This window comes from Ilumatobacter sp. (genome assembly GCF_041688325.1).
Lineage (GTDB): Bacteria > Actinomycetota > Acidimicrobiia > Acidimicrobiales > Ilumatobacteraceae > Ilumatobacter_A.
This window is the reverse complement of sequence record NZ_JBDNIJ010000302.1, coordinates 1-55,082: the sequence shown is the minus strand read 5'-3', so window position 1 is coordinate 55,082 and position 55,082 is coordinate 1. Positions and strand designations below refer to the sequence as shown.

Annotated in this window: 53 protein-coding genes; 48 read left to right on the top strand and 5 right to left on the bottom strand. The window is 62.3% G+C overall.

Going from position 1 to position 55,082, the window contains the following annotated elements; all coding sequences use genetic code 11:
• Nucleotides 1-275 precede the first annotated feature (275 nt).
• From queA to ACH2EI_RS15980, 25 genes are all read left to right on the top strand, one after another.
• Nucleotides 276-1,301, top strand: coding sequence for a tRNA preQ1(34) S-adenosylmethionine ribosyltransferase-isomerase QueA (gene queA / locus ACH2EI_RS16100; protein ID WP_395160771.1), 1,026 nt, complete (start codon nt 276-278; stop codon nt 1,299-1,301).
• 12 nt (nt 1,302-1,313) lie between these two features.
• The gene (tgt, locus tag ACH2EI_RS16095; protein WP_395160769.1) at nt 1,314-2,411 is read left to right on the top strand and encodes a tRNA guanosine(34) transglycosylase Tgt; all 1,098 of its coding nucleotides are present in this window, start codon (nt 1,314-1,316) and stop codon (nt 2,409-2,411) included.
• Nucleotides 2,412-2,490: 79 nt separating this feature from the next.
• Nucleotides 2,491-2,907 carry a preprotein translocase subunit YajC gene (yajC, locus tag ACH2EI_RS16090; protein WP_395160767.1) on the top strand — a complete coding sequence of 139 codons (417 nt, stop codon included), beginning with the start codon at nt 2,491-2,493 and terminating at the stop codon, nt 2,905-2,907.
• Nucleotides 2,908-2,915: 8 nt separating this feature from the next.
• The gene (secD, locus tag ACH2EI_RS16085; RefSeq protein ID WP_395160765.1) at nt 2,916-4,640 is read left to right on the top strand and encodes a protein translocase subunit SecD; all 1,725 of its coding nucleotides are present in this window, start codon (nt 2,916-2,918) and stop codon (nt 4,638-4,640) included.
• Entirely contained in the window at nt 4,637-5,803 is a 1,167-nt protein-coding gene (gene secF / locus ACH2EI_RS16080; RefSeq protein ID WP_395155069.1) for a protein translocase subunit SecF, read from the top strand. The genes secD and secF overlap by 4 nt, the downstream gene beginning before the upstream one ends.
• Before the next feature lie 30 nt (nt 5,804-5,833).
• Nucleotides 5,834-6,361 (top strand): adenine phosphoribosyltransferase, encoded by a 528-nt coding sequence (locus tag ACH2EI_RS16075; protein WP_395155070.1) that lies wholly within the window; start codon nt 5,834-5,836, stop codon nt 6,359-6,361.
• 2 nt (nt 6,362-6,363) lie between these two features.
• Complete coding sequence (locus ACH2EI_RS16070; protein WP_395155071.1) at nt 6,364-8,616, top strand: RelA/SpoT family protein; 2,253 nt, start codon at nt 6,364-6,366, stop codon at nt 8,614-8,616.
• A gap of 114 nt (nt 8,617-8,730) precedes the next feature.
• Nucleotides 8,731-10,002: a histidine--tRNA ligase gene (hisS, locus tag ACH2EI_RS16065; protein WP_395160763.1), complete on the top strand. Its 1,272-nt coding sequence runs from the start codon at nt 8,731-8,733 to the stop codon at nt 10,000-10,002.
• Entirely contained in the window at nt 9,995-11,773 is a 1,779-nt protein-coding gene (gene aspS, locus ACH2EI_RS16060; RefSeq protein ID WP_395155073.1) for an aspartate--tRNA ligase, read from the top strand. The genes hisS and aspS overlap by 8 nt, the downstream gene beginning before the upstream one ends.
• Nucleotides 11,774-11,907: 134 nt before the next feature.
• Nucleotides 11,908-13,014, top strand: coding sequence for a M24 family metallopeptidase (locus ACH2EI_RS16055; RefSeq protein ID WP_395155074.1), 1,107 nt, complete (start codon nt 11,908-11,910; stop codon nt 13,012-13,014).
• 24 nt (nt 13,015-13,038) lie between these two features.
• On the top strand, nt 13,039-13,602 hold the full coding sequence (gene efp, locus ACH2EI_RS16050) for an elongation factor P (RefSeq protein WP_395155075.1): 564 nt from the start codon (nt 13,039-13,041) through the stop codon (nt 13,600-13,602).
• A 21-nt stretch (nt 13,603-13,623) separates the two neighbouring features.
• A complete protein-coding gene (gene nusB / locus ACH2EI_RS16045) occupies nt 13,624-14,031 on the top strand; it encodes a transcription antitermination factor NusB (protein ID WP_395155076.1) in 408 nt (135 codons plus the stop codon).
• 57 nt (nt 14,032-14,088) lie between these two features.
• On the top strand, nt 14,089-15,765 hold the full coding sequence (locus tag ACH2EI_RS16040) for a DUF2079 domain-containing protein (protein ID WP_395160761.1): 1,677 nt from the start codon (nt 14,089-14,091) through the stop codon (nt 15,763-15,765).
• A gap of 118 nt (nt 15,766-15,883) precedes the next feature.
• Entirely contained in the window at nt 15,884-16,441 is a 558-nt protein-coding gene (gene pyrR / locus ACH2EI_RS16035; protein WP_395155078.1) for a bifunctional pyr operon transcriptional regulator/uracil phosphoribosyltransferase PyrR, read from the top strand.
• Nucleotides 16,441-17,385 carry an aspartate carbamoyltransferase catalytic subunit gene (locus ACH2EI_RS16030; RefSeq protein WP_395155079.1) on the top strand — a complete coding sequence of 315 codons (945 nt, stop codon included), beginning with the start codon at nt 16,441-16,443 and terminating at the stop codon, nt 17,383-17,385. Before pyrR ends, ACH2EI_RS16030 begins: the two co-directional genes overlap by 1 nt.
• Nucleotides 17,382-18,680 carry a dihydroorotase gene (locus ACH2EI_RS16025; protein ID WP_395155080.1) on the top strand — a complete coding sequence of 433 codons (1,299 nt, stop codon included), beginning with the start codon at nt 17,382-17,384 and terminating at the stop codon, nt 18,678-18,680. The genes ACH2EI_RS16030 and ACH2EI_RS16025 overlap by 4 nt, the downstream gene beginning before the upstream one ends.
• A gap of 75 nt (nt 18,681-18,755) precedes the next feature.
• Nucleotides 18,756-19,895 carry a glutamine-hydrolyzing carbamoyl-phosphate synthase small subunit gene (carA, locus tag ACH2EI_RS16020; RefSeq protein WP_395155081.1) on the top strand — a complete coding sequence of 380 codons (1,140 nt, stop codon included), beginning with the start codon at nt 18,756-18,758 and terminating at the stop codon, nt 19,893-19,895.
• Nucleotides 19,895-23,263 (top strand): carbamoyl-phosphate synthase large subunit, encoded by a 3,369-nt coding sequence (gene carB, locus ACH2EI_RS16015; RefSeq protein WP_395155082.1) that lies wholly within the window; start codon nt 19,895-19,897, stop codon nt 23,261-23,263. Before carA ends, carB begins: the two co-directional genes overlap by 1 nt.
• Before the next feature lie 7 nt (nt 23,264-23,270).
• On the top strand, nt 23,271-24,182 hold the full coding sequence (locus tag ACH2EI_RS16010; protein WP_395155083.1) for a dihydroorotate dehydrogenase: 912 nt from the start codon (nt 23,271-23,273) through the stop codon (nt 24,180-24,182).
• A gap of 4 nt (nt 24,183-24,186) precedes the next feature.
• Complete coding sequence (gene mihF / locus ACH2EI_RS16005) at nt 24,187-24,495, top strand: integration host factor, actinobacterial type (protein WP_395155084.1); 309 nt, start codon at nt 24,187-24,189, stop codon at nt 24,493-24,495.
• A 25-nt stretch (nt 24,496-24,520) separates the two neighbouring features.
• Nucleotides 24,521-25,063 (top strand): guanylate kinase, encoded by a 543-nt coding sequence (gene gmk, locus ACH2EI_RS16000; protein WP_395155085.1) that lies wholly within the window; start codon nt 24,521-24,523, stop codon nt 25,061-25,063.
• A 100-nt stretch (nt 25,064-25,163) separates the two neighbouring features.
• Nucleotides 25,164-25,496, top strand: a complete 333-nt coding sequence (gene rpoZ / locus ACH2EI_RS15995) for a DNA-directed RNA polymerase subunit omega (RefSeq protein WP_395155086.1) — start codon at nt 25,164-25,166, stop codon at nt 25,494-25,496.
• 19 nt (nt 25,497-25,515) lie between these two features.
• A complete protein-coding gene (coaBC, locus tag ACH2EI_RS15990) occupies nt 25,516-26,721 on the top strand; it encodes a bifunctional phosphopantothenoylcysteine decarboxylase/phosphopantothenate--cysteine ligase CoaBC (protein ID WP_395155087.1) in 1,206 nt (401 codons plus the stop codon).
• Between the two features lie 59 nt (nt 26,722-26,780).
• On the top strand, nt 26,781-27,968 hold the full coding sequence (gene metK / locus ACH2EI_RS15985) for a methionine adenosyltransferase (protein WP_395155088.1): 1,188 nt from the start codon (nt 26,781-26,783) through the stop codon (nt 27,966-27,968).
• 34 nt (nt 27,969-28,002) lie between these two features.
• The gene (locus ACH2EI_RS15980; protein ID WP_395155089.1) at nt 28,003-29,748 is read left to right on the top strand and encodes a hypothetical protein; all 1,746 of its coding nucleotides are present in this window, start codon (nt 28,003-28,005) and stop codon (nt 29,746-29,748) included.
• A 76-nt stretch (nt 29,749-29,824) separates the two neighbouring features.
• Here the strand turns inward: ACH2EI_RS15980 and ACH2EI_RS15975 are convergent, their stop codons facing one another.
• On the bottom strand, nt 29,825-30,511 hold the full coding sequence (locus ACH2EI_RS15975; protein WP_395155090.1) for a class I SAM-dependent methyltransferase: 687 nt from the start codon (nt 30,509-30,511) through the stop codon (nt 29,825-29,827).
• A 19-nt stretch (nt 30,512-30,530) separates the two neighbouring features.
• Between ACH2EI_RS15975 and def the strand changes: the two genes are divergently transcribed.
• Genes def through ACH2EI_RS15940 form a run of 7 tightly spaced genes read left to right on the top strand, consistent with a single transcriptional unit; the run spans nt 30,531 to nt 35,220 of the window.
• Complete coding sequence (def, locus tag ACH2EI_RS15970) at nt 30,531-31,073, top strand: peptide deformylase (RefSeq protein ID WP_395155091.1); 543 nt, start codon at nt 30,531-30,533, stop codon at nt 31,071-31,073.
• A 13-nt stretch (nt 31,074-31,086) separates the two neighbouring features.
• Nucleotides 31,087-31,917, top strand: coding sequence for a methionyl-tRNA formyltransferase (locus ACH2EI_RS15965; protein ID WP_395160759.1), 831 nt, complete (start codon nt 31,087-31,089; stop codon nt 31,915-31,917).
• Nucleotides 31,914-33,221, top strand: coding sequence for a transcription antitermination factor NusB (locus tag ACH2EI_RS15960; RefSeq protein ID WP_395160757.1), 1,308 nt, complete (start codon nt 31,914-31,916; stop codon nt 33,219-33,221). Before ACH2EI_RS15965 ends, ACH2EI_RS15960 begins: the two co-directional genes overlap by 4 nt.
• Entirely contained in the window at nt 33,218-33,703 is a 486-nt protein-coding gene (locus ACH2EI_RS15955; protein WP_395153946.1) for a molybdenum cofactor biosynthesis protein B, read from the top strand. Before ACH2EI_RS15960 ends, ACH2EI_RS15955 begins: the two co-directional genes overlap by 4 nt.
• A 55-nt stretch (nt 33,704-33,758) precedes the next feature.
• Nucleotides 33,759-34,631 (top strand): ATP phosphoribosyltransferase, encoded by an 873-nt coding sequence (gene hisG / locus ACH2EI_RS15950; RefSeq protein ID WP_395153945.1) that lies wholly within the window; start codon nt 33,759-33,761, stop codon nt 34,629-34,631.
• 20 nt (nt 34,632-34,651) lie between these two features.
• On the top strand, nt 34,652-34,894 hold the full coding sequence (locus ACH2EI_RS15945) for a cold-shock protein (RefSeq protein WP_395153944.1): 243 nt from the start codon (nt 34,652-34,654) through the stop codon (nt 34,892-34,894).
• Nucleotides 34,891-35,220: an MGMT family protein gene (locus ACH2EI_RS15940; protein ID WP_395153943.1), complete on the top strand. Its 330-nt coding sequence runs from the start codon at nt 34,891-34,893 to the stop codon at nt 35,218-35,220. Before ACH2EI_RS15945 ends, ACH2EI_RS15940 begins: the two co-directional genes overlap by 4 nt.
• Nucleotides 35,221-35,256: 36 nt before the next feature.
• On the opposite strand, the gene ACH2EI_RS15935 is transcribed toward ACH2EI_RS15940, so the two are convergent.
• Nucleotides 35,257-35,706, bottom strand: a complete 450-nt coding sequence (locus ACH2EI_RS15935) for a hypothetical protein (RefSeq protein WP_395153942.1) — start codon at nt 35,704-35,706, stop codon at nt 35,257-35,259.
• Nucleotides 35,707-35,903: 197 nt separating this feature from the next.
• On the opposite strand from ACH2EI_RS15935, the gene infC reads away from it, so the two are divergent.
• The 8 genes from infC (at nt 35,904) to ACH2EI_RS15895 (ending at nt 43,220) form a co-directional block, all read left to right on the top strand.
• Nucleotides 35,904-36,776, top strand: a complete 873-nt coding sequence (infC, locus tag ACH2EI_RS15930) for a translation initiation factor IF-3 (protein ID WP_395160755.1) — start codon at nt 35,904-35,906, stop codon at nt 36,774-36,776.
• Between the two features lie 14 nt (nt 36,777-36,790).
• A complete protein-coding gene (gene rpmI, locus ACH2EI_RS15925; RefSeq protein WP_395153940.1) occupies nt 36,791-36,988 on the top strand; it encodes a 50S ribosomal protein L35 in 198 nt (65 codons plus the stop codon).
• Nucleotides 36,989-37,004: 16 nt separating this feature from the next.
• A complete protein-coding gene (gene rplT, locus ACH2EI_RS15920) occupies nt 37,005-37,358 on the top strand; it encodes a 50S ribosomal protein L20 (RefSeq protein WP_395153939.1) in 354 nt (117 codons plus the stop codon).
• A 20-nt stretch (nt 37,359-37,378) separates the two neighbouring features.
• Nucleotides 37,379-38,155, top strand: a complete 777-nt coding sequence (locus tag ACH2EI_RS15915) for a TrmH family RNA methyltransferase (RefSeq protein ID WP_395153938.1) — start codon at nt 37,379-37,381, stop codon at nt 38,153-38,155.
• A gap of 242 nt (nt 38,156-38,397) precedes the next feature.
• Nucleotides 38,398-39,408, top strand: coding sequence for a phenylalanine--tRNA ligase subunit alpha (gene pheS, locus ACH2EI_RS15910; RefSeq protein WP_395160773.1), 1,011 nt, complete (start codon nt 38,398-38,400; stop codon nt 39,406-39,408).
• A gap of 15 nt (nt 39,409-39,423) precedes the next feature.
• On the top strand, nt 39,424-41,790 hold the full coding sequence (pheT, locus tag ACH2EI_RS15905) for a phenylalanine--tRNA ligase subunit beta (RefSeq protein ID WP_395153937.1): 2,367 nt from the start codon (nt 39,424-39,426) through the stop codon (nt 41,788-41,790).
• Between the two features lie 29 nt (nt 41,791-41,819).
• A complete protein-coding gene (locus tag ACH2EI_RS15900; RefSeq protein ID WP_395153936.1) occupies nt 41,820-42,212 on the top strand; it encodes an ACT domain-containing protein in 393 nt (130 codons plus the stop codon).
• Nucleotides 42,213-42,428: 216 nt separating this feature from the next.
• Nucleotides 42,429-43,220, top strand: a complete 792-nt coding sequence (locus ACH2EI_RS15895; protein WP_395153935.1) for a methyltransferase domain-containing protein — start codon at nt 42,429-42,431, stop codon at nt 43,218-43,220.
• Between the two features lie 116 nt (nt 43,221-43,336).
• Here the strand turns inward: ACH2EI_RS15895 and ACH2EI_RS15890 are convergent, their stop codons facing one another.
• Both ACH2EI_RS15890 and ACH2EI_RS15885 read right to left on the bottom strand, forming a co-directional pair.
• Nucleotides 43,337-44,524 carry a hypothetical protein gene (locus ACH2EI_RS15890; RefSeq protein WP_395153934.1) on the bottom strand — a complete coding sequence of 396 codons (1,188 nt, stop codon included), beginning with the start codon at nt 44,522-44,524 and terminating at the stop codon, nt 43,337-43,339.
• Between the two features lie 184 nt (nt 44,525-44,708).
• Nucleotides 44,709-45,275: a YqgE/AlgH family protein gene (locus ACH2EI_RS15885; protein ID WP_395160753.1), complete on the bottom strand. Its 567-nt coding sequence runs from the start codon at nt 45,273-45,275 to the stop codon at nt 44,709-44,711.
• Between the two features lie 128 nt (nt 45,276-45,403).
• Between ACH2EI_RS15885 and argC the strand changes: the two genes are divergently transcribed.
• From argC to ACH2EI_RS15850, 7 genes are all read left to right on the top strand, one after another.
• Nucleotides 45,404-46,429, top strand: a complete 1,026-nt coding sequence (gene argC, locus ACH2EI_RS15880; protein ID WP_395153932.1) for an N-acetyl-gamma-glutamyl-phosphate reductase — start codon at nt 45,404-45,406, stop codon at nt 46,427-46,429.
• 14 nt (nt 46,430-46,443) lie between these two features.
• Entirely contained in the window at nt 46,444-47,376 is a 933-nt protein-coding gene (gene argB / locus ACH2EI_RS15875; RefSeq protein ID WP_395153949.1) for an acetylglutamate kinase, read from the top strand.
• Nucleotides 47,373-48,575 (top strand): aspartate aminotransferase family protein, encoded by a 1,203-nt coding sequence (locus ACH2EI_RS15870; protein ID WP_395153931.1) that lies wholly within the window; start codon nt 47,373-47,375, stop codon nt 48,573-48,575. Before argB ends, ACH2EI_RS15870 begins: the two co-directional genes overlap by 4 nt.
• Nucleotides 48,572-49,477: an ornithine carbamoyltransferase gene (argF, locus tag ACH2EI_RS15865; protein ID WP_395153930.1), complete on the top strand. Its 906-nt coding sequence runs from the start codon at nt 48,572-48,574 to the stop codon at nt 49,475-49,477. The genes ACH2EI_RS15870 and argF overlap by 4 nt, the downstream gene beginning before the upstream one ends.
• Nucleotides 49,474-49,938: an arginine repressor gene (gene argR, locus ACH2EI_RS15860; protein ID WP_395153929.1), complete on the top strand. Its 465-nt coding sequence runs from the start codon at nt 49,474-49,476 to the stop codon at nt 49,936-49,938. Before argF ends, argR begins: the two co-directional genes overlap by 4 nt.
• A gap of 29 nt (nt 49,939-49,967) precedes the next feature.
• Nucleotides 49,968-51,428, top strand: coding sequence for an argininosuccinate lyase (gene argH / locus ACH2EI_RS15855; protein WP_395153928.1), 1,461 nt, complete (start codon nt 49,968-49,970; stop codon nt 51,426-51,428).
• A gap of 190 nt (nt 51,429-51,618) precedes the next feature.
• Nucleotides 51,619-52,527 (top strand): SDR family NAD(P)-dependent oxidoreductase, encoded by a 909-nt coding sequence (locus ACH2EI_RS15850; RefSeq protein ID WP_395153948.1) that lies wholly within the window; start codon nt 51,619-51,621, stop codon nt 52,525-52,527.
• A gap of 2 nt (nt 52,528-52,529) precedes the next feature.
• On the opposite strand, the gene ACH2EI_RS15845 is transcribed toward ACH2EI_RS15850, so the two are convergent.
• On the bottom strand, nt 52,530-53,627 hold the full coding sequence (locus tag ACH2EI_RS15845) for a DUF2332 domain-containing protein (RefSeq protein ID WP_395153927.1): 1,098 nt from the start codon (nt 53,625-53,627) through the stop codon (nt 52,530-52,532).
• Nucleotides 53,628-53,652: 25 nt separating this feature from the next.
• Between ACH2EI_RS15845 and tyrS the strand changes: the two genes are divergently transcribed.
• A complete protein-coding gene (tyrS, locus tag ACH2EI_RS15840; RefSeq protein ID WP_395153926.1) occupies nt 53,653-54,939 on the top strand; it encodes a tyrosine--tRNA ligase in 1,287 nt (428 codons plus the stop codon).
• The last annotated feature ends 143 nt before the right edge of the window (nt 54,940-55,082 follow it).

The following is a 55,082-nucleotide window of genomic DNA, read 5'->3' as shown; positions in this document are numbered from 1 at the left end:
CCCCCAAAGTCACCAACGGCTCCCTCTTCAGTTGACTCGGTCCAGAACGTCCGATCCCGGCGTCACCCCTCACCGCTCGTTGGCGGAGGCCAACTCGGGTCCATGCTTCCTTGGCCTCGAACGTTCTGATCCCGAGTCAATGATTTTGAAAGTGAACACCCTGACCCCCAATCAACCTCGAGAGTTGAGGAACGTTCTGATCGAGCGCCAATGGACGAGATTGGAATGCTTGCGGCAGGTGCTCCGACGGGAATCTGGCTTCTACGCTCCCTCTGATGCAGATGTCTGATTTTGACTACGTGTTGCCGGACGAGCGGATTGCACAAACGCCGATCGAGCCGCGTGATTCGGCCCGGTTGCTGGTTGCCGGCGACCCAGTCCGACACCTGCATGTGTTTGACCTGCCTGATCTGTTGCTGCCCGGTGACTTGCTCGTTGTCAACGAAACACGTGTGATCCCTGCCCGCCTCAGGCTCCACCGAGCCACTGGGGGAGCGGCTGAGGTCTTGCTGCTCGAAGCGACCAACGGGGCGCGGACCGAATGGGAAGCGCTGGTTCGGCCAGGTAAGAAACTCAAAGTCGGCGAGGAACTCTTCGCCGGCGATGTGCCGCTCGTGCGGATCGGTGAACGCACGACAGCGGGTGACACGTTCCACGTTGCGTTACTCGGGCCGACCGACGGCAGCGAGTCTCTGGAAACACTTGACACGTACGGCGAGATGCCACTCCCGCCGTACATCACCGAGCGCCTCGACGATCCGGATCGCTACCAGACGATCTATGCGAACGAACCAGGGAGTGCCGCAGCACCGACAGCGGGCCTCCACTTCACGTCCGAACTGTTCGACCGGCTTGATGCCCGCGGCGTGAATCGCGCGACTGTCGAACTCGTCGTGGGGCTCGACACGTTCCAGCCGATCAGCACAGACAACCCGCTCGACCATCCAATGCACACTGAGCGCTATCGCGTGCCACCGGAAACCATGCAGCAGTGCATCGACACACGAGCCGCAGGTGGCCGGGTGGTCGCTGTCGGGACCACCGCTGTGCGGGCGCTCGAGTCCGCCGCCAAGCTCGGCGAGCTCGCGGGCAGAACAAACATCTTCATTCACGAGGGCTTCGACTGGCAGGTCGTCGATGTACTGATGACGAACTTCCACCTCCCAAAGACCACGCTCCTCATGATGATCGATGCATTCGCCGGCCCGGTCTGGCGTGACCTCTATGCAGAAGCAATCCAGCGGGAATATCGATTTCTGAGCTTTGGAGACGCAATGCTGCTCGAACGAGCGAGTCGGTAGCGTCGTCGCCCTATGTACCGGGTGCAACTTGACGTCGAAGCCACACACGGCGCTGCCCGCGTGGGCACTGCAAGCACGGCCCGCGGCACATATCAGACGCCGCTGTTCATGCCGGTCGGCACGAGAGGTGCGATCAAGCACCTCAGCGCAGCCGACTACGAACGGCTCGGTGCCGAAATCGTGCTCGGTAACACCTACCACCTGATGTTGCGGCCGGGTTCAGAACTCATCGCGAAGTTCGGTGGCCTCGGCAAGTTCTCCGGCTGGGATGGCCTCACGCTCACTGATTCGGGCGGGTTCCAGGTGTTTTCGCTCGATCCGAAGGTCGACGACGACGGGGTGACCTTTAAGAGCATCTACGACGGGTCGAGTCATCGGTTTACGCCAGAGATCGCTGTTGATGTTCAGCAGCAACTCGGTGCTGACATCCAGATGGTGCTCGACGTGTGTCCGCCATTGCCGAGTCCGCCGGATGTGATCCGGTTGGCGTTGGAGCGCACGAACGACTGGGCTCGTCGGGCCAAGGTTGCCCATACCCGAACCGACCAGTCGCTCTTCGGCATCGTGCAAGGCGGGATCAGCGAGGCACTGCGTGCTGAGAGTGCGCAGCGAACTGTCGAGATCGGCTTCGACGGCTATGGCATTGGCGGCCTCTCGGTTGGCGAGTCTCGCGAGCAGATGCTGCCGGCACTGGCCGCAGCTATTGAGCACCTTCCCCCTGATCAGCCTCGCTATTTGATGGGGGTCGGCGACCCGGCCTCGCTTGTTGAGGCTGTGGCGCTCGGCGTCGATCAGTTCGACTGCGTGATGCAGACGCGCCTTGGCCGCCACGGCACAGCGCTCACCTCGACTGGCCGTTTCCAGGCGAAAGCGGCTCGCAATGCCGAACTTGACGAGCCGCTCGACACGACGTGCCCGTGTGAAATTTGTGCTCGGCATAGCCGCGGCTACATCCGCCACCTCTTGCAGGTCGGCGAACCAACAGCGTCGCGATTGCTGTCGATTCATAACGTGGCGTGGACAATCGACCTGATGCAGCGGATGCGGGTTGCCATCACAGACGGCACGTTCGATGGGCTCCGCAGCGACATACTCGACGTCTGGGGCTGACAACTTCGACAACAACTGAGCAGTCAAGTCACGACATGCCCATGTCAACCGGATGGTGCCGGTAGGATCGCCCGCCGATATGTCATCAACTCTCGCGACCACCCTTTTTGCAGCTGAAGATTCCGGCGGGAGTTCGATTCTTTCGTTCTTGTTCCTGCCGCTGATCCTCGTTGCCATGTACTTCTTGATGATCCGCCCGCAGCGGAAGCGGATGCGTGATCAGCAGGATCTTCAGAAATCCGTCGAGGTCGGCCAGGACGTAGTCACCACATCTGGTGTCTTCGGCACCATCACTGGCGAAGACGGGCCGAATCGGTTCTGGCTCGAAATCGATGACGATGTGCAAATCCGCATCGCTCGTGCCGCCATCCAAAACGTCGTTGACCTCGCTGACGAAGAAGAGGTTGTTGCCGATGATGCCGACGATGACGTTGTGGCCGACGAAGCCGTAGTTGACGACGACCCGGCCGGCGCTGCAGCGTCGACCGAAGATTGAACCACTCAATGAAACGCCGTCTCTGGTTCTCCCTCATCGCCACCGTCGTGGCCGTTATCGCTGCGCTCGCTGGCAACATCGCTACGAACAACGAGCCGATCCTCGGTCTCGACCTGCAGGGTGGCCTCTCGGTCATCCTCGCCCCTGAAGACGGGGCGACCGGTGATGACCTCCTTGTCGTTCGTGACCTCGTGCGGTCGTCGCTCGAACGGAGCGGCGTTGCCGAACCCGACGTCCGCGTGCAGGGATCGAACATCGTGGTCGACCTCCCGGGCGTGAAAGACAAAGAAGAGGCACTGCGCAGCGTCAGCGTTTCTGGCATCGTCGAGTTGCGATCCGTCGTGAACTTCAACGAGTGCGCCGCCTCGCCAGCTCCGGCGGTCCCGACCGACGAAACCATCGCCGAAGGACGTGTCCTCGACAGCGACGGAACGATCACGGTCGATGGTGACCCAACGGGTGAAGTAACGCCCCCCGTCGACGAAGAGAGCATCGGCTTCTTGAACGACGAAGCCAAAACCAGCTTCCGCCGGTCGGCGCCCGATCCTGATGCACCAGTCGAGACCGACGCACCCGCTGAGACTGACGCACCTGCCGAGACTGACGCACCCGCCGAGACTGACGCACCCGCCGAGACTGACGCACCCGCCGACACCTTGGCGCCTGCCGACTCGGTTCCAGCCGACGGCACTGAGCCCGTCGCCGAGGTGCCGCTTGATTTGGCTCCGACGCTCGCACCGTCCATCACCGGCGCTGAATTCCTGCCGACTCTCGACGGCAACGCACTGTGTGCCGGGCCGTCGCAGGCCAGCGGTGAAGTCTTCGCACGTGACAGCGCCTCCGTGCAACTTGGCCAGTTCGGCCAGTTCAGCGTCTCGGTTGACCTTCGAGGCGACGGTGAAGCCTCCTGGAACTCTCTCGCCACCCAGTGCTTCAACCGTCTGCCGAGTTGCCCGTCCACCGGAGTCGACACCGACGGCTCGGCCCGACCCGGCCAGATCGCCATCGTCCTTGACGGCATCGTCCAATCGGCTCCGGTCGTGAACGTTCCCGTCTTCGATGGCTCCGTCTCGATCACCGGCAGCTTCACCCAAGATGAGGCTGACCAGTTGAGCGATGTGCTCAACCGTGGTGCCTTCCCCGTGCAAGTGACCCCGCAGGAGACCCGCACGGTTTCGGCATCGGCTGGTGGCGATTCGTTGCGTGCTGCCATTATCGCTGGCCTCATTGGCCTGGCGTTGGTGCTCGCTTTCCTCCTTGCCTACTACCGCTGGCTTGCGCTCGTGATCATCGGTGGGCTGACCGTGTGGGCAATGGCTGTGTACAGCGCTGCGGCCTTCGTGTCAGGTGCAACAAACTACGCGCTGAGTCTGGCTGGTGTCACCGGCATCATCGTGGCGATCGGCGTCACCGTCGACAGTTACGTTGTCTTCTTCGAACGCATGAAAGACGAGATCCGTAATGGTCGCACGCTGCGCAACGCGGCACCACGGAGCTTCAACAGCACGTGGCGAACGATCTGGTCGGCCGACCTTGTGTCGATCATCGGAGCGCTGATCCTGTTCTCGCTCAGTGTTGGCTCGGTGCGTGGCTTCGCCCTGTATTTGGGCATCACGACGGTGTGTGACCTCTTCGTGTGCTTCTTCTTCACCCGACCTGCGGTGTTGCTGATTGCGAGGAGCAAGTTCATGGTTGGCAAACGGGCGTTCGGGCTGGAGGTGGCGACATCATGAGCCGCGGTGACCAGATTGCATCAACGGCTCTCGGCCGACTCTTCCGCGGGCAGACCGCCATTGACTTCTACGGGCGTCGCCGCGTCGGCTTTATCATCGCCGTCGTCGTCATTATTGCGACCATTGGCTCGCTGTTCACGCGCGGCCTCGACCTCGGCCTCGACTTCGAAGGCGGTGACGCCTGGGATATCCCGGCGAGCCAAACCTTCGGCGTCGACGAAGCAAAGGCCGTGCTCGAAGACAACGGCGTGCCGACCAACGGTGCTCGTATCCAGCGTCGCTCATCCGATACCAACGATCTCATCACTGTGCAGATTGAAGAGGTCACGCAGGCTAATGCCGATCAGATCACGGCTGCATTCGCGGAGGCTGCCGGCGTTGGAACCGACGAGGTCAACTTCTCCTTCACGAGTTCGACCTGGGGTGGTGAGATCACCGATAAGGCTGTCCGCGCCCTCATCATCTTCTTGATCATCGTGTCGATCTTCATTTCGATCCGCTTCGAATGGCGAATGGCGCTCGCTGCGCTTGCGGCCATGGCCCACGATGTCGTTGTGGTGGTCGGTGTCTACACCGTGTTCGGATTTGAGGTGACGCCGGGAACGGTGATTGCCTTCCTGACGATCCTTGGCTACTCGTTGTACGACACGATTGTTGTCTTCGACCGCGTGCGCGAGAACGAGGGCAAGTACGCAGGTATCCGCATGCCGTACGAGGACATCGTCAACATTTCGATGAACCAGGTCTTGATGCGCTCGATCAACACGAGTATCTCGTCGGTCATCCCCGTCGTCTCGCTGCTGCTGATCGGGTCGGGTCTGCTCGGTGCGGTCACGTTGCGCGAGTTCGGGCTGGCGCTGCTGATCGGCATGATCTCGGGCATCTACTCCTCGATCTTCGTGGCCACGCCGCTGCTTGCAGGGTTCAAGTCGAATGTCGGTCGCAAACCTCGTCGCGAAAGGCTCACCGGCGACAAGCTACGGGCCGCGGTGATCGGCAGCGGTGTCACCGGACGTCTGGCAACAACAGGCGCCAGCGTTGACGCTGGCAGCACCGCCAGGAGTGGCAGTCATGATGACGATGTGAAGACGGCGGCAGTGCTCCAGCCTGTGGGTCAGCTACTCACACATCCCCCTCGGCCGCGCAAGAAGAAGCGTCGGTGAGCTCCTCGTGAAGGCGGATAGCCTCACCGCATGACAGCTGATCACAGCTCCCTCCGGAGCTATGTACGCGATATCGCCGATTACCCAATCGAGGGTGTGACGTTTCGTGACATCACGCCGCTCCTTGGCGACGCAGCTGCCCTGGCTCAGGCCGTCGATGGCATGGTCGAACAGTTCGAGGGCGTTGCAATCGACCATGTGGTCGGTGTCGAGGCCCGCGGGTTCATCTTCGGTGCCGCAGTTGCGTATCGAGCGGGTGCAGGCTTCGTGCCGGTCCGCAAAGCTGGCAAACTTCCGTGGGCCGTTGTCCGCGAGGAGTACAGCCTCGAATACGGCAGCGACAAGCTGGAGATCCACCGTGACGCCATCCATCCTGGCGAGCAGATTCTGATTGTCGACGACGTACTCGCCACAGGTGGTACTGCAGCAGCCACTGCCAAACTCGTCGAGACACTGGGAGGCGTCGTCGCCGGCCTCGCGTTCCTCATCGAGATCGACGAACTCGGTGGCCGAACGAAACTCGGCGACCGATCAGCGAAGGCATTGCTGCACTACTGATCATGGGGACGGTCGATCGGGTTCTGCCCTGGCGTCGCTCGCAGACCGCAGCGACCGCGATTGAACTCGCACCGCTTCTTGCCGCCTATCGCCGTCGTCACCCACGGGCACCGATCACGACGATCAACCGTGCATTCCGGGTCGCTTCGGCGGCGCACGGTTCGCAACGGCGTGGGAGTGGTGAGAGCTACATCAACCATCCGCTGGCGGTCGCGCAGATCGTTGCCGACATCGGTCTCGACGAAATCTCGATTGTCGCAGCGCTCCTGCATGACGCCGTCGAAGACACGGAGATCACGGTTGCTGATGTCGAGCACGATTTCGGCTCCGACGTCGCTGCGATCGTTGACGGTGTCACGAAGCTCGAACGCATCCGTTTTGACAGCCGCGAAGAGCAACAGGCCGCCACGATGCGCAAGATGCTCGTGGCGATGGCCAAAGACCTGCGGGTGCTGGTCATCAAGCTTGCTGACCGTCTCCACAACATGCGCACATTGGCCGGTATGCCGCTCGAGAAGCAGCACCGCATCTCCCAAGAGACCATCGACATCTACGCGCCGCTGGCTCACCGCCTCGGCATGCAGGAGATGAAGCAGCAGCTCGAAGACTTGGCCTTTGCTTCGCTGCATCCAAAGCGGTTTGCCGAACTCGATTATCTCGTCAGCAACCGGACACCTGAGCGCGACATGTACCTGGCCAAGGCCGTGGCCGAGGTTCGTGCCCGCCTCGCCGAGTTGGGCATCCACGCTGAAGTCACGGGGCGTGGCAAACACCTCTGGAGCATCTACGAGAAGATGGTCGTGAAGAGTCGCGAGTTCGACGAGATCTTCGACCTCGTTGCCATCCGTGTGATCGTTCCGTCGATGAAGGACTGCTATGCGGCGCTCGGCTGTATTCACGGCCGATGGCGGCCGATTGTCGGTCGGTTCAAGGACTACATCGCGATGCCGAAGTTCAACCTCTATCAGAGCTTGCACACCACCGTGATTGGCCCCTCCGGCAAGCCAATCGAAGTCCAGATCCGAACCCACGAGATGCATCAGCGTGCCGAATGGGGCGTTGCTGCGCACTGGGCGTATAAGGATCGGAGTGGTCTGCCCGAAGATATCGATTGGCTGAATCGCATCATCGATTGGCAGGAAGAGGTTTCCGATCCTGCCCAGTTCATGGAGAGCCTCAAGACTGACCTCGAACAAGACGAGGTCTATGTCTTTACTCCCAAGGGCAGAGTGATCACGCTGCCGGTCGGTTCGACCACGGTCGACTTCGCCTATGCGGTACACACCGAAGTCGGCCACGCCTGCATCGGGTCGAAGGTCAACGGGCGACTGGTGTCGCTTGACCACGTCGTGCAGAGCGGTGACAACATCGAGATCTTCACCTCCAAGGTCGAAACAGCTGGCCCGTCGCAAGACTGGATGGCCTTCGTCGCATCGCCTCGGGCCCGCAACAAGATCCGTCAGTGGTTCAGCCGTGAACGCCGTCTCGACACCATTGAGGCAGGGCGAGACGATCTCACCGCCCAGTTCCGCCGAGAAGGCTTGTCGGCCCAACGCATCTGGAAATCCGAGCAGTTAGCTGCGGTTGTCGAGGAGTTGAGCTACGTCGATCTCGACGCACTCCTGCAGGCCGTCGGCGAGCATCACGTGTCGCCGCAGAGCGTTGCACAGCGCATTGCTCGTCTCTTCGGGTCAGGTGATGACGCTGAGCAACTGCCGTCTACCGTCGGCGCTCCCCGCCGCGAACAGCCCGCCGACGGCGAGACCCGATTTGGCGTTCACGTCGAGGGGCTCGACGATGTAATGGTGCGGCTCGCCATCTGCTGCACCCCGGTACCGGGCGATTCGATCATTGGATTCGTCACCCGTGGCCGCGGTGTGAGCGTGCATCGCAGCGACTGTGCCAACGCTGTATCGCTGATGGCTGAGCAGGCAACGCGTCTCATCGACGTCGAGTGGGATGGCGAAGAGCGGTCTGAAGCCACCTTCATCGCGGCCGTCGAGGTGGCCGCGTTCGACCGCTCGCGGTTGCTTGTTGATGTCGCCATCGCCCTGTCAGAGCACAAGATCAACATCGTCTCGTCGCAGACGCTCACAGGCACCGACCGCGTGGCCAAAATGCGCTTCGAATTCGAACTGGTCAATGCCGCTCACCTTGACTCGGTTTTACGCACGATCAAGAACATCGACTCGGTCTACGACGCGTATCGACTCAACCCCGGTAGCGCACCCGACGACGCCGCCAACGCCGGTTAGTACGCATGGGGTCAGGCCCCTTTCGCAACTCTGTCGCGGCAGAGTTGCGAAAGGGGCCTGACCCCATGCGTAACTCTGAAACGCTTCCGCACCTGACCGATAACGTGGAGAGCTGTGTCATCGTTCCAGACCAGCCCCGGTATGCGGGATATTCTCCCGCCCGAGAGCAGTCGTTGGCGTGCCTTCACGCAGGTGTTTGCAGATGTTGTGGAAGCTGCCGGATATCAGCAGCTCATCACGCCGTTGCTCGAGGACCTGGGCGTCTTTACCCGGATTGGTGACGCCACCGATGTCGTCACTAAAGAGATGTACGACTTTGTCGACAAAGGTGACCGTCGGGTGGCGCTGCGGCCAGAACAGACGGCGAGCGTTTGTCGCTCGTTCGCCCAGCACCGGCCTGTCACCCCGTGGAAGGTCTTCTACTCGGGGCCGAACTTCCGCTACGAGCGGCCGCAGCGTGGCCGCTATCGACAGTTCGACCAGGTCGGCATCGAAGTGCTTGGTGTCGATGACCCGATGCTCGACGTCGAAGTGATTGCGCTTGCGTGGGAGTTCTACGAGCAGCTCGGCCTGCAGCAGGTCAGCCTGATCATCAACAGCCTCGGTGAGCCTGACGATCGGTCGCGTTACGTCGAAGCACTGCGGACGCACTTCGTAGCCGCCGGCGATGCGCTGACAGAGCAGAGCCGCACGACGTTGGCCAAGAACCCGCTGCGCGTTCTTGACTCGAAACGCGAACCCGACGCACCGTTCATCGCGTCGGCACCCCAGATCGCCGACTTCTACAGCGACGAAGCAGCAGCACACTTCGACGCAGTGCAGGCAGGCCTCCGAGCCCTCGACATCCCGTTCACGCTCGAACCGAAACTGGTACGTGGGCTTGACTACTACCGCCGCACCATCTTTGAGTTCCAGGGTGGCACCCTCGACTCCGCGCAGAACGCCCTCGGTGGAGGCGGGCGCTACGACGGGCTCGTCGAAGCACTCGGTGGCCCGGCGACGTCTGGTATCGGTTTCGCACTCGGCGTGGACCGGACGTTGTTGGCATGCGATGACGAGGGCGTGTTTGGCGCAGAGCCCCGTGATCTTGACGCATTCGTCGTCGATGTCGTCGGTGGCATCGAAGCCGTCAAGCTGACCGCTGAGCTGCGCCAGGCAGGTTTCGCGGCCGATCGGGGCTACGACAACCGCAGCATGAAAGCACAGATGAAGCTGGCCAACCGCAGCAATGCTGCTGTGGCGGTCATTGTCGGCGAAGACGAACTCGACGCCAAAACCGTAGTTGTTAAGCCGATGCGCGGCGGCGACCAACAGACCATCCCCCGATCCGAACTCATCGCACATCTTTCAAGAACTCTCTCTCAGGAATCCGGAAACCATGACTGAACCATCTACTTCGATTCAGGCCACTTCGACTCAGGCCACATCCATGCGCACGCACCTCTGTGGTGAGCTGCGTGAGTCCGACATCGGCCGCACCGTCAGCGTGTGTGGCTGGGTTGGTCGTCGCCGCGAGCACGGCGAACACCTCGCCTTCGTTGACCTGCGCGACCACTCGGGCATCATTCAGTGCGTCATCAACGACGATGTCGATGTCCGCAGTGAATACGTACTGAAGATCACGGGCATCGTCCGTGTGCGCCCCGAGGGAACGGTCAACGACAACCTGCCGACAGGCAAGGTCGAAATCGGTGACTGCGAAGTGGAGATCCTGCGCACCGCCACGCCGCCCCCGTTCCCGATCGACGCGCGCGCCGACGACGTCGACGAGAACATTCGCCTGAAGCACCGCTACCTCGACCTCCGTCGGGAACGCATGCAGAAAAATCTGCGCCTCCGCTCGAAGATCAACGCTGCGGTCCGCAGTGCCATGGACCTCCAGCACTTCGTCGAAGTCGAGACGCCGATGCTCGTCCCGTCCACGCCGGAAGGCGCTCGCGAGTTTCTTGTACCTTCGCGCAAAGAGCCTGGCTCGTTTTATGCGCTGCCGCAGAGCCCGCAGCTCTTCAAGCAGCTGCTCATGGTGGCCGGCGTCGATCGCTACTACCAGATGGCACGCTGCTTGCGCGACGAAGACCTCCGTGCAGACCGTCAGTACGAGTTCATGCAGATGGACATGGAGATGAGCTTCGTCAACCAGGATGACGTGCTTGATGCCGTGTCGGCAGCCGTCCTCGCTGCCGCCGAGGCTGCCACGGGCGAACGCCCGGCACCGATCGAGCGGATCACCTGGCACGACGCAATGAACCGTTTCGGCAGCGACAAGCCCGACCTTCGTTTCGGGATGGAGCTCCAGGAGCTCACTCCGGTGTTCGCAAACACCGAGTTCAAGGCGTTTGCCGGTGCAGGTGCGATCAAGGCAATCAAGGTCGACGGGGGCGCCAGCGAGTACGGCCGCAACCAACTCGACAAGCTCACCGACAAGGCAAAGTCGGCTGGGGCCAAGGGCATGGTGTGGCTCAAGTGCACCGACGAGGGCTTTGATTCACCTGTCGCAAAGTTCTTGTCCGATGACGAAGTCCCGGCAGTCAAGGCAGCTCTGGAAGCCGAAACGGATGACCTCATCCTGATTATCGCCGACCAGTGGGACACGACCTGTGAAGTGCTGGGCATGCTCCGCAACGAGATCGGCCGTCCGCCGGTGCACGAAGGACCGTACCGCTACGTGTGGGTCGTCGAATTCCCGTTGTTCGTCGGTCGTAACAAAGAGACGGGGCAGCCGAAGTCTGGCCATCATCCGTTCACGATGCCGCACCCGGACGACCTCGACAAGTTTGAGACCGACCCGATGTCGGTGCGCTCCATTGCGTACGACCTCGTACTCAATGGTTGGGAGCTCGGTTCTGGTTCGATCAGAATCCATGAGCCTGAACTGCAGCGCAAGGTGTTCACCGCGCTCGGCATCTCTGACGAGGAAGCCGAAAAGAAGTTTGGCTTTTTCCTCAACCCGTTCGAGTACGGCGCGCCCCCGCACGGCGGGTTTGCTTTCGGCCTCGACCGTCTCGTCGCAATTCTGGCCGGTGAAGAAAACATTCGCGAGGTGATCGCTTTCCCGAAAACGCAGAGCGGTTCGGACCCGATGACCAACAGCCCAATCCCAGGCGATCCCAAGGCGATGGTCGAGCTGGGCCTGCGGGTTCTGCCGCCCACCGACTGACCGACGGGCGGCTCAACGCTTTCGCGGCGGTTGTCGGCGGTCGGTGATTCCCGTCGTGGCCTCAGACGATGGCAGGAGCCTCAGGGAACAACGCTCGCGCAGCCGGCGGCGGACAGCGGCGCTAGCTTCGGCATGTGCGCGACTTCACACCGATCGACCATCACCGTCGAGTAACGACAATGCAGTCGCTCCTCGCCTCGGGAGAAATCGGTGTTGATGCGCTGCTGTTCACCGATCTGACCGACATCAGGTGGCTGACCGGCTTCACGGGGTCGAATGGCTGGGCAGTCGTCCGTTCGGCTGTGACAACGCTTGGAACCGACACGCGCTACGGCGACCGGGCAGTGGCTGAAACGCAGGGGAGTGGCGTCGAGATCGTGGCCCTCCAAAATCGTTCGGCCCTCCAGGACGCCATGATTGAGGCTGCGGGATCTGGCGAGGTCGGCATCGATGGACGAACTGTCACTCAAGCGCTGTGGTCGCGGCTGGCGGTTGACCTCAAACTCGCGTCGGTTGACTCTCTCGTTGCAACGGCTCGCGAAACCAAGGACGCTGCTGAGATCGAACGCATCGAGGTGGCAGCCGTCGCCGCTGATGCCGCACTTGCTGAAGTCGAACCAATGCTGTTCGGCACGATCGACGAACCGGTCACCGAAGCTGACGTCCGCAACGAACTCGAATATCGGATGCGCCGTCATGGCGCAGACGACCGGAGCTACGACACGATCGTTGCGTCTGGGCCAGAGCATGCAGCTCGTCCGCACCATGAGGTCGGGGACCGCACGATTGTTGCAGGCGACACGGTCGTGATCGACGTCGGGGCGCTCGTCGACGGCTACCACTCGGACATGACCCGGTCGTACGTGATCGGCGAGCCAACAGCGCAGCAGCGTGAGATCTATGACCTGGTGCAGGTGTCCCAGACCGCCGGCCTCGAGGCATTGCGAAACGGCGTCACGGCGCACGCTGTCGACACCGCGTGCCGCGATGTGTTCACCGCAGCCGGCTACGGCGACTGGTACTTACACGGGACAGGCCACGGTGTGGGCCTCCAGATCCACGAACCGCCGTTCCATTCTCAGGTCTCCGATGAGGTGATCCAGACAGGAAACGTGGTCACAATCGAGCCGGGCCTCTATCGTGGAGGGTTCGGAGGCATTCGCATCGAAGATCTCGTCGTCGTCACGAGCGACGGGCATCGTGTGCTGACGCATCATCCGAAGCAACCGTTCGCTAGCTGAACCTGAATCGAAACCGAGACTCCCATGCCGCAGATTTCCGTGAACGACCTCAAGAATGGTGTGACCCTCGAACTCGAGAACGGGCTGTTCCAAGTCATCGAGTTCCAACACGTCAAGCCCGGCAAGGGTGGGGCTTTCGTTCGCACCAAGATCCGTAACGCTCGCACGGGCGCCGTCATCGACAAGACCTTCAATGCAGGCATCAAGGTCGAGCAGGCAATCGTCGACCGCCAGGACATGCAGTACCTGTACGCCGATGGCGACGACTACGTGTTCATGAACACGAGCACCTACGACCAGATGAATGTGCAACGCACAGCACTCGGAGATGCCGCCGATTACCTGATCGAGCAGATGATCGCGCAAGTGGCGATGTACCAGGGCGAGATCATCGGCGTGGAGATCGCTGCATCGGTCGAGCTGACCGTCACGATCACGGAGCCGGGCCTGCAGGGCGACCGATCAAGCGGTGGCACTAAGCCGGCAACGCTCGAAACGGGCAAGGAAGTCAAGGTGCCGCTCTTCGTGAACATCGGTGACCGCATCAAGGTCGACACTCGCACCGGCGAGTACATGGCTCGCGCCTGATCGACCCCCATGGCTGAAAACATGTCACGCCCGGACGAGCGTTCAGATTCTCGCGAGCGGGCTCTGTACCTCCTCTATGAAGCACATTCCAAAGGCATCAGCCCGAGTGACGCGCTGAGCTTGCAAGTGCTCGAACCTGACGAGATGACGATCGACCTCGTGAAAGGCGTCGAAGCCAAATCCGAGCAGCTCGACGCGGCGATTGCCGGCAAGGCCAAGGGCTGGACACTGGCGCGTATGCCCGTGCTCGACCTCAACGTGCTGCGTCTCGGAGCATTCGAGCTGAGCGAACGCCCTGATGTCCCTGTGGCGGTCGTCCTCGACGAAGCCGTCACGCTGGCTAAGCGATTTTCGACCGACGACAGCGGCAAATTCGTCAACGGCGTGCTTTCTGCGCTCGTGTCCTCGTTGCGCACCGAGCAGGCCTGACTCGCGGTGTCCGTCTGATGACGGAACGCGGGCGGGATTGTTTGCGAGAATGAGGTGGTGACCGATCAACTGCCCGTCGATGAGCAGGCAGTTCTGCCCATTGACGCAAGTGATCAGGTCGGGCCAGGCGCGGCTGATCGACCGGTCGATGCTGCCAAGGCTCATCGCCGCTCGCTGAACGAGTGGCTCAGTGATCGAACGGTGCCGCAGGCGCTGATGGTGCTCGCTGTGGTGCTCTACACCGCGTACTTCACGCAGCGCAGTCTCGACATCCATCATGGGCTCGGCACCGCGTCGTATGACTCGGCGCTCTACGACCAGGGCATGTGGCTGCTGTCGCGTGGCCAAGCCCCCTTCGTCACGCTGATGGGCCGCAACATGTTCGGCGACCACACGTCATTCATCTTGCTGTTTCTCGTTCCGCTGTACTGGATTGCTCCGGGCGCGTGGATCATGTTCTTTGCGCAGTCGGCCGCGATTGGCGCCGGGGCGATCCCCATTTTCCTGTATGGCCGGAGGCGCCTCGGCTCAGAATGGATGGCATTCGTTGGTGGGCTCGTGTACCTCGTCCATCCAGCGGTTGGGTGGACGAATCTCGAGAACTTCCATCCCGATGCATTTCTGGGGGTGCTCGTCGGCTGCGCGATCTATGGCGCGCTCGAACGCAAATGGCGCGTCTACGGCGTTTTCGTCGTGCTCTCGCTCATGGTGAAAGAGGATGTGTCGCTCGTGATCGTGCCGCTCGGGATCTGGGTGGCGCTGCGCCGTGATCGTCGAATTGGCCTGATCACGATTCTCGGCTCGATCGGGTTCATGTTCACGGCCATGTACGTCGTGATGCGTGGGCTGATCGGCGTGCCAACACGCAACGCATGGCGGCTGCCGTTCAGCCAGGACGGCGACAGTACGTTCAGGGGAGCGGCCCGGCTCGTCGAGACTGCCGTCACGAACCCGACCGAGTTGGCCGATCATCTGCGTGCCGAGAATCGCCCGTGGTACATCTGGCAGATGACCACGCCGTTCGCGCTGCTGTTCCTCCGGCTGCCGAGCGTGGCGCTCATCAGCGGCCTCGTGCTGTTCACCAACATCCTCAGCACCTTCTGGTACCAGTTCCAAGTCGAGTACCACTACAGCCTCATTGCTGTGCCAGCGCTGGCGATGGGCACGATCCATGCAATCGGAACGATTCGCGACCAACGCGACCTTCTGGCCATGCACGATGCTGATGCTGATGCTGATGAGCGCCCAGCGAAGCAACTGTTCGTGCCAACTCGGTTGATGGCGATGGGAGTGCTTGCTGTGACTGCTGCCCTGACGTCGATGATGTGGGCGCCGGTGCCGTGGAGCCGGACGCAGCTCTACTACGGGAATCCCGACAACGTCTATGCGACAACCATGCGCGAAATCATTTCAGACATCCCCGACGACGCAGCCGTCGCAGCCCACTACCGAGTCACCCCGCACTTGGCCTATCGCACCGACATTTACCAGTTTCCGAATCCGTTCAGGGTCGACCTCTATGGCGCCGACGCAGCCATTGCTGGCACCCGGCTCGCTGATCGTGCCGACCGGATCGAGTTCGTGGTGCTCCCGACGAGTGAAGACGAGAACCTTGCTGATGACTGGGCGCTCGTGTCGAGCGCCTTTGATGAAGTCGACCGCAACGACATTTGGATCCTGTACGAGCGCGATCGATCTGTTGCCCTCCCGGGAAACCCGGTCATTCCGGGCTGAGGTTGGTGGCTTGTGTCAGAGAATTTCGCTGCTGTGTTTTCAGTCGGTCGACGTCGGTGCTACCTTCAACTTCTGAACCGTGAAGTGAGTCCAGTGAGGCTCACACGGAAAGGACAACATGACGAACACCCCCGACGAACAGTCCGCCGAACCTGCAGGTAAGCAGGTGCTGGGTCCGGACGACGTGCGCCGAGCAATCACTCGGATGGCACACGAGATCATCGAGCGCAACCGTGGACTGGCCGGTGTTGCTCTGGTCGGCATTCAAACCGGAGGCGTCTGGGTCGCTGAACTCCTCGCTGCCGAGATTGCCCGTATCGAGCCCGAGACCGATGGCGTGCTTCTCGGCTCGCTCGACGCCTCGCTCTACCGCGACGATATTGGGCTGCGCCCAGTGACGCCTGGAACGGTCAGCGACCTGACCTTCACGGTCGAGGGTGCCACTGTGGTTCTCGTCGACGATGTGCTCTACACCGGCCGAACAGTGCGCTCAGCACTCGACGCGATCGGTGACTACGGCCGCCCGAAATCTGTTCAGCTCGCGGTGATCGTCGACCGAGGCCATCGCGAGCTGCCGATCCGCCCAGACTACGTCGGCAAGAACCTGCCGACGAGCTCCGAGGAGAGTGTCACCGTCACCGCAGAGGGCGTCGTGATCTCAGGCGGCGGCTCCTGATGAGTCGCTCGCTGCTGTCGATTAGCGAACTTGGCGAGCCCGGGCTGCGCCGCCTGCTTTCGATCGCCGATCACATGGCTGAGGTCAATCGTCGCCCCAACCCCAAGGTGCCGGCGCTGCGTGGGAAGACTGTCTGCAACCTTTTCTTCGAAGACTCGACGCGCACTCGACTGAGCTTTGAGACCGCCGCCAAGCGGCTCTCGGCCGACACAATGAACTTTGCCGTCAGCCAGTCGAGCTTGAACAAGGGTGAGAGTCTGCGTGACACGGTCGAGACGATTGCTGCGATGGGCGTCGACGCCTTCGTCATTCGCCACGGGTCGAGCGGAGCACCTTGGCAACTTGGTGCTTGGACGAACGCCAGCGTGATCAACGCCGGCGACGGCTGGCATGCACACCCGACGCAGGCGTTGCTCGACATGTACACAGTGCGCACTGCACTCAACCGGCTTGAAGGCTTCGACGGGCTGCGCGTCGCCATGGTCGGCGACATCAAGCACAGCCGTGTCGCGCGCAGTACGACCGAGGCGTTCAAGATGCTCGGTGCCGACGTCACCTGGGTTTCGCCCCGCACGCTGCTGCCACCGTCGCACAAGGAACATGTCGTCTCTAACCTCGACGAAGTTCTCGACGACATCGACATCCTCTACCTCCTCAGGATGCAGAAGGAACGGATGAACGAAGCACTCGTGCCGAATCTGCGCGAGTACACGACTCGGTTCGGCCTCACCCCAGAGCGGGCGGCTCGCCTCGGCGATCACGTTCTCGTCATGCACCCGGGTCCGATGAACCGCGGTGTCGAGATGGCAGTCGACCCCAGCGAACTCCGGGGCAACGTCATCAACCAACAGGTCACCAACGGCATCAACGTCCGCATGGCCGTGCTCTTCGATCTCCTCGGGAGCGGATCCGAGAACTCACTCGCAGGAAGCCCAGAAGCATGAAATCCACGCCCCGGAAGCTGTTGATCACCAATGGTCGGCTCATCGACGCCGGTGGTGAACGCAGTGCCGATGTCCGAATCGCGGACGGAGTCGTCACCGAAGTCGGTGTCGGCTTGCTGTCGAGCGACGGCGAGCAGATCGTTGATGCGGCCGGCATGGTCGTTTGCCCGGGTTTCGTTGACCTCCATGTGCACCTCCGCGAGCCCGGCCGGGAAGAAGCGGAAACCATCGAGACGGGGAGCAGGGGAGCGGCGATTGGCGGATTCACGGCCATCGTTGCCATGCCGAACACGGATCCGACGCAAGACTCGGTCGGCGTTGTCGAGTTCGTCCGCCAGCAGGGTGAACGTGCCGGGCTCTGCGAAGTGCTCCCGTCGGGTTCGATCACGGTCGGCCGCAAGGGCGAGACCCTCACGCCGTTCGCCGAACTTGCTGCCGCCGGTGTTCGGCTCTTCACCGACGACGGCAACGGGGTCCAAGACCCGCAGCTGATGCGCCGGGCCTACGAGTACGCCAGCGACCTCGGGATCACGATGGCGCAGCACTGCGAAGTCGAACGGTTGACCGAAGGTGCAGTCATGCACGAGGGTTCGTGCTGCAGTCATCTCGGGCTGCCCGGCTGGCCATCGCTCGCCGAAGAGTTGATGGTTCACCGCGATATCGAGTTGGTGCGCCTCACCGGTGCACCCGCCCACTTTCTCCACCTGTCGACCGCTGGTTCGGTCGAACTCGTCCGCAAGGCCAAGGCAGACGGCCTCGCCGTGACTGCCGAGGCGACCCCACACCACATCAGTCTCACCGACGAACTCCTGAGGTCGTACAGCGCGCTCTACAAGGTGAACCCTCCGCTGCGCACGATGGACGACATCACAGCAATCCGCGAGGGACTCCGCGACGGCACGATCGACGCAATCGCCACCGACCATGCACCGCATGTTTCGGCGAGCAAGGAGTTGCCGCTCGATCAGGCGCCGCCCGGCATGCTCGGATTGGAAACTGCGCTGGGTGTGTCGATTGCTCACCTCGATATGCCGCTTGTCGACATCGTTGCAGCATTGTCCTGGAAGCCAGCTGAGATCGCCGGCGTCGCCGATCGGCATGGCCGTCCAATCGAAGTCGGCGAGCCAGCGAACCTGACGGCATTCGATCCCGCAGAGGAGTGGGAAGTGGTGCCGGGGCAACTGGCGAGCAAGAGCCGTAATACACCGTTTGTTGGTGTCCCGCTGACTGGACGGGTGAAGCACACGATCTTCAATGGCGAGGTCGTTGTGTTGGACGGAGTGGCGCAGAAATGAATGACCATCCAGTAGACTGCATGAACATGCAGCCGAGTCAGATGATGCAGAATGATCCACACGGAGCGAAAAACAATGCCTAAAACGATTCGAGAAGGGGCGCTCGTTCTTGCAGACGGCAGCGTCTTCGAAGGTGAACTGATCGGGGCCGCGCCCGGGGCCGGTTCGGGCAGCGGCATCGCCACCGGTGAGGTCGTGTTCAACACGGTGATGAGCGGGTATCAAGAAGTGATCACTGACCCCAGCTATGCCGGGCAGATCATCACGTTCACGTACCCTCACATCGGGAACTACGGCATCAGCGCCGCTGACTTCGAGTCGCGTGGAACGTTCTGCCGAGGCATCGTCGTCCGCGACCTCGCTCGCCGCCACAGCAACTTCCGCGCCGAAAGCGACCTCGGTTCGATGCTCGAGCAGCAGGGCGTGCCGGGAATCGCAGGGATCGACACTCGTCGCCTCACACGACTGATTCGTGCCACCGGAGCGTTACCGGGAGCATTCGGCAGCGCACCCGAAGTCGAACTGCTCGCAGCCGCAAAGGCCGAGCCTGGCACCGACGGCATCGACCTGGTCTCCACAGTCACGACTCCGCAGAACTACACCGTCGAGGCAGCCGACCCGGACAGCCGCATCCAGATCGTGGCGATGGACTTCGGCATGAAGACCAACATCGTCAACAACCTGGTGCAGCTCGGCCGAGTCGACGTCGTGCGCTCCGACACATCGGCTGGCGACGTCCTGGCGCTCAACCCGCACGGCGTGTTCTTGAGCAACGGACCAGGTGACCCGACGATGTCGCCGTCTGCCATCGAGGCCATTCGCGGCTTGCTTGGCAACGTCCCGATTTTCGGCATCTGCCTCGGGCACCAACTGCTGGGTCATGCCATCGGCGCGACCACGGTGAAGTTGCCGTTCGGCCATCACGGTGGCAACCATCCGGTCCAGAACCTGCTGACCCGCAAGGTTGAGATCACCAGCCAGAACCACAATTTCGCCGTCGACCCCGACTCGCTCAGCGGCATCGCCGAGATGACCCATATCAACCTGAACGACGGTGTTTGCGAGGGCCTGCAAGTCAATGGCGAGCAGGCATTCAGCGTCCAGCACCATCCTGAAGCCAATCCCGGCCCGCATGATGCGAACTACCTGTTCGGTCAGTTCGCCGACATGATTGCTGCCAGCGCAGCTCCGACCAACCGGAAGGCTGGCATCTGATGCCTCGGCGTAACGACATCGAATCGATCCTCATCATCGGCTCCGGGCCAATTGTGATTGGCCAGGCCTGCGAGTTCGACTACTCGGGCACCCAGGCCTGCCGTGTGCTGAAAGAAGAGGGCTACCGCGTCATTCTGGCCAACTCGAACCCGGCGACGATCATGACCGATCCGGACTTCGCTGACGCGACCTACATCGAGCCGCTCACCTGGGAAGTGCTCGCAGCGATCATCGACCGGGAACAGCCCGATGCGGTGCTGCCGACACTCGGCGGTCAGACCGGCCTGAACATCGCCATGGAGCTTTTTGAGCGCGGCCTGATCGGCGTCCCGGGCAAGCCTGAGATGATCGGCGCGAACGCCGAGGCGATCTCGACCGCCGAAGACCGCGGGAAGTTCAAGATTGCGATGACCGAGATCGGCCTCGAATCATGCCGCTCGCGGATCGCTCACAACATGGACGATGCCCGGGTCGCCATGGTCGAGATCGGCCTCCCGACCATGATCCGTCCGGCATACATCCTCGGCGGACGTGGTACGGGCATTGCCTACTCAGTTGAAGAGTTCGAGAAGCTGGCGGCGGCTGGCATCTCAGCCAGCCCGATCAACGAGATTTTGGTCGAGGAATCGATCGTCGGTTGGAAGGAATACGAGCTTGAAGTGATGCGTGACCACGCCGACAACTGCGTGATCATTTGCGGCATCGAGAACTTCGACCCGATGGGCGTGCACACCGGTGACTCGATCACCGTTGCACCGATTCAAACACTCACCGATGTCGAGTATCAGAAGATGCGCGACGCAGCCATTGCCTGCATCCGTCGTGTCGGCGTTGAAACGGGTGGCTCGAACGTGCAGTTCGCTGTCAATCCAGCCGATGGTCGACAGGTCGTTATCGAGATGAACCCGCGCGTGTCGCGTTCTTCAGCGCTGGCCTCGAAGGCGACCGGCTTCCCGATCGCCAAGATTGCCGCCAAGCTGGCCGTCGGGTACACCCTCGACGAAATCCCGAACGACATCACTGCTCACGACGCAGCCGGTGAAGCTCCTTCCGTCGCCGCCGTGCTGAGCCGGGGACTGACCCCTGATGGGACAGGCCAAACCCGCTATGCAACGCCGGCGAGCTTTGAGCCGGCCATCGATTATGTCGTGACCAAGATCCCGCGCTGGGCGTTCGAGAAGCTGCCCGGTGCGTCTGGCATCCTCGGCACCCAGATGCAGGCCGTTGGCGAAGTGATGGCAATCGGCCGTACCTTCCCCGAGAGCCTGCAGAAGGCGATTCGCTCGCTCGAACTCGGGTACAACGGGCTCGGCTGCCATGCTGGCGAAGACCACCTGATCGCCGAGTTTACTGACGACGAATCGCTCCTCGTTCAAGCTGCGATCCCGACACCCGACCGAGTCCTGCACGTCGGCGAGGCGTTGCGCCGTGGGATTTCGATCGAGGTCATCCACGAACGCACGGGGATCGACCCGTGGTTTCTCGATCAGATGTCGCTGATCACCGAAGAGCGCGTCCACCTCGCGGCCACAGGGTTTGAGGCGATGTCTCCACGCGACTGGAAGCGGGCAAAGCAGCTTGGCTTCTCCGACGCTCAGTTGTCCTATCAATGGGATGTCGCCGAGGCCGACGTCCGGATTGCACGCGAGGCCGCCGGCGTCGTGCCGACGTACAAGACGGTTGACACCTGCGCGGCCGAGTTTGAGGCCGAGACGCCGTACCACTACTCCACCTACGAAGACGAGACTGAAGTTCGCGCCTCCGACGGCAAGAAGGTCATGATCCTCGGATCGGGTCCGAACCGGATTGGCCAGGGCATCGAGTTCGACTACTGCTGCGTGCATGCGTCCTTCGCGCTGCGTGAAGCAGGCTTCGAGACCATCATGGTCAACTGCAACCCGGAGACGGTCTCGACTGACTACGACACCTCGGACCGCTTGTACTTCGAGCCGTTGACCAAAGAAGATGTGCTCAATATCATCGACGCGGAGCAGCCGTACAAGGTGATCGTCTCGCTCGGTGGGCAGACGCCACTCAAACTTGCAGGTGAGATTCCGCTCGAGCTGGTCGCGGGGACCTCACCCGATTCGATCGACGCTGCCGAAGACCGCGAACGCTGGAACAAAATTTGCGACGAGTTGCACATCCCGCAGCCGCCCGGAGGTACTGCGGTCAACGTCGAGCAGGCGTTACTGATCACCGAGCGCATCGGTTTCCCGGTGCTTGTGCGCCCCAGCTACGTGCTCGGTGGCCGAGCAATGCAGATCGTTCACGACCGAGACCATCTGGCCGCGGCGATGGCCGAACTCGCCGGGTTCGGCAGCCTTGGCAAAGAAGGTGGTCTCTCCGCGGAACGCCCCGTGTTAGTCGACCGGTTCCTGGCGGATGCAACCGAGGTCGACGTCGATGCAATCCGCGATCACACGGGCGAGGTGCTGATTGGTGGCGTGATGGAACACGTCGAAGAAGCTGGGGTGCACTCCGGTGACTCGGCATGTGCCATCCCGCCGCAGACACTTCCGTCGTGGGTCATTGAGGTCATGGAGGCGTACACCGCGTCGATCGCGAAGCGGCTCGACGTTCGTGGTCTGATCAACGTGCAATTCGCCGTTGCCGGTACGACCGTCTACGTCATCGAGGCGAATCCGCGTGCTAGTCGGACGGTGCCCTTCGTCGCCAAGGCGACCGGCGTCCCGCTGGCCAAGGTTGCGACACGAGTGATGCTCGGCGCCACGCTGGCCGAGTTGCGTGACGAAGGATTACTCCGGCCGCCGATCACGGGCCACGTCTCGGTCAAGGAAGCCGTTCTGCCGTTTACCCGATTCCCGGAAGTCGACCCGGCACTTGGCCCAGAAATGCGGTCAACTGGCGAAGTGATGGGTATTGCCGACACGTTCGGCAAGGCTTTCTATAAGGCTGAACTCGCCGCCGGCACCATGCTCCCTGAAGAAGGCACGGTCTTTCTGTCGCTCGCCGACCACGACAAGCCGGCAGGTCTCGTCGTTGCGCAGCGCATGCAAGCCCTCGGCTTCGGTGTCGTTGCCACCGCTGGCACAGCGGAATACCTCGCCCGATTCGGTGTCGCAGTCGATCAAGTGCTGGCCAAGGTGCAAGACGGCACAGGTGTCACGGCCGTCGACCTGATTGCCAACGGCGAGATCCATTTTGTGGTGAATACGCCGCGGGGCCGCATCGGCCGTGCCGACGGCGCACACATCCGTAAGGCGGCGAGCCTGCATCACGTTGCCTGTGTCACCACCGTCGATGCTGCCATCGCAGCTGCGCAGGGATTGTCCGAGCGGCACGGAGTCCTGCTCGGCGTCAAGTCCTTGCAGGAGTACCACGCCACAGGAACCACCGTTGAGTGAGAGCCGAGTGAAGATTGACACCAGTGTTCAGATCGGGTCGCTCACGCTTGACGCGCCGGTGATGATGGCATCGGGCACTGCGGGCTACGGCACCGAGATGGCGCCGTTCGTCGACCTGTCGGCTCTCGGCGCGATCGTCACCAAGTCGCTTGCGCCGTACGAGTGGGCTGGAAATCCGGCGCCACGCGTCCACCCGACCCCACAGGGGATGTTGAATGCTGTCGGGCTCCAAGGCCCAGGCATCGAATACTGGCTCGACAAGGTGCTCCCGCCGTTGATCGACACTGGCGCCACCGTGATCTGCAGCATCTGGGGACGGTCGCTGGAGGACTACCAGTTGGCTGCAGAAATGCTTGCCGATGCCCCGCCAGAGGTGGTCGCCGTCGAAGTCAATCTGTCGTGCCCCAATCTCGAAGGGCGCGGGTCGATCTTCGCGCACGACATCGAACTGTCGAGGAACGTGATCGCAGCCACAGCGGCGTGTGGTCGACCGCGCTGGGCGAAGCTCAGCGCGAACACCGACAGGATCGTTGATGTCGCACACGCCGTCCACGAAGCAGGTGCCGAGGCGGTGACGTGTGTGAACACACTGCTCGGCTTGGCCTATGACCCGGACACGCTGGCAACGACGCTGGGAGCGGGCGGTGGCGGTTACTCGGGCCGTGCCATGCACCCCGTCGCGGTTCGCGCTGTCCACGACGTGCACGCAGCGCTTCCCGATCTGGCGATTATCGGCGTCGGGGGAGTCGCTTCTGGTTGGGACGCCGTGGAGATGTTTCTGGCGGGAGCGAGCGCCGTTCAGGTCGGAACTGCAACGTTTGCGGATCCTCGGGCAGCTGCAAACGTCCAGCGTGAGCTTGTGGAATGGGCCACAAAACGCAAGATCCGACGCATCAGCGATCTGTCCGCGTTAGTGTAAGTTCATGGCTACACCTCCACTATTGACACCAGAGCAGCGGGCCGCAGCTCTCGTCAAAGCGGGCCAGGCTCGCGCCGCTCGCGCTGAGATCAAAGCCCGCCTGAAAATGGGGTCGATGTCGCTCGTTGAGGCACTTGATTCCGACGATATAAACGTCGGCAAACTTAAGGTCGTTTCGATGCTCGAATCGCTCCCCGGGGTCGGCAAGGTCAAAGCCCGTCGGCTGATGGAAGAAATTGGTATCGCCGACAATCGTCGTGTGCAAGGGCTCGGTGCGCAGCAGCGTGCCTCCCTGCTCAGCCATCTCGGCTGACGCACTTCGTGAGGCTTCTTTCCGCATGATCGTCGTCGTCAGTGGCCCCGGTGGGGTCGGCAAAGGCACGATCGTCGATGCGGCGGTCAAACGTGATAACGGGCTGTGGCTGAGCCGTTCCTGGACCACCCGGGACCAACGCCCGGGTGAAGCCGACGACGCTTACGTGTTCGTCACACCTACTGAGTTCGAAGCGCATATCGGCGCTGGTGGTTTCCTCGAATGGACCGAGTTCCTCGGGAATTACTACGGAACGCCGGTGCCCGATGAGTCTGCTCCCGACGTCAACGGTCGCGACATCGTCCTTGAAATCGAGGTGGACGGTGCCCAACAGGTCAAACGGATCCACCCGGACGTCATGCTCATCTTTGTGCTGCCTCCGAGCCGCGAAGAACAAGAGCGACGGCTCCGCGGCCGCGGTGACGTTGACCACAAGGTCCTCGCACGCCTGAAGAAGGCCGAACAGGAAGAGCCAATTGGGCGCGAGTTGGCCGACCACGTTGTGGTCAACGACGACCTCGAAGACACGATTGCTGAGATGCTGGCGATTATCGACGCAGCCCGCTGAGCGGCAGCATGGCCTTGCGTTGCGCACCGCAGGTCCTGCGAGCGGCTGGCACACGCGTGGCGCCGCCTGAGGTGCGATGTCCGGTAGCATGGTCAGTCTTATGGCGCTTGATCACGACACGATGATTGATCCTCCTATCGAGACGCTCCTCGACAAGGTCGATTCAAAGTTCACCCTCGTCACGCTCGCAGCTCGCCGAGCGCGCAACATCAACTCGTACTTCAACCAGCTGGGTGATGGCCTCGGCCACATGATCCCTCCGCAGGTGTCGTCGACAGCGCATAAGCCACTCTCGATGGCATTCGAAGAAATCGCTGCTGACAAGATCGTCTGGACCGCAGCTCCTGTGCCGGTCGAAGAAGTCGTGGCGGAAGAAGACCCCGACGCCGAAGCGCAGACCGCTGTTGACGCAGCAGTCGACGCCGAGGGCTGAGCACCGCTCCAACGTTCCGATGAGTGCGTCGCCCCTCGCTGGCAAGCGCATCGTCCTCGGAGTTACGGGCGGCATTGCTGCCTACAAGGCCATTGAAGTGTCACGCCGTCTCGTTGACGCGGGCGCCCACGTGGTGCCGATCATGACTGAGGCGGCACACCACTTCGTCGGCACGACCACCCTGAGCGCGCTCGCCTCTGAGCCGGTGCAGACCGAGTTGTGGCACAACGCGACATCGCCGATTCCTCACACGTTCGTCGGCCAGGGCGCCGATCTGATCATCGTTGCTCCGGCTACCGCCAAGTCGATTGCTGCGTATCGGATGGGCTACAGCCACGATCTACTGCAGAACACACTGATTGCGACCCGTGCCCCGGTCATCGTCTGCCCTGCCATGCACACGGAGATGTGGGAGCACCCCAGCGTCGTCGACAACATCGCGGTGCTTCGCTCGCGAGGCGTGCACATTGTCGAGCCCGAATCTGGGCGCCTTGCAGGTGGCGACGAAGGTGCTGGCCGACTGGCCTCGCCCGAATCGATCGTTGCCGCCGCCGAACGTGTGCTCGGCCCCGCCGATCTGGCTGGTGTCAGCGTCGTGGTCTCAGCTGGCGGCACACGCGAACCGATCGATGCGGTCAGGGTCATCGCTAATCGCAGTTCCGGCAAGCAGGGCTACGCCGTGGCTGCCGAAGCTGCAGCCCGGGGGGCTTCGGTCACGCTGGTGACCACCGTTTCTTTGCCAACGCCGCAGGGCTGCCGCATCGTTCCGGTCGAAACCGCTGCACAGATGCAAGCCGCCATGGAGCAGGCCGCTGCGACGCATGACGTGGTCGTGATGGCAGCCGCGGTTGCTGACTTCCGGCCAGCCCAGGTTGCTGAGGGCAAACTCAAGAAACGCGATGGCGCCCCCAAGATCATTCTGGAACCGACGCCCGACATCCTGGCTGGCCTTGGTTCGAACAAGCGTGTCGGCCAAGTGCTGGTCGGTTTCGCGGCCGAGACCGATGACCTTGTCGCCAACGCCCAGTCGAAGCTCGACAAGAAGCATCTCGATCTGATCGTTGCGAACGATGTCAGTGCGCCCGGGGTTGGCTTCGCTCATGACACAAACGCGGTTACGCTGCTGCGGCCTGACGCGGAGCCTGTCGAGATCGACCTTGCTTCCAAGCGAGATATCGCCCGGGTGGTGATCGACGCAATCATCGCTCTTCGCGATGCTCGCTGACACCATCAACGATCCCATTCTTTTCCCACACTTCTGACAGGACAAAGCGGACCAACAACATGGCCAACTACACCTTCACCTCTGAATCAGTCACCGAGGGCCATCCCGACAAGATTGCTGACCAGATCTCCGACGCTGTGCTCGATGCAATCCTCACCGAGGACCCCCACGCACGCGTTGCTTGCGAAACCATGGTCACCACCGGTCTCTGCGTCGTTGCTGGCGAGATTACGACCACGGCGTACGTCGACATCCAGCGCATTGCACGCGACACGATCAATGGCATTGGCTACGACGACGCTCAGAAGGGGTTCGACGGTCACACATGTGGGGTCATGGTGACCCTCGACGAGCAGAGCCCAGATATTGCCCAAGGCGTCAACGCGAGCGAAGAATTTCGTGGCGGTTCAGCCGGCGAAGACGAGCTCAACCTGCAGGGCGCAGGCGACCAGGGCATGATGTTTGGGTACGCCTGCAACGAAACCGACGTACTGATGCCATTGCCGATCAACACCGCGCATCGCCTGGCAGAGCGTCTGGCCGAAGTCCGCAAGAGCGGTCAGGTGCCCTACCTGCGGCCTGACGGCAAGACTCAGGTCACATTCGATTACGAAGACGGAGTTCCGGTAGCGCTCAAGGCTGTGCTCATTTCGACGCAGCACCAGGCCGGCATCGACCGTGACACGGTGATCCGTCCGGACCTCATCGACCAGGTCATCCGGCCAGTCATCCCTGAGCAGTTCGCTGATGATGACTACGCCGTGTTCATCAACCCGACCGGCAACTTCGTGATCGGTGGCCCGCAGGGCGACTGTGGTCTCACCGGCCGCAAGATCATTGTCGACACCTACGGCGGCATGGGTCGTCACGGTGGCGGTGCCTTCTCCGGCAAGGATCCGTCCAAGGTTGACCGTTCGGGTGCCTACGCAGGCCGCTGGGTTGCCAAGCACGTCGTCGCCTCTGGCGCCGCCGATCGCTGCGAAATCCAGCTTGCCTATGCCATTGGTATGGCGCAGCCCATGAGCATCCTCGTCGAGACCTTCGGCACGGCCAAAGAAGACCCAGCCAAGATTGAAGCCGCCGTTCGGGCAATTTTCGACCTGCGTCCGGGTGCGATTGTCCGCGATCTCGACCTCTTGCGTCCGATCTACAAGGACTCGGCGGCGTACGGCCACTTCGGCCGCGAGCAGTTTCCGTGGGAGCAACTCGGTCGTCTCGACGAGTTCAAGGCTGCTGTCGGCGCCTGATTGTGATGACCGGTCACACTGTGCCAGGCACAGTGTGACCGGCCGCGTCGCTCGCGTCTTGCCCAACGTCACCGGGCTGGACAAGAGTTTCGACTATCTCATTCCTGACGACCTGCAGGTCCCGGCGCACTTCGGCCCGGTTCGGATCGGGACCATTGTCCGAGTCGAACTGCATGGTCGACGGATCGGCGGTTGGATCAGCGACATCGTCGATGTCGACGATGCTGCGGTCGATCGAACATCGTTGAAACGGATCGCGAAGGTCACAGGGCACGGTCCCGACGTCGAGTTGTTCGAACTCGCCGAGTGGGCGTCGATCCGCTGGGCAGCCCGACGGTCTCGGCCGTTTCTCGTTGCGGCGTCCCCGTCCCGGGCGATCACGGCCTTGCCACCTGACCGACGCACGACCCCGGTTCTCGTACCGTCGTCGCCAGCGACGACCGAGCTGCTGGCCGCCGGCGGGGGAGTGCTGCGGCTGCCGCCGCTGAGCGATGTCCTCCCCGCCCTTCGCTCGGTCATAGCCCACGGTCCGACGCTCGTCGTGACACCGACAATCAGCGATGCACGGACCTTGGCGACGCGCCTCCGACGATTGGGCGTGTCTGTGGCACTGATGCCTGATGACTGGGCGGCAGCGAGGGGTGGGGTCGACGTGGTGATTGGCCCGCGATCTGCTGCATGGGCGCCCTGCCCGGACATGGCATCGGCTGTCGTCATCGACGAGCACGACGAAGCCTTGCAGGAAGAACGAGCGCCGACCTGGCATGCGCGCGACGTCCTGGTCGAACGATGCCGCCGAAGCGGCATTCCGCATGTACTGATCTCGCCAGCGCCATCGCTCACCGCAGTCGTGACGGCGGCCGGGGAGTCGGGTGTTGTCCACCCGCCGTTCACGCGCGAGCGGGCGGCGTGGCCGAAGATCACCATCGTCGATCGAACGAACGAGGAGCCGTGGAAGAAGTCGCTCGTCACCTCGACGTTGATCGACCGGATACGCAACCCCGATCTCACGGTGGTCTGTATCAGTAACATCACCGGCCGAGCCCGTGTCTTGGCATGCAGGTCGTGCGAGGTGCTGATCCGCTGTGAGATCTGCGACGCAGCGGTCGGGCTGACGTCTGACAACGTGCTGTCGTGTACCCGTTGCGGCACTGACCGGCCAGCTGTGTGTCAGGCCTGCGGGGCTTCGAACTTCGCAAACCTCCGCCCTGGCGTCAGCAGGTTGCGCGAAGAACTCGAAGGCGCGGCAGCCCGGCAGGTCGTCGAGATCACTGGGGCCGACACCGAACGCCCACCCGCAGCCGGGGTCTACGTCGGCACCGAAGCGGCGCTCTACCGCGTGCCGTCTGCCGATGTCGTCGCCTTCCTCGAATTCGACTCCGAGATGCTCGCACCAAGGTTCCGGGCCGCCGAGCAGGCGCTGTCGCTCATTATCCGAGCCGGTCGGTTGGCGCCCGAGGTGCTGATCCAGACCTTTATGCCCGACCATGTCGTGCTGCAAGCAGCGGCCGCAGGTCACCCTGACGAAGTGACCAGAGTCGAACGAGAACGGCGCGAGATGCTCGGTTTCCCCCCGTTCGGTGCGCTTGCCAGCGTCACGGGCCCCGGGTCATCGGAGCTGGTTGGACAGCTTGAGTCGAACGTGCAAGTCGGAGGCGACGATGCGACTGGCTACGTCGTACGAGCCGACGACTGGATGACGCTCGGTGCGGCGCTCAATGCAACCGAGCGTCCAAAAGGCAGCCGACTCCGTATCGAGATCGATCCGCCTCGGCTGTAGGTCCTGCACCTCATCGATGTTGGGGCTCCTCGGCGATTCCAATCATGGCCTTGACCGATCGTGACGAATCTGACCGTCAGCGCTCCGGCGATGGTTGGGCGTGAGCCGACTTCGGACTGACGCTGAGAAGTCGGAACCCGGCCTTGGAAGCAATCCTCTCGGTCAGGTGCCCTTGGGATTGCAGCCAACGCTGCAACGAGTCGGCACCCAGATGCTTCTGGACGACGAGTGCGGCAATGCCATCGTTGTCGAGGAGCGCAAGCCATTCCAGCAGGAGCGCGCGCATCGCAGGCTTGCCGATTCGTACCGGCGGATTCGACCACAGCGTGGCGAACCGGATGTCGGCTGGAACGTCACCGGGTGCGACAGCGCGCAGGTTGGTAATACCGTTTCGTTCGGCGTTGCGGGTGCATAGATCGCGGGCGCGGCTGTTGATGTCGACCGCCCACACGGTGGCGTTGGGGGAGCGGCGCGCCATCGCCAGGGCAATGGGTCCGGCCCCAGCTCCAAGGTCGAGGAGATGGCCCGTGGACGCAATTGGAAGCTCAGCACGCAGCAGCAGACTCGTGCCGGTGTCGACGTGCCCGCGGCTGAACACGCCTCGATCGGTCTCCAACGTAAACGCCGTGTCCGGGAGCATGACGTCAATGGTCACGGGGTCAGACGGCACCGTCGGGTCGTCGTCGAAGTAGTGAGCGTCGGGGCTCGTCGAGCCAGTTGATTCGGCTCCGGTCTGGGCGTCGGTATCGGGATCAGAGCTCACGGGCCGTAGCCTGGCAGGAATGTCGTACAAGATCAGGACATACGGCGATCCAGTGCTGAAAACAAAGGCCGCACCGATCGAGAACGTCGACGGCAGAGTCATCCGCCTTGTCGACGAAATGTTCGACACCCTCGTCGATTCCGGCAACGGTCTGGCGCTCGCTGCACCCCAGGTGGGCGTGCAGAAGCAAGTGGTCGTCTGGGACTTTGGCGACGATCCGTTGGCGATCGTGAACCCCGAGATCATCGAGTCCGATGGCGAGTGGCTGTTTGACGAAGGTTGTCTCTCGATTCCCGGGCTCTACGTGGAGATGCTTCGTCCCAAGCAGGTCTTGGTACGCGGCGTCAGCCTCGACGGCGAGATTATTGAGATTGAAGCCGACGAGCTCGAAGCCCGGATGTTCCAACACGAGATCGACCACCTCAACGGCGTCCTCATGTTCGATCGGCTCGAAGGCGACCAGCGCAAAGAAGCCATGCGCGAGTATCGGCGCATGGAAGAACAAGCTGCCGCCGGGGTCCAGCAACGTCAGCCGTTGCGTAAGCGTCTCGGCCTGTCCTGAGCTGGTTCGACTGATGAGGATCGTCTACCTCGGGACGCCCGAGATGGCGGTTCCGCCCCTCCAAGCGCTGCATGCAGCAGGTCATGAAATCCTGCTCGTCGTCACCCGAGTCGATAAGAAACGGGGGCGAGGTTCGGCCCTGTCGCCGAGCCCGGTCAAGGCCGCAGCACTCGAACTCGACATCGCAGTGTCGCACGAGCCCGACGACGTGCTTGGCGCAGTGGCCGACGGTGCTGAGCTGGGTGTCGTCGTTGCCTACGGACGCCTGATCAAGCCACACATCCTCGACGCAATCCCAATGATCAATGCGCACTTCTCGCTGTTGCCGCGCTGGCGAGGTGCGGCACCGGTGGAGCGGGCGCTTCTGGCTGGCGACGGTCTGACCGGAGTCGACATCATGCGACTCGAAGAGGGTCTCGACACCGGCGGAATCTACGCCGAGACTGTCGTGCCGATCGGTGCGACATCAACAGCTGCTGAGCTGCGCTCTGAGTTGGTCGATGCGGCGTGTGAGCTGCTCGTCAAAACGCTGTCTGACCCGCTCGGCGTCTGGATCGATAGTGCAGCGACCCAGATTGGCGACACCGTCTACGCCGCGAAGCTCACCAAGGAAGAGTTCGCGATCGACTGGACGCAACCGGTCGTGCACATCCATCGTCTCATCCGAGTTGGTGGTGCCTGGACAATGTTCCGCGGCAAACGCCTCAAGATTCATGCCGCTGATCTCGTCGATGGAAAGTTGGCCCTCGTGACCGTGCAGCCCGAAGGAAAAGGCCCCATGGAGTTCGCGGCGTGGCGTCACGGCGCGCAGCCCACTGACGATGAATTGTTTGGTGAGCTGTGAGCGTCTGGGACGCACCGACAGGGCCAGCGGCTGATTCGTCGAAGCCGCTGAACCGCAAACAGCGGCGTGCTGCAAAGCAGAGCGAAGACTGGAACAACAAAGGTCGAACTGACCCGGAGGCGCGTCGCAACGCCGAACACGAGCCACGGAGCGCCACCGGGCGACTCGAGAACGACAAGATTCCCACGGGGCATACCAATGCCCGACAACTCGCGCTCGATGTCTTGCAACGGATCGAACACGATGGGGCGTACGCGAACCTGGTGCTCGGCCCGACGCTTGCTGCATCACATCTGAGCGACCAAGATCGTCGATTCGCTACCGAACTCGTCTACGGCTCCACGAGAATGCGCCGAGCATGCGATGCGATCGTTGACCGGTTCGTCAGCCAACCGCCCGATGACGAAACCCGGTCCATTCTTCGGCTCGGCGCCTACCAGCTGGCCTATGCGGGCGTTCCTGCTCACGCGGCCGTGAGTGCAACGGTCGACCTCGCACCCGGCAAGACGCGCGGTTTCATCAACGCGGTGCTGCGCAGAGTCGCCGACAACCCGATCTACGAGATGACCTGGCCCTCGGAGGCTTCTCGGCTGAGCTATCCGAACTGGCTGGCGGATCGTCTGACTGCTGAGCTCGGCGACGAGGCCGTTGCCACGATGTTGCAGATGAACGAGCCGCCGTCGGTCACGACTCGCGCTGATGGCTATGTGCAAGACGAGTCGTCACAGTGGGTCGCAGCGTCTGTTGAGGCCACAGCAGGGGAGATGGTGCTCGACATGTGCGCCGCGCCCGGCGGTAAAGCCACAGCGATCGCTGGCGCCGGTGCCATCGTTGTCGCCGCCGATATGCGACATCGGCGTTCCGAACTTGTGCGTGAGAACGCCGACAAGCTTGACCTTGACATTGCCGTGGTGACTGGCGATGGCACGGCCCCGCCGTTCCGACCTGGAGCTTTCGATGCGGTCCTCCTTGACGCACCGTGTTCTGGCCTCGGCGCACTCCGCCGCCGTCCGGATGCGCGCTGGCGCATCGAGGCATCAGACATCACTGAACTTGCTGTGCTGCAGCGTTCGCTGCTGTTGGCAGCTGCTTCGCTCGTCAAGCCCGGCGGCCGGTTGATCTACAGCGTCTGCACCGTCACCGCTGAGGAATCGATCGATCACCCGACGCCCGAGGGCTTCGAAGTCGATGATGCAACCCCGCCGGCGGGCGAGTGGCGGTCGTACGGCCAAGGCTGGCGTGTCCTGCCGCACGATGCAGACACTGATGGAATGGTGCTGATTCGCTACCGTCGGACCCTATGAGCGCAACGCTGCCCCCTCAGCAGGCCAAGGTGTTGACCTGCAGCGACGGTGTCATCCACGGCACACGTGAAGACAAGAGTGGCGCTGCACTGGTCGAACATCTCACGAACGCTGGCTTCGACGTCGTCGAGCAACGCGTCATCGCCGATGGCACCGACAATGTGGCAGCCGCACTCACCGAGATGACCGACCAGTTCGCTGGTCTCGTCGTATCGACGGGCGGCACCGGCTTCGCGCCGCGGGACCAAACCCCTGAGGGCACGCGGTGCGTGATTGAACGAGACGCGCCAGGCCTGGCCGAAGCGATGCGACTCTGCAATCCGCTCGGGCGACTCTCGCGGGGTCTTGCCGGCATCAGGGGCAACGCGATCATCGTCAACACGCCGGGAAGTACAACGGGCTGCGTCGAACAACTCGATGCGATCCTCGACGTGCTGCCGCACGCCCTCCGGCTGCTCCACGACGCCGACAACACGCATTAACCAACTTCGATTTATCCGTCCGGCTCTCGTGAGCCGCCGCCGGTAACCTCTCGGCGTGCTTCGCGTCGTACTTCCCAAGGGATCCCTCGAAAAGGCCACACTCGAACTCTTCGAGGCCGCCGACCTGCCCGTCAACCGATCGTCGTCCGTCGACTATCAGGCGTCGATCGACGATCCCCGAATCGAATCGGTGCGGATTCTTCGGCCCCAAGAGATCCCCACCTACGTGGCCGAAGGATTGTTCGACATCGGAATCACCGGCCGCGACTGGGTCGAAGAGACTGGCGCAGTTGTCGAGAGCCTCGGTGAACTGAAGTACTCGAAGAACACGTCAAATCCGATCCGCATGGTCGTTGCCGTGGCGGGCGACTCACCTGCTGAGTCGGTCAAGGACCTACCGAACGGCGTCCGCGTACAGACCGAGTACCTCGAGTCCACTCGGCGCTATTTTGAGGCGAACGGCGTCGACGCCAACATTCGGCTGTCGTACGGTGCCACCGAGGCAAAGATCCCCGATATCGCCGATTGCGTGGTCGAGATCACCGAAACCGGTCGTGCGCTCAAGGCTGCCGGCCTCAAAGTGATCGACGTGATTCTGACCAGCTACACCGAAGTTGTCGCCAACCCAGCTGCATACGCCGACCCGGAGAAGCGCAAGGCCATGGAGCAGATCATGACGCTCCTCAATGGCGTGCTCGATGCCCGCGGGCGCGTCATGCTGAAGCTGAACGTCACCGCCGAAAACAAAGACGCTGTTCTTGCTGTGCTGCCCTCGATGAAGTCGCCCACGATCAACGATCTGTCCGGCGGCGGGTTCGCCGTTGAGTCAGTTGTCGAAAAGAAGACGGTCAACCTCGTCATTCCGGCACTTCGCGAGGCGGGTGCAACCGACCTCGTCGAGATGCAGATCTCCAAGATCGTCCCGTAGCTCGGGACCGACCGAAGCGCATGGCCGAACTCGACCGCAGCCACAAACCGACCGGCACGCTTGTCGGCGTCGTGAGCGAGTTCGATGGTGCTGTCGGGCTGGGCTTGATCATCAGCAGTGATGGCTCGTCGCACGCATTTCACGTCATCGAGATCGCTGACGGAACCCGTTCGATCGATGTCGGCGTCGGCGTGTCGTTCGATCTCTTGGCGAAGTTTGGCCGGTACGAGGCCGCGAACATCCGGGTGGCCGCCGCACCGTGAGTACGGATCCGGACCGCGCCACCGAACATGCGACCGAACGCGAGCGCCGGATCATCGATGTCCTGCTGTCACTTGACGTGGGCGAAGTCACCACGTATGGCGATGTCGCTGAGGTGGCCGGCTATCCGAAGATGTCTCGTCTCGTTGGACGGATCGTCGGTCACACCGATGTGGAGATCCCGTGGTGGCGAGTCGTCAACTCCACAGGGCACCTTCGGGCGAGCGATCCGAATGAGCAGGCTGTGATCCTCGCCGAGGAAGACGTCGTCTGCCGAAACGGCCGCGTGATCCGCGCGCCGATCGGTCGATTCGCACGGGACCACTGAGCCGCTGTCACACCCTGGTGGGCAAGCTTGCAAGCCTCAGTCGGCGTCGGGGCCACCGTCGGCATCTGCGTCGGCAGCGCCTTTGATCTGGACGAATGCGAGACGAATGTTATTGAGGGCATCGCGCATCGTCGGCGCGTCGGGGCCGATTCGGTCGCCGAGGCCGTCGACCAGGCAGGCAAGAGCATCGATGGCCAGCGCCGATTGGGCGAGTTCCGGGGGAGTCGCGGACAGGTGAATGGCGGCGAGTTCGTAGAGGCCCATGACATGGTTGGTGATGACGACTTCAGCTGGCACGGAGGCGAGCCGCTCGCGTGAGGCATCCATCGCACGCTGAGCCTCTTCCAGGGCGTCAATTGGTGCTTGATCGGGCTCGCCCTCATTCGTCTGATCGTCGGCTCCGAAGCCGGCCAGGCCCTCTGCAAGGTTTGCGTTGATGTCGCCAAAATCGGCGTTCTGGTCGGGCGTGGTGGTTTCGTCAGTCACGCAGATACCCTACAGAGCAACAATTGAGGCGAAGTGGGGGAAACTCCCACCTGGCCACGACCGCATGTTCTTCGGAACATCAACCGTGCGTTCAGGTCCCGGCTGTAACCAGCCATCTGCTCGAAGCCAGAGCTGCACGGCATCTGCCGTGCTTTCCGGCTTCGTGTCGGTGTTTGGCCGCTCCGTGACATTTCGCGTTGAGCGCCATCATATACGACACATGGGGAGGCCCATTTGCACAGGAGAGCAGTCTCATAGCACCTCGAAACGACACCCGCGGCGAACAGCACCGCATCAACGATCGCATCCGCTCACGTGAAGTCCGTCTTATCGGACCGACCGGCGACCAGCTTGGTATTAAGCCGGTTCCGGACGCGCTGCGCATGGCCCGTGGATTTGACCTCGACCTCGTCGAAGTCGCTCCCGGTGCGAACCCACCCGTCTGTCGGATCATGGACTACGGGAAGTTCAAGTACGAGGAAGGCCAAAAGGCCAAAGAGGCTCGGAAGAAGTCTACGAATGTCACGGTGAAGGAAGTGAAGTACCGGCCGAAAATCGGCAAGGGCGACTTTGACACCAAGACGCGTAACGTCATCCGATTCATCGAAGAGGGCCACAAGGTCAAAATCACGCTGCAGTTTCGCGGTCGTGAGATGGCTCACCCGGAACTCGGTTCGAAGATCCTCGACCAAGTGCTCGAATCCGTGGGAGCGGCCGCAAAGGTCGACACCCAGGCACGTTTCGAGGGCCGCAGCATGACCATGGTGCTGTCCCCAGACAAGCAAGCCCAAGAAGTAATGAAGAAAGCAGCAGCGGAGGCCGGAAAAGAAGCCGCAGCCGCAGCCGCAGCCGAAGTGGGCGTAACGCCTGCCGAAGCACCCGAAGTTGAAGCAGTCGAAACGTCTCTTGAAGCACCGGAAGTTGCAGCAGTCGAAATGTCTGCTGAAGCACCGGAAGTTGCAGCAGTCGAAACGTCTACCGACGCACCGGACGCTGATGCAGATGACGAATCTGCAGAAGCACCCGACACGGCCACCGCCGAGTCGGGCGACACAGAAGACCCCCAATAGTAAGGGAGCATTCGATGCCCAAGATGAAGACATCGAAGACCGCAGCAAAGCGGTTCAAGACAACCGGCACCGGCAAACTGCGCCACGAGCAGCAGAACAACCAGCACAAGTTCGAGGGTAAATCGTCCTCGCGCAAGCATCGCCTCGACCGCGATGCCGATGTCCACAAGGGCGATGCCCGCAAGATCAAGCGCCTCCTGGCTAAGCGCTGAGTAGAAGGAAAAGACTATGGCACGAGTGAAACGTGGCGTCGCGTCGAAAAAGCGGCACAAGAAGATACTGAAGCAAGCCAAGGGCTATTACGGCAATAAAAGCCGTTCGTTCAAGTCGGCAAACGAGCAGGTCATGCGTTCGGGCAACTATGCCTTCCGTGACCGTCGCGCCCGCAAGGGCGAGATGCGTCGTCTGTGGATCCAGCGGATCAACGCAGCGACCCGTCAGCACGACATGAGCTACAGCCGGTTCATTGCCGGGCTGAGCGCAGCGAACATCGAAGTCGACCGCAAGATCCTCGCGGATCTCGCCGTCACCGAGCCCGCAGCGTTTGCGAAGCTCGTCGAGAGCGCGAAAGCTGCCCTCTGATCAACTAGACCAAGGGATGTATGACATCTCTTGATTTTAAGAACTCACGAGTTCAGCAACTGCGGCGCCTTCTGGGGCGCCGCAGTTCGCGTTACGAGGAAGGTTCCTTCGTTGTTGAAGGCCCGGTCCTGGTTGCGGAGGCGATTCGTGCCGGATGGATCTGTGATTCGCAGTTCGTCCCTGAGAACAGTGATACTGCGATCGAAGGCGGGGGTTCGATCTTCGAGCTGGCGTCAGGTGTCCTCGAACGAGTGGCGTCCACGAACGCCCCGCAGCCGCCGCTGGCAATCGTTCAGATGCGTGAAGTCGGTGACGTATCAGAGCGTCTGCAGGCCGCGTCGTTTGTTGTTGCGCTCGATCGGATCAGTGACCCTGGCAACCTCGGAACGATTCTTCGTTCAGCCGAAGCAGCCGGTGCCGACCTGGTCGTGCTCACCGCCGGCGGGGTCGACCCGTACAACTCGAAGGTGGTTCGGGCCGCGGCAGGCGCACTCTTCCACGTCCCGTTCGTCGTCGCCGAACTCGACGAGGTCGCAGCGGCGGGGCTCCGCTTGGTCGGTACGAGTAGTCACAGCGCCGACGGGCGCACCGTGCGGCCGCACACCGATGTCGACTTCACCGGCCGGGTGGCGATTGTCATGGGCAACGAAGCTGCAGGCCTTCCCGAATACTGGGATGATGCGAATGGCCCGATCCGTGAGTGGGTGACGATTCCGCACCGGGGTCGCACCGAATCACTCAACGTCGCGATGGCCACGACGGTCCTTGTCTTCGAAGCAGCTCGCCAACGCAACTGATCTGGCCGAGCGGTGAGCATCGTGCCGGCTGAGCCGGTTGGCGGCTCACCGCTCTGGTGATCTGTGGGTCCGGTGATCTGTGGGCAGCGGGGGCTACGATACGAGGCGTGAAACTGCAGTCGCAGCGATTTCTGTTCCCCGGGTGACCGGGGACGTGACAAGCACGGAATCGCTCCTGCCTACGTTTCTGCCTCATCCGGGGACTGACACGTACTCCGGATGACCTGAAAGGAACCCCTGTGATCACAGACATCACTGCTGCCAAAGACGCAGCACTGGCCGATATCGACGCGGCCACAACCGTCGATGAGATCGTCGCCCTCGCGGCCCAGTACGCCGGCAAGAAGGGCGAGCTTGTCGGCCTCAAGAAGCGACTTGGCGGCCTCGACACGATCGACGAGAAGAAGGCCGCAGGCGCTGCGGTGAACGACGCGATGAACGCCGTCGACGCCGCGCTCAGCGAACGGCGCTCAACGCTCGAATCTGCAGCGCTCGACGCGCAGGTCGAGGACGAACGTTTGGACCTCACCGAGTACTTCACCGCACCCACCAGGGGGCACGCGCACCTCGTGACCCAGGCATGGGAGCGCCTCGAAGACGTCTTCGTGGGTCTCGGTTTCACGGTGGCTGAAGGACCCGAAATTGAAACCGACTGGCACAACTTCGAAGCGCTCAACATGCCGATCGGCCACCCGGCCCGCGGCGAATGGGACACGCTCTTTGTCGACCACGTGCCCCCGGGCGGCGAATCCGGCACCACGGTGTTGCGCACCCACACATCACCGGTACAGATCCGCACGATGCTTGCCGAGGAGCCGCCGATTTACATCGTTGCGCCCGGCCGCGTGTTCCGTCGCGACACACCCGACGCCACGCACATGCCCGTGTTCCACCAGATCGAAGGCCTCGTCATCGATCGCAACATCACGATGGCCGACCTGGCCGGCACGATCGACGCGTTCACCAAGGCCTACTTCGGGCCGGGATTCAACTCGCGGCTTCGCCCGAGCTACTTCCCCTTCACCGAGCCATCAGCCGAGTTCGACATCCAGCGGCCCGACGGCAGCTGGATCGAACTGGGCGGCAGCGGCATGGTGCACCCGAACGTGCTGCGTGCCTGCAACCTGGATCCCGAGGAGTGGAGCGGCTTCGCGTTCGGCTTCGGTATCGACCGGATGGCGAAGGAACGTCACGGCGTGGGCGACTTGCGTGACATGTACGCCGACGACAAGCGATTCGTCGAACAATTCTAGGGAAGTGCAGTTCTGATGAAGATTCTTCTGTCTTGGCTCAACGATTACGGCGACTTCGGTGATCCGACCGATGCTGCTGCGGTCCAGCGCGTGGCCGATGCGCTGACATCCCTCGGCCTCGAGGTCGAATCGGCCGCCGTCATCGGCGAGACCGTCGAAGGCGTTGTCGCTGCACGTATCAACCGGCTCGAAGGCCATCCTGATGCGGCAAAGGTGCAACGCGTCTACGTCGATGCCGGTGACGGCCAAGAGCGCCACGTGTGGTGCGGCGCCGACAACATCTCCGAAGGCGACATCGTCCCGCTGGCGACGCTCGGCACGCACATGCCCAACGGTATGAAAATCGAGCGGCGCGGCATCCTCGGCATCGACTCCGAAGGCATGCTGTGCTCGGCGCAAGAACTCGGGCTTGGCGAAGATCACTCAGGCATCCGCCTGCTGCCCGCCGAGACGCCGTTGGGTCAGCCCTACGGTGAGGCCCTCGGACTCAGCCTTGACGTCGTGATTGATGCCGACGTCACGCGGAACCTGCCGCACTGCTTTGGTTACGTCGGAATTGCTCGCGATCTCGCCGCCAAGATGGGCGTTGAGTTCCGTCCACCGACTCCTGGTTTCGCCATCACTGGCGACCTTCGCACAACGCCCGTCGAGATCGTCGACGGCGATCGATGTACCCGATTCACATCAACCGTCATGTCCGGCGTCGAAGTGAAGCCGTCACCCGAGTGGATGGCGAATCGTCTCGCTGCAGCCGGTATGCGTTCGATCAGCAACGTCGTCGACGTCAGCAACTACGTGATGCTGGAGCTGAACCAGCCGAATCATGCATATGACCTCGACACGCTCGGCGGCGGGGGCTTCCGCATTCGCCTCGCGAGCGACGGTGAGCACCTCACGACGCTCGACGGCGAAGAGCGAGCGTTTAGCGCAGCCGACCTCCTCATCTGCGACGCCAACGACATACCAATCGGCGTCGGCGGAGTGATGGGCGGCCTCGACAGCGAGATCAGCGATGGCACGACGACTGTCGCACTTGAGATGGCATGGTTCAGCTTGGTCGGAATCGGCCAGACGGTGACCCGTACCAACCTCCGCTCTGAGGCGTCGACACGCTTCGAACGCGGCGTCGACCCGCACGGCATGCCACTGGCAGTTCTGCGTTTCGCCGAGCTACTGAGCGAAACCTGCCCTGACCTTGTTGTCCATGCGGGAGGAGCAGATGCTCAATCGAGTGACCTGATGCCCGCCAAGCGGACGGTCGAGGTTCGCGTTGATGCCGTCAACCGCGTGCTTGGAACAACGCTGGTTGCCGCCGACCTGCCCGGCCTGCTCGATCCGATCGGCTACACGGTGAGCGGCGCGGGTGACACCCGGACCGTCGTGCTCCCGACGTGGCGGCTTGACTCGACTGCCGAGATCGACGTGGTCGAAGAAATCGCCAAGCACTACGGCTACGACCAACTCGGCTCGAGCGTCCCGAAATCGGTACTTCACGGTGGGCTGACCGAGCGGCAGCAGCGCCGCCGCCTCGTTCGCGAGGTGCTCCTCGGCCTCGGGATCTCTGAAGCAATGCCCAACCCGTTCCTCGCTCCGGGCGCACTGGCCAAAGCGGGGCTGCCGGCGGAAGCGATCTCGATCACAAACCCACTGGTCGCAGAGGAGAGCGTGCTGCGCACCTCCCTGCGGCCCGGTCTGTTGGGAGTCATCGCCTACAACGAGAGTCACCGCCAGACGGGACTCAGCTTGTTCGAGATTGGGCACGTCTACCCGCCGAGCGAATCCGAACTGCCGGCCGAGTACGAGGCATTGACGGTGGTACTCGCGGGTCGTGAGGCTCCAGCAGCCGTTGCTGTATGGCGCGAGCTCACCACCAATCTGGGCTTTGGAGCCCGAGTTGATCAGAGCAAGGTCCCAGCGGGGCTGCATGCAACGCGAAGTGCGACGCTGCAGGCCGGCAAGGCACCGCTTGGGGCTGTCGGCGAGGTTGCCCCCGAGGTGCTCGTAGCGTTCGATGTCACCGAACGCGTTGCCATCCTCGAGGTCAACCTCGATGAGTTGCTCGACCGTCAGGCGAAGCCGGCGCAGTGGAAACAGACAAGCCGTCAGCCCTCCAGCGACCTCGACCTTGCGTTCGCGCTGAACGATGACATCGCTGCAGAGAAGCTCGAGAAGGCAGTCCGTCAGGGTGCCGGAAAGCTGCTCGTCGACCTGTCGTTGTTCGACGTCTACCGAGGCACTGGCGTCGCTGACGGCCGTCGTTCGCTTGCTTACCGGCTTCGACTGCAGGCTGCCGATCGCACGCTGACCGATGCCGACATCGCTGACGTTCGCCGTGGCGTCGAAGCGGCGGCGACAAAGCTGGGCGCTGATCTCCGAAGCTGATCGGGTTCCAACTCGACGAAAGGATCGTTATGGCTGTTCCTGGTGAAACCGACCTCGACAAAATGCTCGCCTCGCTGCAGGTCGAGCGACGCCCAGGTGTGTTCACCTACGCAGCAGTCGCCGTTGCGACGCCAGAGCTCTTGGCCGCAGCGCACGGGATGGTCGCCGAAGCCGAATCCATCACGCTGATCCTGCCTGTTGAGGCGGCCGAGCTCGCTGGCCTTCCGGTCGACATCGAACTGGCCTGGCTGTCACTCACGGTGCAGTCGAGCCTCGAAGCCGTTGGGCTCACCGCTGCGTTCGCTGCCACCCTCGGCGCGCATGACATCCCCTGCAACGTGCTGGCCGGCTATCACCATGACCACATTTTGGTCCCAGTCGACAAGGCCCAGCTGGCGATTGACGTGTTGACCGCTGGCTGATGCGCCGGGAACACGACTGACGGTCTCGTTGTCGAGTTTGGTGGGCCATCACGATGTCTGACGAAGGCTTCATTCCAAGTGCCGAAGAGAGCGCAGAAGGAACGACCGCAGGTGAGTCGTACGTGGGAATTTGTGTTGCCTTCGCGATATTCAAGGTGTAGTTGTACTAGCGGGGGCTATTTGGTGGGGACGTCGCCCGCCGGGATGGGAGCAATCATGTCGAACGAACTGCTTGTCGATGTGGACACGCTGCGTACACAAGTGCGTGAGAAATATCGCGATGTCGCGATCGATCCACACGGCCCACACCACTTCCACACTGGCCGCCCGCTGGCAAAGCGACTCGGCTACGACGACGCAATCTTCGATGACTTCCCGGATCGCGCCGTGGAGTCGTTTGCCGGGGTTGGCAACCCGTTCTCGCTGGGGCGCATCGAAGCAGGCGCCAAGGTCGTCGACGTCGGTTCCGGCGCGGGGTTTGACTCCTTCATCGCGGCGACGTACGTCGGACCGACCGGTCGAGTTATCGGTATCGACATGACACCCGAAATGCTGACCAAGTCGGGCGCCACGGCCGCACATCTCGGGTTCGATCACGTCGAGTTCCGCGAAGGGCTCGCAGAGAGCATGCCCGTCGATGACGGATGGGCCGACGTGGTCATCTCCAACGGCGTGATCAACCTGTGCGCCGACAAGCAAGCGGTCTTCGCCGAAATCTTCCGAGTCCTGCGCCCCGGCGGAACGCTGCAATTCGCCGACATCGCCAACGGCCGCCCCGTCCCGATCGAGGCGGTACGCGACGTCGATCTATGGACCGGTTGAATCGCCGGAGGGCTGCCCCGTGCGGGCTGGCAACAGATGCTCGAAGACTCCGGGTTCGAACGCGTCACCATTGGACCCGCGGTCGACACGTTCGGCGACGCCATCGGCGAAGCGAACGCCCGCTCGTTCGAGGTGTACGGCTACGCCTTCCTCGCTCAACGAACAGAAACCAACCGATCGGCCTGAACACGTCCGCTGTACAGCGTTCCTTGCAATCCGAACTCGCTTCGACTCTCGCCCCTCATCGACGCGTTGACGGCTGGCCGATGTGTCGAACAGGAGAGGTCGGCGACGATCACCGGTTACCGGTGGAAGAAGGCCGGCAGGAACAGCACCCTGACCGGCTCAGTCGGATCATCTGGAACAGCAGTGGTGACGACAACGGTCCGGCCAGCGGTTTCGATTGATACGACTGTGACGAAGTTGCCCATCACCTGCTCGGTGCCGCCTCTCGGTGTCGGAACGACGTTGTTGGGGCCAAACAAGGCGTCGACCGACGGTCGGGCAGCAGCAGCGTCGGCTTCGTCGTTGAACAAATATACGTATGTCGTGCGAGCGGATGGTCCGCTACCCGACCTTCCAATACCGAGTGATGAGAATGGCCGGTCAATCAGATTTACCCGTTCGACTCCCTGGCCGTCCTGCTGCAATACGGTGCCGATAGAAAAGTCGCTCTGGGTCAGTTGGAACCCGATGAGGCCTGGCATGCGATCGAGTTGCTCGGCGACTGCCGCAAGGTCAGGTGATGAGGTCAGGCGCGATTCGGCGGAGCGATTCAGGTCCGCTGAGAGGAAGCCGAGGCCACTGTCGACCGCCACGGTCTCGGCTACCGGATCGAACTCGACCATGATTGGCCGCCCGAGGGGACGGAGAGAGGTCCGGTCCGCAACGTTGATCTCTCCTGGTTCGCCCGCTCCGATCTGGAGGAAGTTGTCATCGCCAACAGCAGCCCCGACCCCGTCGGCTCCGCTGATCAACGTGAACACGTCGAGCGCACCAGCGTGGTTCTCCACGGCAACTGTGGTGTAGCTCGTGACATCGAGGGGCGAGAACGACAGTTCGGCGATGAACGCATCTGCGTCGGCCAGACCGCGTTGGAACAGATCGGACCGCTGCACTGTCCCGGCTTCTTGGCGCCCTACCACCTCAGCCCAAGGGCCTGCGGCGACGAACTTTGCGGGGCGTTCGACTCCGGCCAACCGGGCCAATGCGTCGAGGTCGACACCAGCAATCCGGAGGTCGTTGCCGATATCGGCGTAGACAGCAATGCCGGCGGGCAGGGAGTTGATGGCGTCGACGACGAAGTCCCCGCTCGGGTCGTCGACAGGGGTTGAATCTGTGTCGCTCTCAGAGAAGGCCCACAGAGCGACGAGGGCAACGAGGACCGCTGTTGCTGCCGCGTATGCGACCAGGCCACCTCGACGGGGTGCCCGACGTCGAGTGTCGGGAACCGACGATTCCAGGTCGACCCATGCGATTTCTGTGTTCATGTCGCTTGCTCCGCATCGACCGAGAAACTCGTCATTGAAGGGCCCGGGGCGTTCGATATTCTGGTAGCCAGGATAGGCCGATTCTCACCATCGATCATCGTGACAACTTCGGAGCCTGCCCGCGAGACAACGCGATCGCCGCGATGGCGAGCACCGCGCTGAGTCCGCCATGCCAGCAGTCGCGTTAGTTCAGGCTGAGGTCGTCCGGTGCATTGGCGAGCCAGGCGAGTCGGCCCGGCTGGCGGCGCAGCACGTTGCGCCACAGTTCATCGGGTTCGGAGCTGAACACGTCGCTGGTCTCGGCGTCGAGGACCAGCCAGGCTCCGGCATCGATTTCGCCTTCGAGTTGTCCTGGACCCCAGCCGGCGTAACCGCGGAACACGCGGACCTGGTCGACTGCTGCGGCAACGATGGCCGGATCCGCGGTGAGGTCGGCCGACACGATGTCGCCGACGATCGGGGTGAGGTTTTCGTCCTCGCCCGTACCTTGCTTGGCATGTGCCAGCGCGATCAAGGCGCTGTCTTCGACGGGGCCACCATCAAAGATTGACGACGGGACGGTCTGGAGGTCGATCCAGCGGTCGAGCGGCTCGTCAAGCGCTTCGTCGCTTGGCCGGTTGATGACCACGCCAACGGCACCATCATTGTGGTGCTCGAGGATGTAGATCACCGCTCGGTCGAAGTTTGGATCATCGAGCGGAGGTGTGGCGACGAGCAACCGGCCCTTGGTTGCAGGTGTGAAACCGAACACCTCTACAGTCTGCCCGTTTGCGGGTGAAATGCACGTCGCGGTATTGGCCTCGACTACCGCAGGGCTGACGAAGGGCGCTCCGTCGGACCATCCGTGCATGTTCATACATTGATGTGTATGATCATGCAATGAGTGAGCAGATTGCAGTCGGCATCATCGGCGCATCCGGGTACACCGGGGCCGAGCTGCTGCGTCTGGCAGCACAACATCCGAACTTCGACATTCGCCTGGCGACTGGTGACTCGATGGCTGGTCGCCGTGCGGCCGACGTGTACCCATCGTTGGTCGGGGCGTATCCCGACCTGGTCTTCGAGTCATTCGACGTAGCAGCAGCCGAGGGGCTCGATCTCGTATTCCTCGGGCTCCCGCACGAAGCATCGATGGAGCTCGTCCCCCAACTCGTGGGCAAGGTCGGCTGCATTGTTGACCTGTCAGCGGCGTATCGGCTTCGAGACACTGCCCAATACCCAGAGTTTTACGGCTTCGAACACACGCAAACAGGGTTGCTGGCCGACGCTGTCTACGGCCTCCCAGAGTTCCATCGTGAGCGACTCAAGGGTGCGCAGTTGATCGCCACGCCCGGCTGTCACGTCACGGCTGCAGCGCTCGCACTCAAGCCGCTCGTCGATGCGGGGCTGATCGCCACCTCTGGTCTTACCGTGAACTCCTTGACGGGGATCACCGGCGCTGGCCGCACGCCGACCGATGTGAATATGTTCACGAGTATCGATTCGAACGCTCGGGCGTACGGGCTTCTCAACCACCGGCACACCCCTGAAATCGAGCAGGAGATCGGCGCACAGGTGCTGTTCACGCCGCATCACGTGCCGATGAACCGCGGCATTCTGGCTACTTGTACTGCTCCGGCCACCGGCGCGGCGTCAGCCGAGGCCGTGATGGCGGCGCTGACCGACTTCTATGTCAACGAGCCGTTTGTCAGTGTGATTGATCGGCCGCCCGAAACGAAGTCGGTCCTTGGCTCCAATGCTGCTCACGTGTCGGCGCGATACGACGCGCGGACCGGCACGGTCGTCGCAATGTGTGCGATCGACAATCTGACCAAGGGTGCATCGGGCGGAGCCGTCCAGGCTGCGAACGTGGCGTTGGGTATCGACGAAGCCGCTGGCTTGACCACCGTCGGGATCGCACCGTGAGCGCACTCAATGACATGTCGGCCTCGTTGAAGGCTGAGATGCTCGCCGAGGCACTGCCGTATATTCGGCGTTTCGCTGGCAAGACCGTCGTTGTCAAGTACGGCGGCAACGCGCTTGCGGGTACGTCGGGTCACGATCCGTTGGCGTTGTTCGCAGAAGACATCGTGATGATGCGCCTCGTCGGCATGCGGCCGGTGGTCGTCCACGGCGGTGGCCCACAAATCTCTGCGCTGATGAAGCGGCTTGGCAAAGAACCCGAGTTTGTCAACGGGCTGCGCGTCACCGACGCCGAAACCGTCGAGATCGCCCGCATGGTGCTCAAAGGTCAGGTTAACCCGCAACTCGTGGCGGCGATCAACGTGCACGGCAACTACGCCGTCGGCGTCAGCGGTGTCGACGGCGGCTTGATCCGGGCGCATGCCCGAAGCCCCGAACTCGGCTTCGTCGGCGACGTCACCGCCATCAATCCTGAGGTGATCAACGGCTTGCTCGACAATGAGTTCATTCCGGTGATTGCAACGATCGGCTGCGATGAAGCCGGTCAGGCGTACAACATCAATGCCGACACCGCAGCAGGCGCGATCGCCGAAGCGCTTGACGCCGAGAAGCTGATCTACTTGACCGATATCGAAGGCTTGCGCCGCGACGTGAACGACGCCGCGACGCTGATCCGCCAGACCACCGCCGACGAACTCGATTCCCTTGTCGATGACGGCACCATCGCCGGGGGCATGATCCCGAAGATTTCGAGCTGTACACATGCCGTCCGTAACGGCGTCAACGGCGGCCATATCCTCGATGGCCGGGTGGCGCATGTCCTGCTGCTTGAACTGTTCACCGACGCCGGCATCGGCACCATGATTACGCACGCAGGGGCCACACCGGCAGGGAACACATACGCAGCGAACACACAAGCAGGGATGACCCGTGCAGGAGCGGACCAATGAGCCACAACTTTGACACACAAACGGAGCAGACGTGTCCGTTCATGCCGGTGTTCGGCCCGCCAGCGATCATGTTCGAACGGGGGAGTGGAACCGAGCTGTGGGACACCGACGGCAAGCGCTACCTCGACTTCCTGGCCGGGATCGCCGTGACGTCACTTGGCCACGCCAACCCGGTGGTTGCCGCAGCGATCTCGAAGCAGGCCGACCAACTACTGCACGTGTCCAACTTCTTCGCCAACTCGACTGCGACCGAGGCAGCGCTCAAGGTCAACGCCCTCTTGCGCGAAGCAACCGGCGACGACGGGCAGCTGTTCTTCACGAACTCTGGGGCCGAGTCGAACGAATGCGCCATCAAGTTGGCCCGCAAGCACGGCGGCCGAGGTCGCCACACTGTTGTCAGCGCCTTCGGTAGCTTCCACGGTCGCACGCTGGCGTCGCTCGCCGCGACCGGCCAGCCGGCCAAGCACGAGCCGTTCCACCCGATGCCCGAAGGTTTCAAGCACGTTGCCTGGGACGATCTTGATGCGATGCGCGCCGCAGTCGACGGAACCGTTGCTGCCGTGCTGATCGAATCGGTGCAGGGCGAAGGCGGTGTCAACCCGGCAACGACCGAATACTTGCAGGGCATCCGCCAGATCTGTGACGAGACCGGCGCGCTGCTGATGATCGATGAGATCCAGACCGGTTTTGCCCGGACCGGCAAGTGGTTCGGCTTTGAGCACTCCGGTGTACGGCCCGATGTCGTCACTCTGGCCAAAGCAATGGGCAACGGTATGCCGGTCGGAGCGTGCTGGGCGCGCACCGAGGTGGCGGCGGTGTTCCAGCCGGGCGACCATGGCAGCACCTATTCCGGCACGGCCATCGCCACGGCCGCCGTCAACGCGACGATCGACGAGATGCGCCGGCTTGATGCTCCGACACTCGCCACCACGACCGGGGCGCGGCTCACCACCAGCCTGCTGGCCCTCGATGGTGTGGTCGGCGTCCGCGGTTTCGGACTCATGCTCGGTGTCGAGTTGGTTGATGGGCTTGACGCCCGAGTGGCGTACACCGATCTCCTCGACGCGGGGCTCATTGTGAACGCAGTGAACCCCTCCACCATCCGGCTCATCCCGCCGCTGACCGTGAGTGCCGCAGAAGTCGACGAGGCTGTTGCCTTGATCGACACCGCTCTCCTGACCCAAATGGGCGCGTCATGACCCGGCACCTGATCGACGTCGTCGACTTCAGCGCCACCGAGATCAACGCGATCCTCGATCTGGCCGAGACACCGATCAGCGATCTTCGCCAACCGCTCGCCGGCAAGGGAGCGGCACTGATTTTTGAGAAGCCCTCGGCACGTACCCGTCACTCCATGGAGATGGCCGTGGTCCAACTCGGTGGGCATCCCGTGTTTACGCGTGGTGAAGAAATTGGGTTCGACATCCGTGAGCCTGTCGAAGACGTGGCCCGGATCATGGAGGGCTTCCATTCCCTTATCGCAGCACGAGTCTTCGACCACAGCACCGTCACCCGGCTTGCTGCCGTTTCGAGCGTGCCGGTCGTCAACATGTTGAGCGACCATTCGCATCCGCTGCAGGCGTTTGCTGATGCGCTCACGATGCGCCAAAACCTCGGTGACCTCGCGGAAAAGACTGTCGCGTTCGTCGGCGACTACAACAATGTCGCTCGCTCGCTGGCCGAGATTTCGGCGCTCCTCGGGATGCACGTTCATCTCGCATCCCCACCCGGCTTCGAAGCTGACGAAGCCGAGCTCGAACGGATTCTTCTCCTCGGGGCGGCATCAGTCGAGCAGGGGAACCGCCCGATCGACATGGTCGTTGGAGCCGACGCAGTCCACACCGACACCTGGGTCTCGATGGGCGAAGAAGCCGACAAGGCCGAGAAGCTCCAAAAGTTCGAAGGCTTCACGGTCGATGACACGATGATGGCTGCCGCGGGAACCAACTCGATCTTCATGCACTGCCTGCCCGCCTATCGCGGTTTCGAAGTGTCGGCCGACGTGATCGACGGGCCCCGCTCAGTCGTGTTTCAGCAGGGCCACAACCGGATGCATGCCGCTCGCGGCGCCCTCGCCTTTCTCCTGGGAGACAACGCATGACCACGAAAGTCCAACGCCAAACGCTGATCGCCCGATTGGTCGGCGACCACGAGGTCAGCAGCCAGCCCGAGCTTCTCGAACTGCTGGCCGGCGAAGGCATTGAAGCCACGCAGGCAACTGTGTCACGCGATCTCGAAGACATCGGCGCCGTCAAGGTGCGCGTGCCAGGTGGCAACACGCTGTACGCCATCCCCGAATTCGCACCCGACCGGCTCGCTCCGGTCGAACATGTCCGCCGGGTCATGGGGGAGTGGGTGGCCGATGTCGCCGTCTCGGGCAACATTGTTGTCCTACGCACACCACCGGGCTGCGCTCACGTGGTTGCATCGGCCCTCGATCGCAGCCGGATCGAAGGGCTGCTCGGCACCGTCGCTGGCGACGACACGCTGATGTGCATTTCCGCAATCCCAGACGGCACCCAACTCTGCAATGACCTGAAAGACCTCGCTGGCCTCGACTGACGGCTCGCCGAACACACGAAAAGACACGTATGGATCTCGATGATGAACACAAATTTGCGCGTGACGGCGAACTGCCGGCAAAGGCCAAGACCCTCTGGCACGGCCGTTTCACCGGCGGGCCAAGCGAGTCGCTCATGGCCTACACGGTCAGCCTGTCCTACGACCAGCGGATGTGGCGCGACGACATTGCAGGCTCGAAAGCCCATGTCCGCGGCCTCGCGCGCGTCGGGCTGCTGACTGAAGACGAACGCAACGACATCTTGTCGGCACTCGATCAGGTCGCTGTCGAAATGGAGTCGGCTACGTTCGAGTTTGTTGCCAGCGACGAAGACATCCACACCGCCATCGAGCGTCGGGTCACCGAGATCGCCGGTCCTGCGGGCGGCAAACTACACACCGCGCGCAGTCGCAACGATCAGGTCGCCACTGACCTTCGGTTGTGGTGCAAGCGGGAACTCAAAGACGTCGCGATTCGTCTCGTCGAGATGCAAGAGGCCCTCCTCGAGCAGGCTCTCGGAGCGGGTGACACATACCTTCCCGGGTACACCCATCTGCAGCGGGCACAGCCCGTGCTCCTCTCGCATCATCTGATGGCCCATGGCTGGGCCCTTGGCCGTGACGTGAGCCGATTGATCGACACGCTGCACCGTCTCGACGTGTCACCGTTGGGTGCAGGTGCACTCGCTGGCTCATCGTTGCCTATCGATCCGGTGGGCACTGCGGCCGATCTCGGTTTCGCTAAGGCGTTCGACAACAGCCTCGATGCCGTGAGCGACCGTGACTTCGTTGCCGAAGCCGTGTTCGACCTCGCTCTGATTGGTATCCATCTCTCGCGAATCGGCGAGGAGTGGGTGCTGTGGACCTCCGGTGAATTCGGGTTCGTCAAGCTCGACGACGGCTACGCGACCGGTTCGTCGATGTTGCCGCAGAAGAAAAATCCCGACATCGCCGAATTGGCCCGAGGCAAGAGTGGCCGTTTGATCGGCAACCTGACGGGCCTGCTCGCCACCTTGAAGGGTCTGCCGATGGCGTACAACAGGGATCTCCAGGAAGACAAGGAGCCGTTGTTCGATTCGGTCGAGCAAGTGACATTGGCTGTCGCTGCGCTCACCGGCATGATCGCCACTGCGACGTTCAACGTCGATGTGATGCAGGCCGCAGCCGATGAAGAGACGATGGCGGCAACCGACCTTGCCGAGTTCCTCGTCCGCGGCGGCATGCCATTTCGTGAAGCTCACGCTGTTGTCGGAGCGCATGTCCAGGCGTGCATTGCGGGCGAGGGCAGCTTGGCTGACCTGGTGCGCGCCGACCCACTTCTCGGAGAGGATGGGGCTGCGCTTGTGGCGCCCGGAGTCGGGGTCAAGATGCGAACATCCCGAGGAGCTGCCGGGCCGGCTGCTCGTGAGGAACAAGTCGGTTCCTACCGAACGATGCTTGAGAACGAGATGATCGAAATTCGCTCCCTCACCGGAGTTACCGGAGTCAACTGAGGCAACGTTTCGATCGTGCGTGCGTGGATCGACAGAGCATTTTCAAAACGAAGCGCCCATCGTCGGTCAGTTGCACGCGTCTCCGCGATTGGTCACGACGTCAAGATGGTCATCCGTGATTTTGTGGCGAGCCACTTTCACGAAGCCTCCGCTTCCTGACGGAATGAGCACACGAACTACGTTGACGTCAGTGAAGAGCTTCGCTGGAAAGATCGCTGTTGTCACTGGTGGAGGCACCGGGATGGGGCGTGAGCTTGTCGTGCAACTTGCAGCCGCCGGTGCCCACGTCTCTACGTGTGACTTGTCTGACGAGCGGATGCAGGAAACGGCGACACTCGCCCGAGCCGCAGCCCCGGCGTCAGACATCAGGATCAGTACGCACGTCTGTGATGTCAGTGACGAAGCGGCCATGTATGTCTTTCGCGACGAGGTCCTCGCAGCGCACGACACCGAGCACATCAACCTGTTGTTTAACAATGCCGGCCTCAGCGGTGGCGGCAGCGTGGTGACCGACAGCCGCGAGTCCTGGGACCGTTGCTTCGACATCTGCTTCAACGGTGTCCGTTGGGGTGTTCTGGCGTTCCTTCCCGCGCTGATCAAGTCCGACGAGGGCCACATCGTCAACACGTCCAGCGTTAATGGCTTCTGGGCGTCGATCGGCCCTGACCGGCCACACACGGCCTACTCGGCAGCGAAGTTCGCCGTCAAGGGCTTCACCGAAGCGCTGATCACCGACATGCAGGTCAACGCGCCGCACGTGCTTGTCTCGGTGGTCATGCCCGGTCACATCGGCACGTCGATCGTCCAGAACTCAATGAACTTCGGGTCCCGCTCGCTCAGTGCTGAAGAAAAAGAGCTGATGTCGCTGGCCGACCAGATGTTCCAAGAGAACGCCCCGATGACCGCCGCCGATGCAACAACGGTCATCCTCACCGATGTGCTTGCTGAACGCTGGCGCATCCTCGTTGGTGACGACGCGTATGCACTTGACAGTGCGGTGCGAGCCGATCCGGAGGCCGCCTATGACGGCGTGATTTCGGAAATCCTGTTCCGCAACCTGAACGAGGCCCGAGACGCGCTCGAGGCCGCAATCGACTGAGTTCAGTCTGCTGCGCCGGGCGTCCAGTGCAACCAGTATCCGTGAGGATGCGCTGTTGCCAAATGGCGCTGTGTTCGTTTGCCCTGACGCCACGTCGCCATGGAGAGCACGGTCAGGTTTGGGTCGTCGATCTCGGCCTTCCAGGGCAGGCCGGGGGTGAGGGCCGGTGACTCAGCGAACACCCATGACATGTCGTGATCGGATCCGAACCGGTCGAGTTCGGTGACGTACGCACGCTGCTGTTCGACCGGGAGGTAGTTGAGCGCCCAGGAGTTGGTGACAACGGGGTGGCCGCGCTGTGCGAGGCGCTCTAGTGCTGGCCGGACGGATGCAACCGCCTCGCCGGCGAGGATTTCGGGCGGCGACGTTGCGGCGATGGCGAGCGCAGAGCGAAGCCGCTGAAACCGTGCGGCCTGGTCGGGCCACACGCAGGCTTCGAGCCAGCGGGCAGCGCTGGGGTCCGTGACGTCGATGGGATGCAGATCGATTCCGCACCGTGTGGCAATTGTGGGGATCGTCACAGGGATCGGCCCAGTCCCCCGAACGTCGACGGCGATCTCGACGCTCGATGGAGGACCGATGTCGGCGACCTTCTCGCCTTCGCTCCAATACGTGAAGTGGTATCGGTCGAGGAGGAGGGTGAGTCCGGCACTGGTTCCGACGTCGAGGAGCACGAGTTCACCGAACTCGCTGGCGACGAGGTCCAGTGCAGGCAACAGCAGCCCCGTCCGACCAACTTCGTTGGTCTGCACCGAGCGGCTCGACAGTGTCGCCATGATCGCTGGAGCGTGAGCGTCCACGAATGAGGTGAATGTCACAAGCAACGCGGAGTCGCGGGGGTCACGATGGTGGTCGGTCAGGTTCGGGTACCACAGGGCAAGCGGGTGCGACGGGTCGGCCAGGAGCAGGTCGTGTACCGCCGCGAAGAGCAGGACGGGGAGTCGTTGCTCGGGCGGGGCATGAAGCAGTAAACCGTGGAGGGCAGGATCTCGAGCGATGCCAGCACCGAGGGCCGCGTAGAGAGGCGCACGAGGTTTCATGGTTGCCGATGTCTCTCTGAACCGTCGGGCCAGTTCGGATTCGTCCCACGGGTCGCGCATCACCCGAGAGTAACGTCGAAGATATATGTCTTCTTTACACCTTGTCGACGGTGACCTGATCGCAGACCTCGAAGCTCGCAACCTCATCCACGATTCGACCGACCGTGAGTTCCTACGGGCCGCGGTCGCCGAAGGGCGCGTCGGGGTCTACTACGGCTGCGATCCGACAGCGGACAGCCTCCATGTCGGAAACCTGATCGGCCTGGTCGTACTGCGTCGCTTTCAAGACGCGGGCCATCGAGCCATTGCACTTGCCGGTGGGGCGACAGGAATGGTGGGTGATCCCGGAGGCCGTTCCGAAGAGCGCAACCTGCTCGACGAGGACACGCTCAGCTTCAACGTGAGCAAAATCAAGGAGCAACTTGGCCGAGTGGTCGATCTGACCGACGAACAGCGAGGTGTGCTGGTCGACAATCGTGACTGGACTCGCGAGATTGGTGTGCTCGAATTTCTCCGTGACGTCGGTAAACACGTGACGGTCAACCAGATGCTCGCCCGTGAGAGCATCAAGGTCCGGATGAACTCCGAGCACGGGATCTCGTTCACTGAGTTCAGCTACATGCTGCTCCAGGCCAACGATTACCTCTGGTTACACGACAACCTCAGCTGCTCCATTCAGATTGGTGGGTCTGATCAGTGGGGCAACATCATCTCTGGTGTCGACCTGATCCGCCGCAAGCGCCAAGTGCACGTGCACGCCTTCTCGTGGCCGTTGCTCACTGCATCTGATGGGACCAAGCTCGGCAAGACCACTGGGGCCCGGGTTTGGCTTGATGCGGCCAAGACCAGTCCTTACCAACTCCGCCAGTACTTCATGCAGATCGCCGACGCTGATGTGGAGACCCAGCTCCTGACGTTCTCGCTGCGCCCGGTCGCTGAGATCAAGGACCTTGCAGCTGCCCATGTTGAGGCTCCGCAGCTCCGATTGGCGCAGAAGGCGTTGGCCGACGACATGGTGACGCTGATTCATGGTGCCGCTGCCGCCGCGGCCGCTGCAGAGGCTGCCGATTTGCTGTTCTCAAAGGATCCGGGTGCGGCGTCGGAGGCAGCGTTCGAAACGCTGGCAGCGGAGATTCCATTCAGTCAAATGACAGCGATGGAACTTACCGAAGCTCCCAGTGCGCTGGTTGCGATGAATCTTGCGACATCACATGGTGACGCCCGTCGCAACTTGACCCAGAAGTCGTACTACGCGAATGGCGTGCAGTTGGATGAAAAAGCCCAGCTCAGCGAGCACAAACTCGTCCATGGGAAGTACCTGTTGATGCGCAAGGGTAAGAAGTCGCACCACCTCGTCGAACAAGTTCTTTAAGGCGAGGTTGTGCGAACCCCTCGATGGTTATAGCTTGGTTCTTCGCTCCACGGAGGCAGTAGCCGCCGGAAGAACGAAGCACCGAGGCCAATGATCTGGTGAAAGTCCAGGTCAAGGCATGTGCGCAGAGCTTTTTGCTCCTT

Bases quoted from the DNA above. Each gene is read 5' to 3' on its own strand.
- queA (WP_395160771.1), top strand. From the start codon at position 276: ATGCAGATGTCTGATTTTGACTACGTGTTGCCGGACGAGCGGATTGCA.
- tgt (WP_395160769.1), top strand. From the start codon at position 1,314: ATGTACCGGGTGCAACTTGACGTCGAAGCCACACACGGCGCTGCCCGC.
- yajC (WP_395160767.1), top strand. From the start codon at position 2,491: ATGTCATCAACTCTCGCGACCACCCTTTTTGCAGCTGAAGATTCCGGC.
- secD (WP_395160765.1), top strand. From the start codon at position 2,916: ATGAAACGCCGTCTCTGGTTCTCCCTCATCGCCACCGTCGTGGCCGTT.
- secF (WP_395155069.1), top strand. From the start codon at position 4,637: ATGAGCCGCGGTGACCAGATTGCATCAACGGCTCTCGGCCGACTCTTC.
- ACH2EI_RS16075 (WP_395155070.1), top strand. From the start codon at position 5,834: ATGACAGCTGATCACAGCTCCCTCCGGAGCTATGTACGCGATATCGCC.
- ACH2EI_RS16070 (WP_395155071.1), top strand. From the start codon at position 6,364: ATGGGGACGGTCGATCGGGTTCTGCCCTGGCGTCGCTCGCAGACCGCA.
- aspS (WP_395155073.1), top strand. From the start codon at position 9,995: ATGACTGAACCATCTACTTCGATTCAGGCCACTTCGACTCAGGCCACA.
- efp (WP_395155075.1), top strand. From the start codon at position 13,039: ATGCCGCAGATTTCCGTGAACGACCTCAAGAATGGTGTGACCCTCGAA.
- nusB (WP_395155076.1), top strand. From the start codon at position 13,624: ATGTCACGCCCGGACGAGCGTTCAGATTCTCGCGAGCGGGCTCTGTAC.
- pyrR (WP_395155078.1), top strand. From the start codon at position 15,884: ATGACGAACACCCCCGACGAACAGTCCGCCGAACCTGCAGGTAAGCAG.
- ACH2EI_RS16030 (WP_395155079.1), top strand. From the start codon at position 16,441: ATGAGTCGCTCGCTGCTGTCGATTAGCGAACTTGGCGAGCCCGGGCTG.
- ACH2EI_RS16025 (WP_395155080.1), top strand. From the start codon at position 17,382: ATGAAATCCACGCCCCGGAAGCTGTTGATCACCAATGGTCGGCTCATC.
- carA (WP_395155081.1), top strand. From the start codon at position 18,756: ATGCCTAAAACGATTCGAGAAGGGGCGCTCGTTCTTGCAGACGGCAGC.
- carB (WP_395155082.1), top strand. From the start codon at position 19,895: ATGCCTCGGCGTAACGACATCGAATCGATCCTCATCATCGGCTCCGGG.
- mihF (WP_395155084.1), top strand. From the start codon at position 24,187: ATGGCTACACCTCCACTATTGACACCAGAGCAGCGGGCCGCAGCTCTC.
- gmk (WP_395155085.1), top strand. From the start codon at position 24,521: ATGATCGTCGTCGTCAGTGGCCCCGGTGGGGTCGGCAAAGGCACGATC.
- rpoZ (WP_395155086.1), top strand. From the start codon at position 25,164: ATGGCGCTTGATCACGACACGATGATTGATCCTCCTATCGAGACGCTC.
- coaBC (WP_395155087.1), top strand. From the start codon at position 25,516: ATGAGTGCGTCGCCCCTCGCTGGCAAGCGCATCGTCCTCGGAGTTACG.
- metK (WP_395155088.1), top strand. From the start codon at position 26,781: ATGGCCAACTACACCTTCACCTCTGAATCAGTCACCGAGGGCCATCCC.
- def (WP_395155091.1), top strand. From the start codon at position 30,531: ATGTCGTACAAGATCAGGACATACGGCGATCCAGTGCTGAAAACAAAG.
- ACH2EI_RS15965 (WP_395160759.1), top strand. From the start codon at position 31,087: ATGAGGATCGTCTACCTCGGGACGCCCGAGATGGCGGTTCCGCCCCTC.
- ACH2EI_RS15955 (WP_395153946.1), top strand. From the start codon at position 33,218: ATGAGCGCAACGCTGCCCCCTCAGCAGGCCAAGGTGTTGACCTGCAGC.
- ACH2EI_RS15945 (WP_395153944.1), top strand. From the start codon at position 34,652: ATGGCCGAACTCGACCGCAGCCACAAACCGACCGGCACGCTTGTCGGC.
- rpmI (WP_395153940.1), top strand. From the start codon at position 36,791: ATGCCCAAGATGAAGACATCGAAGACCGCAGCAAAGCGGTTCAAGACA.
- rplT (WP_395153939.1), top strand. From the start codon at position 37,005: ATGGCACGAGTGAAACGTGGCGTCGCGTCGAAAAAGCGGCACAAGAAG.
- ACH2EI_RS15915 (WP_395153938.1), top strand. From the start codon at position 37,379: ATGACATCTCTTGATTTTAAGAACTCACGAGTTCAGCAACTGCGGCGC.
- pheT (WP_395153937.1), top strand. From the start codon at position 39,424: ATGAAGATTCTTCTGTCTTGGCTCAACGATTACGGCGACTTCGGTGAT.
- ACH2EI_RS15900 (WP_395153936.1), top strand. From the start codon at position 41,820: ATGGCTGTTCCTGGTGAAACCGACCTCGACAAAATGCTCGCCTCGCTG.
- ACH2EI_RS15890 (WP_395153934.1), bottom strand. From the start codon at position 44,524: ATGAACACAGAAATCGCATGGGTCGACCTGGAATCGTCGGTTCCCGAC.
- argC (WP_395153932.1), top strand. From the start codon at position 45,404: ATGAGTGAGCAGATTGCAGTCGGCATCATCGGCGCATCCGGGTACACC.
- argB (WP_395153949.1), top strand. From the start codon at position 46,444: ATGTCGGCCTCGTTGAAGGCTGAGATGCTCGCCGAGGCACTGCCGTAT.
- ACH2EI_RS15870 (WP_395153931.1), top strand. From the start codon at position 47,373: ATGAGCCACAACTTTGACACACAAACGGAGCAGACGTGTCCGTTCATG.
- argF (WP_395153930.1), top strand. From the start codon at position 48,572: ATGACCCGGCACCTGATCGACGTCGTCGACTTCAGCGCCACCGAGATC.
- argR (WP_395153929.1), top strand. From the start codon at position 49,474: ATGACCACGAAAGTCCAACGCCAAACGCTGATCGCCCGATTGGTCGGC.
- argH (WP_395153928.1), top strand. From the start codon at position 49,968: ATGGATCTCGATGATGAACACAAATTTGCGCGTGACGGCGAACTGCCG.
- ACH2EI_RS15845 (WP_395153927.1), bottom strand. From the start codon at position 53,627: ATGCGCGACCCGTGGGACGAATCCGAACTGGCCCGACGGTTCAGAGAG.
- tyrS (WP_395153926.1), top strand. From the start codon at position 53,653: ATGTCTTCTTTACACCTTGTCGACGGTGACCTGATCGCAGACCTCGAA.